The organism is Dyadobacter sp. (assembly GCF_017744695.1).
Lineage (GTDB): Bacteria > Bacteroidota > Bacteroidia > Cytophagales > Spirosomataceae > Dyadobacter.
The window spans coordinates 1-57,671 of the sequence record NZ_JAGIAS010000013.1 but is presented as its reverse complement, the minus strand read 5'-3'; the positions used below and the strand labels follow the sequence as shown (position 1 = coordinate 57,671).

The window sequence follows — 57,671 nt, the reverse complement described above, 5'->3', positions numbered from 1 at the left end:
TCGCGAGTAAATGTCGAAGTTAACGTAGCCTGTACCTGCATTGGAAGTTCCAAAAAGCGAAAATTCCAGTTGTGCCGCAGGTGCTGTAAAGGTTAATTCCTGCTGAATCCATTGATGGATGTTGCCATTGAAATTCGTGACCTTGGTGGCAATAATTGCAGGAAACTGATCCGTTGTAGCAATTCGTAAGGTAGCGGTACTGCCATAGGAGGATAATTGCTCTTTGGACGAAAGTACATAGTAACGTAGCGTGTACTGAAATCCGGGAACGAAACCACCTGAAACGACTGAAATTTTGGCGCTTTGATTACCCGTGCTTTTTAATGACACAAATACACCATTCGTATTGGGAAAAAGTGCTTCGTTCTTGGAAGGAGGGGCCGGAATCCCGGAAGCCCACCAAACACCCGGATAGCCAACTATATTCGCAATTGCGGGCTCGCCGGAAACAATATTGTATCCAAGCGGGGCACAGTTGCTGCACACGGAACTTGTAAAAGTTTCCGGAAAGACCTGGCCATATGCCAAATGAACACTTGTTATGCAAATGGCGGCTAGTAAGTGGAGGAATTTTTTCATGAAGAAGTCCGTGCTGGTTTTATTAAGAACGTATTGCGCTTTTCACAATCAGCGCGACTAATTACGGTACTTCGCGGAAGTTTGATGTCAATGAATGAATATCCGGCCACGTCGAGTTAACTTCTGGTTCCAACGGCATGGTTTCGGAAAGTTCAAAGTCACGATGTATTTGGGTTTCGGATAACTTTTTTCGTGTGACGTCCCTTAGTTTTGTAATCTTACCTACCCCCATTCATATGCTGCGAGTATTCTGTTTACTGATATCCTTGTTAGGATGCACACTTGTTTTTGCCCAAAACGGTTTCCAGGTAGTCCCGCTGGGTGTGAAAGGCGGGACCGTCGATGGCAACCTTTCCGCGTACATGCTTGCGCCTGCGGGTTCGGATGCGTATGTGTGCCTGGATGCAGGCACGGTAAGCAGCGGGATCATCGCGGCGGTTGGGAATGGGGCGTTTAATGTGAATGCAGAAACGGTTCTGAAAAAATATATCAAGGGATATCTCATCTCACACCCGCATCTCGACCACATTTCAGGGATGATTATCAATTCAGTGGACGATACGGTGAAGCAGGTGTACGCCATGGAACATTGTATTAATGTGATGAAAGCGCATTATTTCAATTGGCAAAGCTGGCCTAATCTTGCGAATGACGGTAATGCGCCTGCCTTGAACAAATACCGTTACCAGCAACTAAAGGAAGGTATCGAAATGGCCGTTAAAGAATCGGAAATTTCGGTACGGGCATTCCCGTTGAGCCATTCAAAACCCTATTCGAGCACGGCGTTCCTGGTGAAGCATGGCGACGAATATGTGCTCTATTTTGGGGATACCGGCCCGGATGAGGTGGAGCGGACGGACCATATGAAGCGGGTTTGGGCGGCAGTCGCGCCGCTTGTGAAATCGGGAAAATTGAAAGGCGTTTTTCTGGAAGTCTCGTATCCCAATGCACAGCCCGATCGGCATCTGTATGGCCACCTGACGCCGAGATGGTTTATGAAAGAGTTTGAAGTATTGGCAGGACTTGCGGGAAAGGAGCATTTACGAAACCTGAATGTGGTCGTTACGCACGTTAAACCTGTGGGGAATAATGAAGAAACGATACGAAAGGAGTTGGGCGCGGCCAATAACCTCGGTTTGCGGTTGATCTTCCCGGAGCAAGGCGTAAAATTCGAGCTGAAATAGAAGTCAAAAGGCGGGAGTCGGTCCCGCCTTTTGCTATTTGAACAGATTAACCTGCCCGCTTGCGACCCTTGGGTCATAAGGGACTTGCAGTTCCATTCCCAGTTCTTTGTTTAGTTTCTGGATTAAATAGGAAGATAGCAGCGGCGACGCCTCCTCATGATTCTGATGCACAAAGAAGTAGATATTTTGAATGCCTTCCTCGGTCCAGAGTTTTAACCTTTCAAACCAGTCGTCCAGACGGGTATAATCCGAATCAACGTTGGCGCCGTTGTAGCGGATGAATGCGGTCGGCGTAGTGAGCCGCATGTGCAGCAAATCGCGGCGTCCGGCCGAATCTGTGACGATGTGCGTGATGTTTTTCTTTTCGAGGAGGCTGTACAGATCTTCGCTGTTAAAAGTACCGTCATACCAGCCGGTGTGGCGCAATTCCAGCGCAAGCGGAAAGCCGGAAGGCCATTCTTCCAGGTATGCTTTCAGTATTTCCCAGTTTTTAGGGCCAAAATTGTCGGGCATTTGCAGGAAAAGCATCCCGAGTTTATCCTGCAAATGGGCTATGCCGTCGAGGTAAACGTCGGTGGGCTCCTTGGCGTCTTTCAGCCTTTTCCAATGACTGATACCCTGGTGCAATTTGGGGAAAAACTTGAAACCGGCCGGCGTTTTGGCATACCAGGATTCAATCGTTTCGACAGGAAAATTATTGTAAAAGGTTGCATTCAGCTCGATGCTGTTGAACTGCGTCGCGTAATAGGCCAGTTCATCTTTGGTACCCTTGGGATAAAAACCTTTGAGGTCGGTTTTGTTCCATTTGGCGCATCCGATGTAGATCCCGGGCTTTCCGCCTTTGGCGGCATTCAAGAGGGCTTTGTTGGTGGTAGCGTCGGGCGGTAGCGCAAAATCTATATGATCGGGATTCTCAACTTTTCCAAATTTCATGACTTTCAGGTTAGGATGAACAAGAACCGATCTGGCAGGATTTTCAGCCTGCCAGATGTTGATAATGGTGATATTATCTCCCGAAATCGTCCTGCACGCGAACGATATCGTCTTCGTCGGAAGGATTGGAAGGGTCGGTATGTTGCCAGATTTCAGCTACAAAGCCCCATTCATTGACACCTACAAGGCGGTGACGCTCTCCTTTTTTGAGGTTGATGACCGTGCCGATCGGCAGTTGTTGCAATTCGGTTTCTTCGTCAGTATCGCTGATCACGATGCCGGCGCTTCCGCCGATTACTTTCCAGATTTCGGCGCGGCGATGGTGGTATTGCCATGAAAGGCGTTTATTGGGTGCCACCACGAGAATTTTGGGGCTCAGTTTTTCATAACCGGCAAAGTCGGCAAGCGACAAATGCGGGAAAAATGTAGAGATGAATTTGGGAGCCTGGCTTTCGTCAAGTACGAAAAAACCACCCCACGGACGCGAGTGGTCTTTGGCTACAACGGTGAATCCTTGCTCGTCTATAAATTGCTGTACTTTTTCAAAAACCTCATTTTTATCGGCTTCTGCCGCAAAGGATTGTATCATAACCGGGAGTAATTAATGATTCTGGTGAATTTCAAAATTAGGATAAAAAACAAAAAGATGCCCCAAAATATTCAGGGCACCTTTTGAATTATATCTACTAATTTTTCCTATTTGTCCCACCAAACTTTGGTAGTAAAGTCATCGGGCAAAGTGGCTCCCGTCTGGTAGTTCGGGTTACCCGCCACTTCGCTGGTCGGATATTTAAGCCTTACGGGAATCGTTCCGTTGGTAACATTGCCCGGGTAGTTGGTAGGTGTCAGCTTGGGAAAGCCGGTTCTGCGCCAGTCGTTCCATGCTTCCCACCAGTTGAAGAACTTGTTTACCCACATCTGTTCACCGATCATTTCCAGCGCTGGTTTGGTCGTGCCGTAAGGATAGGTAGTGAGGTAAGTGGTTACTGCCGCATCGGGGACGGTCAGCGAGGCATCATAAGGGGTATACATCTGCATGGATGCCTTCACACCCGCCTCGTAATGCGATTTCGCCGTTCCGGTAATGCCGCTTCCGATTTTACGTTCGATCGCCTCGGCCAGCAGGAGCTCCACTTCGCCGTAATTCATGATCATGTAAGGATCGGAATCCTGTAACATCTTGACATTAATACGGGAATAGGTCTTCGAAGCGATCACCGGTTTACCTTCCAGCTGATCCAGCATGGCCTGGTCATATCCGTTGGGTAATCCCTTTTGTTTCAACGGATCGACAGTCACCGGCGTGAATACACCGCCGGACCAGTCGCCGATACCGCTGCTGAGGATCATAAGGCGGGGATCATCATCGGCTGCGCTGTTTGCATTGGCCCCTTTCAGGAAGTTCACCATTGTAGCACTCAGGAACGCGGGCTGTCCGCCATCGCCGGGGTCAAATGCACGCGAAATACCGTTCTGGTTTACCCATTCACTGGGGCCGTCGGCCAAAGGTACCCACATATTGTCGGCATTACTGGTGAATACCCCACCGGCTACGGCCTTGCTGACGTACGTGGCGGCTTTGGCAGCATCCACATTCGAAATGCGCATAGCCAGACGAAGCATCAGGGAATAGCTGAAACGTTTCCATTTGTTGATATCGCCCTTATAGATGAAGTCCGCGGCGGCGAACCCTTCGTCTCCGTTGGAGGTATTCATGGCCGCGGCGGCTTCGTCGAGCTCTTTGAGCAAATCGGCGTAAATCACGTCCTGCGTATCATATTTAGGAAAGAAAATACCATCGGTGCCCTTGTTGGCCTCAGTGTATGGTACGCTGCCGTAGAAATCGGTGAGGCGGGCAAAGCTGAACGCACGCAGAATGCGGGCTGCATTGCGCATATTGACATACTTACCCTCCGCAAATCCACCCGGGCCCGACTGCTTCATGATTTCTGCGATGTTTTTCAGCTGGTCATTATAGGTAAATTCAAACGGGGCTGCATTGGTCTCGAGATTTACCGTGTATTTATCGCCGGGAGCGATGCCGCCGTTTGCATTGCCCAGCTGTTGGATCGCGTAGGCGCACCAGCCGATATTTGTCCGCCAGTCGATGTAACGGTTGTCGCCACTGGATCCGTTAGAAGCTATCCCCAGCTCCGCGGACGTGAAGATGAAATTGAGGTCCACCTGGTTCAGGGCCTGGGGGTTGATGTTGAGGTCGTGCAGTTCCTGTGTATCGCAACCCGTCATCAACACCGCTGCCAAACCATATTTGATATATTTTGTGAAGTCTTTCATGTTCTTGGAATTAGAATGTTGCTCTCAGGTTGAAACCGTAACTGCGTGTGGAAGGGAAACCGAAGTAATCGAAGCCTTGTGAATTTCCGTTCGAATAGGTCGACTCGGGATCTACGTTGTCGATGTTTTTGAAAAGGATCGCGAGGTTCCGGCCTACAAACGACAAGGTGAGGTTTTGGAGCGGTGTCTTTTCCAACAGTTTTCTCGGGAAAGTGTAGCCCAATGAGAGCTGTCTGAGCTTGATGAACGAAGCGTCATAGAGGAACTTAGTCGTTACAGGGTTAGCCTCTCCACCCACAGACTGCCAGTAGTCATAGGCTTCACGCGGAGTGAGTGTTTTGGTGAAGGGTTTGTATTCCGAACCTTCCTGGGTTACACCGGTAACCGTCAGCGGGGCCTCGCCGTCGCGTCCCTGCAACGATTGCTTGCTAACTCCCCATTGTGTGAGACGCATGTTGGTTCCGGAGAGAATATCCCCACCCCATTTGAAGTCGACGAGGAAAGAAAGATCGAAACCTTTATAATTGAATGCGTTGGTCAAACCACCGGTCAGCTTGGCAATACCGTTTCCGATAATCTGGTAATTGCTTTCCGAAACCGGACGGCCATCTGAAAAGAATACCGGCTGGCCATCAGGCGAATATTTCTGAACCTTACCGGTGATCATGCCGAACGGATGGCCAACGATATTTTTGATAAATGCATTTCTCGTTCTTGGCTCCTCCATCACAAGCTCGGTAGAACCCTCGATCAACGCTTTGACCTTGTTGTTGTTCTTGGCCAGATTCAGCGTGACGTCCCAGGTCAGATTATTCGTTTTGAGTGGCGTGGCTGTTAACAACAACTCGATACCCCGGTTCTGCATTTTTCCAAGGTTCACCGACGTGCTGCCGAAACCGCTCGCACGGGAAATGGTAGCATTCAGGATATCGTCCGTTGTCTGTTGGTCGTAATAGGTAAAATCAACCCCCAGTTTATTATTGAACACCCGGAAATCGATACCGAATTCCGTTTCTGTAACGGTCAGCGGTTTCAGATTTGGGTTGGGAATGTTACCATTGTTGCCCATGGCGGAAGAGAAAGAAGCCATTGGATGATCCAGGTGAGGATTTCCGTTCAATGAGTAGGTCATGTTAGTCGAATACTCATCAATAGTGGCGTTACCCACCTGCGCCCAGGAAGCGCGAACTTTACCATATGACAGCCAGGCAGGCAGGCCCTTGAATGCATCGGAGAACACAAAGCTTGCTCCTACGGAAGGGTAGAGGATGCTGTTGGTGGCCGGGTTCAATACGGAGAACCAGTCGTTACGTGCGGTGGCGTTCAGGAACAGATAGCCATCCCATGAAATTTCGGCGGAACCCAGCAGCGAGTTGATGCCTTTTTCCCTGTAATCGTAGTCCCATAACTTGGTTTTCAGGTTCTTGATCGCCGGGAAGAACGCCACATTGAAGCCGGAACCGTAAATGTTTTCGTATTCGTATTTTCTTCTCATCCTGTTACCGCCTGCGAATGCATTAATGCCGACTTTCCCGAACTCTTTATTGAATCCTATGGTGTATTCCAGGTTCAATTCCTGCACATTCCAGGAACCTGCATTACGCGCACCTCCCAGTTGATAGCCCGTTCCTTCCGGTGTAAGCCCTTCCGAGCGGCGTTGATATTTGTCGAGCCCGACGCGTCCCTGAATATACAGCCAGTCGGTGACCTGGTATTTCAAAGCACCCGAGGTAATGAAGCGGTCTTTATTATCGGTTTTGATAAACTGGTAGGTTACCCAATAAGGATTCTGCCCCCAGTTGTTGGCTGCCTGCTGGAATTCCTCACCCACTTTTTTACCGAAAATGCTCAGACTGTTGGCGTCGGTTCCGGCCGGTATTGCACCTGGTTTGGCAGGATCACCGTAGTAATCCAGCACGTTGTAGTTACCAGGAATGCGCCATACCGACTGGATGGCATTACCGGGAGAGTCGGAAACGTTCGGGCGGTTTTTAGCCTTTTCTTCTGAATACAGGATCTTGGCATCGAGCGTAAGCCGCTTGCCAAATTTGGAATTGGTGGAAAGTGATAGGTTGATCCTGTCGTATCCCGAGTTCGGGATGATAGTGGTGCTGTTCAGGTTAGTGACGGATGCCCGGAAGTTCTGATTTTCATTTCCACCCGACAATGCAATGTTGTTGGTGAAAGCGTGACCTGTTTTATAGAACCGCGAAAAATTGTCACCCTGATTAGCATATGGGCGCATTTTGCCGTCGAAACCAATTACCTGGCTATTGTCGTATTTGGGGCCCCAGGAATCGTCGCCCCAATCATATGCCTGAGCCTGGGTCGTAGGCTTGGACGCTACGCCATTGACGTATGAACCGCTGCCGTAAGTGTGTTGCAGATCGGAAAGATCATTGAATTTTTCAAAAACATAGTTCGAGCCGATTTCGACACCGATACCTTTTCTTTTGGTACCGCGCTTGGTGGTAATGTTGATAACCCCGTTCGCTGCGCGTGAGCCGTAAAGAGCGGCTGCGTTCGCACCTTTGAGCACGACCACCGACTCAATGTCATCCGGGTTGATACTCGAAAGACCATCCCCCTCATCGGAGCCGCCCCAGAGGCCGGCCTGGCCGAAGTTGTTGTTGTCCATCGGGATGCCATCGATTACATACAATGGCTGGTTATTGCCTTGAAGGGACTTGTTACCGCGAATGATCACGCGTGAGGAGCCTGCGGGGCCGGAGGCGATCTTGCTCACATTGACACCCGCTACGCGTCCGGCAAGCGCGTTACCCAGGTTGGCTTCGCGGGCGGCCGTCATATTGGAACCTGCTACTTCGGTAATGGAGTAGGCAAGTGATCTTTTTTCCCGGCTGATACCCAACGCGGTGACGACCACTTCGTTTAGTGCCGTAGCTTCGGAGGCCAGTGAAATATTCAGGATGGTAGCGTTAGCGACCACTTCTTTGGTAACGTAACCGATATAGCTGAAAGCCAGGGTTTTCCCTTTGTCGACAGTAATACTATATTCACCCTTGTCATTAGTGGTAGTACCCCTGGTGGTACCTTTTACGACAACGTTCACACCGGCAATTTCCCCGCCGGCGGCGTCGCTTACTTTCCCGGATACCGTCATTTCCTGTGCATATCCCCTCAGGGAGAGCACGGTGAACAGTATCAGCATCTTAACTAGTAGATTTTTTTTCATACAATCCGTACATCGATAGGTTAAATGGATACTTATTGAGGAATAGTGCTGAAAATTGAGTCAAATATACCGAGGTTGACTCCATATGTACATAGTGCTTTTTTATCTAAAAATAACACATTTTTAACACTTTTTTAATAGTGTTATTAAAATTATTCTGATATGGAACAGGACTATTTTATGCTAAAAACGGCCATTGGAAAGGCACCGATCATAATGCGAATTTATTCTAACACAATTGGAGGAAATTTGTCGAAGTGCAGTTCGGTCATGCGTATACGTCCCTTAGAGAATTATTGTAAAGCGGGATGGACAGAGCTGCCTTTGGCGTGATCCGGGTTAAGAAAAGCAAGATTGCGATCGATGATGCCGGTAAGGGTATTCCGGGAGGAGAGAGAGGTGAAATCCTCAGGAGCTGTGTGGGTAACGTAATCGAGTAGTCGCTCTACGGACGTGGTAGCTACATGGAGCCGTGTATCCGAAGAGCCATAGTAAATGAATACCGAACCGTCGTCGTCCAGAATCCAGCCATTTGAAAATACGACATTGGAGACATCGCCAGTGCGTTCGATACCTTCCGGCGCGAGGAAGTACCCTGCCGGTTTATAGATGACCTTTGCCAGATCGGCGATGTCGGTCATGAAAAGGTAAAGGACGTAACGCAGGCCTGCCGCAGTGTGCCTTACCCCATGTGCCAGGTGCAGCCAGCCCATGCGGGTTTTGATCGGGGCAGGGCCCTGACCGTTTTTCGATTCGTAAACGGTGTGATATTTCCGCGCATCAATGACGGTTTCATGGGGTATCTGCGCATTTTCGATACAGTGCGCCAATCCTAATGCGATACCGCCTCCGCGCCCGGCCTCGATGAACGAATCCTGGGGGCGGGTGTAGAATGCGTACTGGCCGTCGATGAATTCGGGGTGCAAAACCACGTTCCTTTGTTGCGCAGAGGGTGTTTTCAGATCAGCAAGTCTTTCCCACGTGCGCATGTCACGCGTACGCGCAACCCCGCATTGCGCAACTGCCTGCGACTCGTCACCGGGTGCAGCGGCGGGGTCTTTGCGTTCGGTACAAAAGAGACCGTAAATCCAGCCGTCCTCGTGTGCCGTGAGCCGCATGTCATAGATATTGACGTCCGGTTCGTGCGTTTCGGGCATTTCGAGCGGGTAGGGCCAGAATTTGAAGCCGTCGGTACCGGTGGCGCTTTCGGCTACCGCGAAAAACGACTTTCTGTCGTAACCTTCAACCCGGACGACCAATAAGTACTTGCCGTCGAGCTTGATCGCCCCCGCATTGAAAACGGCATTGATCCCGAACCGCTTCATAAAATAAGGGTTGCTGCTCGGATCGAGGTCGTATTCCCAGAAAAGTGGTACGTGTGCGGCGGTGAGTACGGGGAACTTGTAACGCTCGTAGAACCCGTCGGGGGAGTCCAGCCTTTCATTGGGTGTTTCGTCTAACAGCTCCTTTTCACTTTTAATACGTTGAAAACGCTCTTCGAAGATAGTCATGGTGATTTTATCAGGGATTGTCCATACTCACTGATGCGGGAGGTTTTTGTACCATGTTTTCCAGAGAATGATTGAGGAGGTTAAAAAGATAGCCGTTGTTATGAAAGTTTCCTGCGGCATTTTAAGAATACCAAAAACGGGTATCGCGGTAATGGCGGTCTGCGCGACGATGCCAAGAACGACATTGAAAAGGTCCCTGGCAAAGCCCCTGTTAGGTAAAAAGGAAGGGTTGCTTCTGCGTACTTCCTCCCGGACCGGTCCCCAGAAACCCCACGGATTCACTGTCCGGTAGAATGTTTTAAGCACCTCCATGTCTGTCGGCTTCGTCGCAAGTGATCCCCCCAACGCTCCGACCAGCGATATGCCCAGAATGAGAGGGAAATAATAGAGCGGTAATGTGTCTTTGAAAATATGGGGGCAAACCAGCGCACACACGATACCCGCCAGCATTCCCCAGAAAAAACCTGAGCTGTTGAACCGCCACCAATACCATTTCAGCACATTGGAAGCGATATATCCGCCTAATAGCGCGGATACGATCCATTGGAGAATGCTGTTCACGTCTTTCGCCAGCAAGCCCAGCAATATGCTGATGCACACGATCACGATGCCGGAAAGGTAGTTTATTCTGCTGATTTGCCGGTTGCCGGCGTGAGGATTGATAGAGCGGAGGTAAATGTCATTGACGAAATAGGCCTGTGCAGCGTTGAACGTGCCCGCAAATGTGCCCATGAATGCGCCCATGAGGCCGATCAACACCAAACCCAGCAAGCCCGACGGAATGTAGGTATTGAGCACGGCCGGAAGCACTTTCTCGAAATCGGTGCCGATGGCGGCCGAAATACCGGGCTGGCGGAAGTAAAGCAGCGCGAGAACGGCGATGCCGGTGATGAAGAGATACCGCGTAGGGAGTAACACCACATTCACAATCATGCTCATCAGGGCCGCTTCTCTTGGCGAGCGGGTCGAAAGGATTTTCTGCATGTCGTAGTTGGGCGCCGGGCCGGCGAGGCTTGCGAGGATGCCTTTGGTAACCATTAATGCAAAGAAATAGCCAAAGGGCGTAAAGCTGTCATTTCGCAACTTTCGGGCGGCGGCCGGCAGGCGGTCAGACCAGTCGAGGCCAAGGTCTTTCCCGAAGAAAAGGTCGGTCCAGCCGGCAGGAATGGGCAGGCTATTCACCCCAGGCAGCGCCATGTAAGCCATGACAGCCACCGACACGCAAACGATGACCATGATCAGATAATGCAGCATATCGGCCCACACAATACTTTTCATGCCGCCAAGCAGCGCATAGCAAGCGGTGAAAACGGTAAAAAGAATGCCGTAAAAGTGAGCAGTGTAAGCCGGAGGCAGCTTGAATGGGAGGAATGCGCTGACGATCTTCCAGGGGATGAAGATTTCAATGAATTTACCTAACCCGATAAAGCCGTACGCCATAAAGCTCAGGCAGCTTAGTAATGCAAAAGCGATGATGATCTTATGTGAGGGTCCGGCACCATGGCGGTCGCCAAAACGGAACAGCATCCATTCCGCACCGGTAGCCGCATTGGAGCGCCTCAGCCACATCGAGAGGTAGACCATCATGAATATCTGGTTAAATACCGGCCACAACCAGGGCAGCCAAATGCTTTTCACTCCATAAACTACCATGATGGCGACCATCCAGGCTGTACCGGAAAGATCGAACATGCCGGAGGCATTGGAAATACCCAACATCCAGAACGGCATAGATTTCCCTCCGAGCAGGTAGTCGTTTTTGCTTTTCGCTGCCTGCCGTTTGAGGTAAATGCCGATCGCCAGGACCGTTACCAGGTAGAGTAATATGACGAGGAGGTCGATCGCCTTGATGTTCATCGGTGAGCGTGGTGATCGATCCGCGTATGGTACAAACTTATTGACAAAACTGCCGTTGGGTATAGTACTTTTTTATCCATGATTAGACCAATACTAACAGTTTATAGGATTTTAGGAAGGGTTGCTGATGGCATTATTAGTAATTAATCTTTAAATTGTTACCTCAATATAACATGGTGGATGGAGACCGGTCGCCTTGTTTTTCAATTTAACCTAAAAATACAATTTAGCCTATGAGTGAAATCTACCGAGAAATTACCCCATTGACCCAGTACGATTGTTTCACCGTTTTCGACCGTAAAAAGACGATTTTCGATTTCCCGCTGCATAGCCACGAGGAGTTCGAATTGAACCTGATCCTTTCGGGAAAAGGCGTGAAACGGGTGGTCGGCGATCATACCGAAGTGATCGACGACGCGGAGCTGGTGCTGGTGGGCAACAATCTGCCACATGGGTGGCTCACCCATTCCTATCGCTGGCAGGAAGGAATGCCGGAAATCAAGGAAGTAACCGTGCAATTCCATCGGGATTTGTTTGACGACAAGTTTTTGAAGCGGAACCAGCTGTTTTTTGTGCGCTCGCTGCTGGAAAAATCGTCCAAGGGAATTGCGTTTTCGCGGGAAACGATCGAGCGCATCAAGCCACGGCTTACGAGCCTGGCGCAAAAGAGTGGCTTCGATTCCATGCTCGAACTGATGTCCATTTTGCATGACCTCTCCGTTTCGCGTGATATGCGAACGCTTTCCAACAGCACATTTACGGATGAAAATGTCAATTTCAACAGTCGCCGCATTGAAAAAGTGTTCGCCTACATGCGCGACAACTATGATAAGGATGTGAACTTGGCAGGCGTAGCGAAGCTGGCGGGCATGTCGGAAGTGTCATTTAGCCGGTTTATCAAAAAGCGTACGGGCAAGACCTTTATTGAAAGCCTGAACGAGATTCGGCTGGGTCACGCGTCACGGTCGCTGATCAATACTTCGAATACGATTTCGGAGATCGCTTACAAATGCGGATTCAATAATCTTTCGTATTTCAACCGGATTTTCAAGAGCAGGAATGGCTGTACGCCGAAGGAATTCCGGGATAACTATTCGGGGACGCGGACGTTTGTTTAATGAGTGAGTCTGTGAATGAGTGAATGTGTGAATGAGTGAATGTGTGAATTTTGAATGATTGAATAGTCATAATGCAAAAGAGTTCAAAGTCAGGGCAGGCCCGAGCTTTGAACTCTTATATTTTTAACGACTCCTGACCTATTCACTCATTCGGTCATTCGGTCATTCGGTCATTCAATCATTCAATCACTAAACTTTCAGCATCCATCCAAAGATATCCTGCTCTTTGCCGGTGCGGAGGTCGGTCAGGTAAGTTTTTACTTTACTTACGAATGAGTCTTCCTTGATTTCAGGCAATGCATAATCCACGCCTTCGTACGCGATGGTTGCGAAAGGGGAAATGACCACCGCTGTTCCGGCCCCGAATGCGGCTTCGAGCTTGCCGGCTTTCAGTGCGTCGATGATCTCTTTTACGCTGATACGGCGCTCTTCGACAGGAATGCCCCAATGCTCTGCGATCGCCACAATGCTTTTACGCGTGATACCATCCAGTGTGGTTTCGGAAACGTGCGGGGTAAGCAGCTTACCATCCAGCATGAACATGATATTCATCGTTCCCGATTCTTCGATGTACGCGTGATCACGGGCATCGGTCCAGATCAGCTGGTCGTAACCTTCCTGCTGGGCGAGCTTCGCCGGGTAAAGCGATCCTGCGTAGTTACCGGCACATTTGGTAGCACCTACACCACCTTCGGCAGCGCGGATGAAATGCGTTTCGACTTTCACACGCGGAGGTTTGGCATAATAAGTACCTACCGGGCTGGTGAAAATGATGAAATAATATGAATCGGATGCTTTGACGCCAATGTAAGGGTCGGTAGCAAACATGTACGGGCGAATGTAAAGCGAGCAGCCGGGTTGTGAAGGCACCCAACCTGCATCCAGACGGAGCAGTTCGGTAAGGCCGTTCATGAAAATTTCTTCCGGAATCTGCGGCATACAAAGGCGCTCAGCCGATTTGTTGAGGCGTTTCCAGTTGTCGATGGCACGGAAAAGCAGCACTTCACCGGCATCGTTTTTGTAGGCTTTCATTCCCTCGAAAATAGCCTGACCGTAATGTAGCGCGGCGGTAGCAGGGCTTAGCGAGAGGTCGCCGTAAGGGACGATGCGCAGGTCCTGCCATTGTCCGTTTTTATATTCGGCGATAAACATGTGGTCGGAGATATTCCGTCCAAAAACGAGGTTGTTGAAGTCAACCTCCTGCAAACGGGATTTGGTGGTTTGCTGAACTTCTATTTGTACTGTGTCGGCTGTCATGATGCCAAAAATTTAATTTTTCAAACGCTTTCCGAAGCTTACGATCAGAAAAAAGGCAGGATTTGGAGATCCCGGCGCATTCTTTCTTAAGTCTCGCAATTTAAAGAATTTAATCTGTAAATAATTGATATTTAGTATAACAATTATTTTTGCCGCGGAACCCTCGGCTGCCATGTAATTTCCTCGATTCCGAGCTCGTGCGTCATGGCCCTGCAGAGCATAAAAAGGTAGTCGGAAAGACGGTTGAGATAGCGGATTACAATCGGCTCCACTTCTTCTCCCTGCTGCAATTGAATCACCGCGCGTTCGGCCCGGCGGCAAACGGTTCGTGCGATGTGCCCGAAAGATACCGACTGATGCCCGCCCGGCAATATGAATGCCCGCAAAGGAGCAACTTTCGCATCGATTGCGTCCATTTCCTTTTCGAGCAACGTGATGTCTTCGTCGTGCAGATCGGGAAGTATTTTCTTCTTCTGATCGGGCTCCGAAGCCAGATGTGAGCCGATCGTGAACAGGCGGTCCTGGATTTCTTTAAGCAGGTCTTTCCGGCCTTCATTTACCAGCTGATCGCGAAGCATTCCGATGTGGCTGTTCAGTTCGTCGACCGTTCCGTAGGCGTCAATGCGCACATGCGCCTTACTCAGGCGCGTGCCTCCGATGAGGGCAGTGGTGCCTTTGTCACCGGTTTTGGTGTAGATTTTCATTGTGAGAAATGTAAAGAGCAAAAATAGGCTTAGGCGTTTCAGCCGGGCAATAGTTTCGGAAAATCTTCCGGTTTGATAATTTGAAGTTTAGGGAAATCCAGATTTTTAAAAACATTGAAGTCTGTCAAAAGTAACAAGGCAATCTGCGTTGACAGAAATGCCCAGGTCCGAAAATTTGTTGTCGTCGGGATCTTCTTCAATGATACTCCATCGAAAATGGGGTTCGGCGAAGATTACATTTGGAGCCGTACAGAGCACCTCAACGACTAATTGTGCCGTTTTTTCAGAATAGAATTCGGTCAGTTTTTCTTCATATTCGTTTAGAATACCTGTGCTGACGACCCAGTCAAACTGTTCTGCTATGAACGCTTTGTAAATCGCAAATTCCGGATTCGATCTTTTTATTGTTTTGACAAGGACGTTAGTATCAATGACCGCCCTCAATTTACTCATCAGCGTTATCGGGTTTCGTTCTGACGTCGGCGAATTCAAGTTGCTTGTAGTCAGCCTCCGTTATACCTTTTTTGACAACCATAGCATCAACTTCGTTAAACAGCCTTTGACTCAGGTGATTGACAAGCACACGCCTGATTTCCAGTAATTCTTCATCGGGAATGTTCCTGTTAAACATCCTGAGAAGTGCTATCTGAACTTCATTTAAGCCTGAAATGTGTGTTTTCGGTTTCATGTTCGGGATGATGTCAAATTTCAAATTTTGGGCAGGTAGCTGATTAGATCGACTTCAATTAGGTTTTGGAAGCTTCCCGACCTAATTTTGCACCCTGATTTACTATGGCGAAAAGACCTCTATTTAGGTTACCTAATTCATGAAAGTTACAACATTTGCAATAAAGATCTGGCGTTGGGCGTCTTTATTATTCGTTATCGGGGCGCTGGTTTGGACGTATTCACTCTTCCCGGAGATGGTCGCCGTTGACTTTGCCGATAGCGGCCTTGCGGAGCGCTATGTCGAGAAAGGACACATCTTTTATATCGTAATGGGCCTTTTTCTGCTCAATAACGTGGTCATCACGGGTATAGCGCGTCACATTCCGAATGTAGACCCCATGAACCTGCCGATCCTGAAACGTAAGGAATGGGCGCAGCATCGCGCCGCGCTGAATGAGCACCTCATCAACTGGCTTTTCTGCCTGGTGGCGGTGATCAACACCATTACAGGTTTCAGCTTGCTGGCGTTGGCGACGATCAACAGTACGAATTACAAAATGGACGTGTTTGACTTTTCATGGCTCTATTATGCCAGTCTCGCATTGGTCCTGGGCGTTTTTCTGTTGCCGTTACGCTTGCTGTGGCCACCGGTGCAGGAGGATAAATTGTAATATTGCCCTATATGGAAGGTAAAATGGCAGCGGAGGATAGCCAGGATGCATTGTGGCGGAAGGAAGCGGAGGCGATCGATCTGGAAAGCTATACCTACGATCTGCCCGATTATCGTATTGCGAAGTACCCGATGGAAATTCGGGACCAATCGAAGCTCATGGTGTATAAGGGTGGTAAAATCAACCACCTGAGGTTTACCGACATCACTTCCCAACTGCCTGCTGACACGCTTCTTGTTTTCAATGATACCAAGGTCATTCCAGCGCGGGCGCATTTTCGGAAAGAGACGGGTGCGGTGATAGAACTGCTGCTGCTGCATCCCGAACTACCCACGCGGGTGATCAACGATGCGATGCTCGTGAAACATTCGTGCGTGTGGGAATGTATGATCGGCAATAAAAAGCGGTGGAAAGCAGGTGATACATTATTGAATGTTATACAGGTCGGCGGAGCAGAAGTGCATTTGCAGGTCTCATACCATGACTACGAGCGTAACCTGATAAGGTTGACCTGGGATACGGAGGTTACATTCCTCGACCTCGTGAAAGCTCTGGGCGAAATCCCGCTACCTCCCTATCTCAACAGAGATACCGAAGAGCCGGATAAGGAAACTTATCAGACAGTCTACGCGCACCATGACGGCGCGGTTGCCGCACCTACGGCCGGATTGCATTTCACACCCCGGGTTTTTGATGCATTGGCACAAAAGGGTATCCGCAAGTCATTTCTCACACTGCACGTTGGCGCCGGTACTTTTCAGCCCATTAAAGTGGAGAAGGTTACGGAGCATCGCATGCATTCGGAGCAGGTTGTGTTTACGAGGGGATTAATCGACAGTTTATTGAAATCGGTCGATCACATTGTGCCGGTAGGGACTACTTCGCTGCGTTCGCTGGAAAGTTTGTATTGGTATGGCGTGAAGCTCTTTAAAAAGGAAACGACAGATTTCAATATCGAAAAGCTGTATCCCTATCCGTGGAAAGATACGGAGCTTCCGTCGGCAGGGGAGTCATTGCAAGCCATCGCCGATCATATGGATGCCGCTGGACTGCAAGAAATCGTTGGAGAAACCGAGATATTCATTTTCCCGGGTTATCGTTTCAGATTGTGCCGCGGGATAATTACTAATTACCATCAACCGGGTTCTACGCTCATTCTCCTGGTAGCCGCTTTTGTCGGAAATGATTGGAAAACGATTTATTCTGAGGCATTGGCCAATGACTATCGCTTCCTGAGCTACGGCGATTCTTCACTCCTTTGGCTCAATGGTGTTGAGTAACGGTATCATCTAATACATTTTTCCCGTAAATTGTTGTTTAATCGATGACAATATGGGACACGCACAGCTGGTTGAACAGAAAATGACGGTCGAAGAGTACTTCGAGTTGGAAAAGCGAAGCGAAATTCGTCATGAGTACTACAATGGCGAAGTTTACGCGATGGCAGGGACAACTTTGAACCACAACAGAATAGTGGGAAAAGTGAGGAACCTGCTAGGCAGTCACTTTTTATCCAAGCGATGCGACGTATTTTCGGAGAATGTAAAAGTTGAGGTTTCGAGCGTCTACTACCCCTATCCCGATGTAGTAGTCACATGTGCTCCAAGTGACATTTCCGGAACCTATATTATTAGACATCCTACTGTTCTGGTTGAAGTAATGTCCAAAACATCGGAGCACTGCGATAGCATTTTTAAACTGAAACAATACAAAATAATCCCTTCTCTGCAATACTATCTGCTGGTTTCTCAATACGATTACAACGTCAGCTTGTATTCCAGATTGGAAAGAACAGATCTCTGGACTTATCACACTTTTAGTAACTCCGAAGACGTAGTGCGCCTCGAAGCATTCGATTTCGAAATGAGCCTTCAATCAATCTACGAAAATATCGAGTTCGTGCCGGAAGAGTAGTTTCGACTGCGTTATTGAACAGCCACCACCTTACTCGCCACCGATACCCCATTCTCATTAAAAGCCTCAATGGCGAAATAATAAGGAACTCCTACGTTCAGCGCGCGAAGTTCGAAGGTATTCGGCTCGTCGTTCCAGAACTGGTAGGTTTGGTATAGCTTGTCGGGTGCTATACCCCATAACACATTGTAACCAACGGCTCCGGGTACTTTTTCCCATTTCAAATCTGCATTGCGCGCGTCTTTCTGGCGGACGGCCGTGAAGGTTGCGGGCGTTTGCGGGGCTTTCCCGAACCCGTTTCCAAAAATCCTGAATTCGCTGATGGCCAATATCGGTGAAGCTACGTACACGTGCTCGTAACGCACGTATCGCGCGCGCACGGGTGCTGCAAGCTCGATATAGGCGCATGGGCGATCACGTTTGGGCTCTTTTGTGAGGTCGCTCGCGAGTTCCCATTTCTTACCATCTTTCGAAGTCCAGATTTTAAATTGTGTGTAGACTTCCTCAGGCTTGTTATCGAAAATGTCGGACTTGTAATCGGTGTAGTTGACTTGCACTGCTTTAATTTCCTGTTCGGTCTGTAAATCGATCGTCAGCGTTTCGCCCGGTTTGTTTTGTTTTGCGGCCCAGAATGTCCTTGGGTTCTCGTCGGTGATCTTTTGTGCCACCATTGTATCGAGCGTGGACGACGCAGTTGCTGGTTTTTTATAGGAGAGCAGCATCCAGCCGGTGAAGAGCTCGTCGCCTTTGCCGGTCCAGGTTTTAGTAGGCATTCTGTGTGGAAAATCGCCGAAACGGGTGTTGGCGAACATTTGCCCGTCTTTGTCAAATCCGGCGGCATAGCGCACAATACGGCGTTCCATGGCCCAGTTCAGGCCGATCCACGAAGTGCCGGTGTTCCAGTAGTTGCCAAAGTTGTCCTGGAATGTATTGCCATGTCCTGCGCCAGTCGCAAAACCACCTGGTTTGTAAGAAACAGGGTTGTAAGGTGCGTAGGTAAATGGCCCCAGCGGCTGATCGCCGACGTAGGTGCCATTGGCATACACATTATATTCCGTGCCCGGCGCGCCGTATTGCAGGTAATACTTGCCCTTATGCTTGGTCATCCACGCGCCCTCTGTGAATGGCTTGAAAGGATCCGAGTGGTTTGGCCCGAAGCGTTCCCAGCCGTGTTCATATTGGTTTAGCCAAAACATGGACTGGTACTGCCCCTTGAATGCAAGCCGTTTGGAATAATCCAGCTCGGAACCGAAAATCGGGTATACATTCGAGGAGCCCCAGTACATGTACCATTTGTCGGTGTCCGGGTCGTGGAACAAGGCCGGGTCCCAGGGGCCGATGTCCTTCGGCAAGCGGGGCGTCCAGCGATTATAGAATTCCCAGATACCTTTTTCAGGCGCAACGGAGTACAGTATCGGTCGAGATTCGAAGGTGGATTGGAATAAAAACAATGTGTCGCGTACCGAAACCGCCGCGGGCGCGCACATGTCCTCGAACGGCCAGCGGTTGGCCGTCAGGTATTTCCAGTTGATCATGTCTTTGGAATGCCAGTAACCACCCGAGATCGTGACGAAAAGAAAATACTCGCCTTTGTGATTAATGATTACCGGATCGGCACCGGAACGGTAGCTGATATTGTCGTTGAGATGCTCGAAGTTGTATTTGTAATCGATATCCATCGGATTACAATAGGTCGTCTGGGCGATGGCCTTCATTGAATGGAAGCCGGCCAGTATTCCAAATAATATTCCGAATGTGCGTAACGACATGATTTTGCTGATGATAGGATGCAGATTATTCTTTTAATCTTACAAAACTACCTGTTTTTGGATTAATAATCCTTTCGGCAAGCAAAAGCATCGCGTCTTTAAGAAGTTTTGAAACCGATAACCTTTACCTTTGCGGTCGATTTTGAAATAAGCAACAGTTTTTTAGAATGGCGATTGATTTTATAGAGGAACTACGCTGGCGGGGCATGCTGCACGACATGATGCCGGGAACACATGAGCAACTTCAAAAGGAGATGACATGCGGTTATATCGGCTTCGACCCGACGGCTCCTTCGCTGCACATCGGTAACCTCGCAACCATTATGCTTCTGGTGCATTTCCAGCGCGCGGGGCACAAGCCTATTGCATTGATTGGAGGGGCAACCGGAATGATCGGCGATCCTTCTTTCAAAGCGGCAGAGCGATCGTTTCTCGACGAAGATACCTTGCGTATCAACCAGGAAGGTATCCGCAAGCAGCTCGAATCATTCCTGGATTTCAATTCCGGTGAAAATTCGGCTGAAATGGTGAACAACTACGACTGGTTCAAAGACATTGGCTTTTTGCAGTTTCTGCGAGATGCGGGTAAATATCTGAGCGTCAACTATATGATGTCGAAGGATTCTGTGAAAAAGCGGCTGGAAACCGGTATCTCATTCACCGAGTTCTCCTACCAGCTTTTGCAGGGCTACGATTTTTATCATTTATATAAAACCAAAAATGTCCGGCTGCAAATGGGCGGCTCGGATCAATGGGGGAATATTACGACGGGTACGGAGATTATCCGCCGTAAGGAAGGCGACGACGAAGGCTATTTCAAAGCCTACGCATTGACGACCCCGCTCGTTACCAAAGCCGATGGTTCCAAGTTCGGGAAAAGTGAAGGCGGTAACATCTGGCTCGATCCCGAGCGGACTTCACCTTACCAGTTCTACCAGTTCTGGCTCAACCAGAGTGATGACGACATGCCGCGTTACCTGCGTGTGTTCTCGCTGAAAGGGCGGGAGGAAATTGAAGCGCTGGAAATAAGTCACGCTGCCGAACCGCATTTACGCATTATGCAAAAGGTGTTGGCGTCCGAACTGACCATCCGCATTCACTCGCAAAAAGCATACGATCTGGTGTTGAAGGCTTCGGAGGTGTTGTATGGTAAAGCGACATTGGAAACACTCCAGAGCATTGAAGTGGATGAATTCGATACGATTTTCGACGGTGTACCTCAGACAGAAATCACACGCACCGAATGGGACGAATGTGCGAACATTACCGATCTCGTTTCGACTGTAACCCGCGGCGAAGTGTATGCTTCCAAAGGCGAGGCGCGCCGTGCGATCCAACAGAATGCAGTGAGTGTGAACAAATCGAAAGTGACTTCGGCGGAACAACCGCTGAGCGATTTCGCATTGCTTCAAAACAAATTCTTGCTGATTTCAAAGGGTAAGAAAAATCACCTGATTAAGGTAATATAATGTTTCGAACGGCTTGGCAGCAGATTAAGTCTTGCCAAGCCGTTCAAAGCTGAAAATAGCGGCATCTTTATTTTTCTTTCCTGCGATAAGGTCTGTGATAATCCCGGCGGCGATGATGCTGAAAAGAATGCCGTTCCCTCCAAATCCCAACGCGAACCAGGTATTAGGGTGCTCGTTCACCCCGCCAATGAACGGAAGGCCGTCTTTCGTTTCGGCAAACGTTCCGCACCACGCGTGATCGGTCACAAACGGCAGATCCGGAAACATACTTCTCGCATTCTTTTCCAGTTCTTTGGACTTTTGGTAAAGCAGTTTGTCCCGCTTGATCGCGCTTTGGAACATCTCGTCCTTACCGCCGATCAGCACACGATTATCTGCAGTTGTACGCATATACAGATACGGCCGCGCACTTTCCCAGAGTAATGCATTTTCATACCAAAGCTCCTTTTGGTCGGGCATCGGTTTGCTGACGATCGCGTAGGACGAATGCAGCCGCACGAAGTTACGCGATATCAGCTTTTGTGATTCGTAACCTGCGGCAACGATCAGTTTCCTCGTTTTGACAATATTTCCATTATCCAACACCAATGTAACGCCGCCCGGCTCATGTTGGATATCGGTGATTTCGACGGTGTCATATACACGTGCGCCTTTGTGGATGCATTCCTGCAAGAGTGCGTGTGCGAGCGCGTATGCATCTACCTGCGCGGCATCGTGCGAGAGGATAGCGCCACTTTTGCGGATACCGGGGAAATGGAAGCGTAATGCAGCCTGATCCCACCAGTCCACATCGATGCCAATTTTTCTTCTTGCCTCGTATTCTTTTTCCAACAGAGGGAGGTCATCTTTTTTCGATGCGTAATAGACGCTTTTAACCAACGAGAAATCCGTTTTGACCTGCAATGAATCAACAATTTCGCGGGCTTTGCGAATGGCCTCCACACATAATAAATAGCTGCGCACGGCATGTTTCTCTCCGACCATCCCGATCAGATCGGTCAGCATGGTATCGATCTCGTATTGCAGCAATGCCGTGGAGCCGGATGTGCTGCCCATTCCAATATGCCGTTTTTCCAGCACTACGACCGGAAACCCGGCCTGCGTGAGATACCAGGCCAACAGTGCGCCGGTAATGCCGCCGCCCATGATCACAATTTCCGCTGTAAGGTTTTCTGATAAAGCAGGGTAAGAATGCATCGCCCCGTTTTTGTAAAACCAATGAGGCTGCCCACTGAGTAGATCCATCGAGTGTTTTTGTTGACTGAATAACTCTTAGGGCTAAAATTCTGTACCAGGGCGTTTTGGGAGAAGAGGTATTTCAGGTTTAATTATCTTTTTTACTTTTGAAAATAAACAACGAACAAGTTGTAAGATTTTCCTACATTTTATTTACTATAACACACTATCGAAATGATCATAAAATCCAAACTAAATTACGGTACGGTGTACCCATTGGCATATCGTTTGTGCGCGGGAGTGCAAGAAGGGGCAGAGCCCCGAAATACTTGTGGAAATGGTTGCGTTTCCCAGGTTTAAAGGTGCAGCGCACCGTAATAAATGTCAACAGCCGATGTGTACCGATAAAAAAGCGAATGTGACCCACATCGACTTCACTCCTTCCCGGAAAACGTATTCAAAACCGGCGCAGCGGTAGGGTTATATTGGTACGATTGCCAGGTATGGTCATTGTAGATCTCGACAATGCGGTAGCCTTTGTAAGCGGTTCCCCAGCTGCCCCCGAAATGGCCGTCGAAGAAATAGGGCTTTTTGCCGTACATTTTCGTGCTGTCCTGGTCGTGGTCGTGGCCATTGAAGATCGCCTTAACGTTCGGTGTATTTTCGAAAAGATCAATTACCTCCTTACATTCAATGCCGTGCGTCGTCCATTTGGCCGGGGTAATGTGGAGGAAAATAAAAATGCCTTTTTTGTCCTTGTACCTGGCGATTTCGTTGCGGAGCCAGGACGCATCGGGACATATGTACTCGCCTTTCTCATTAGAAGTGTCGCCTACCACGAACGCGTATTCTCCTTTCGCGAAGCTGTGATTGGTGGGATACCCCCAGGTGCTCTGCCACACATCCAGCCCAACTTTGTCGTGGTTGCCGCGGCTGACATAATAAGGCACGCTCAGGTTCGATATCGCATTCTTGAAATCGTAAAGCAAGGTAGGGTCGTCGTGGATGAGGTCGCCGTTCAGGAAAAGGAAGTCAACGCCTTTTTGTAGCTTTTCGCGGTTTACCCAGCTTACCAGATCGGCATGAAAGGCCTTGAACTCCGTATCCGGCTGCCCATAGTGCCCGTCGGAAGCGACGATGAACCGAAGTGCGATGTTGGCCGCCGGTTGTGCTTTGGCGGGTTCCGATAAATAAGTGATTCCGGATAATGCAGGTAGAAGTTTAAGAAAAGACCGTCTCTGGAAAGTCATGGTTTAAAGGGTTGGGATGAACTGGAATAGGGGTTTCTTGTGCTTCCAAAAATAGTTATTCGTCCGTGATATTTCCTTAATCTTGTACATTGTTAAGCATATTTAATAAAAACCTGAATACATGGACCGGCTTATTCTGCAAAAAGCAGCTTCCTATTGTGCCTACCAGGAGCGTACGCAGGACGAGGTGAAGCAGCGGCTGAAAAAATGGAACGTGTGGGGTGACGAGGCAGATGAAATCATCGCCGAGCTGATTGCCATGAATTACCTGAGTGAGGAACGCTTTGCGAAAACCTATGCAGGAGGCAAATTCAGGGTCAAGAACTGGGGCCGTATGAAAATCAGACAGGAGCTGAACCGTCGCGGACTGAGCACTTACAGCATTGAAAAAGGAATGAACGAGATCGGCGACGAGGATTATGTGTCCGGTCTGCGGGAGTTGCTTTCGAAGAAGCGGAATCTGTTATCAAAAACGGAGACCGATCCTTTCAAATTGAAACAAAAGCTGGCCAGGTTTGCGCTGGGAAAGGGTTATGAAAGCGAGCTGGTATGGAAGGAAATAGGAGAGTTATAAATGTAATTACCAGTATTGTCACCCTGAGCGGGGTCGAAGGTAGCGGCGTCGGCGCATATGCTTCGACTCCGCTCAGCATGACAAATCGGTTTAGAAATCTGAGTCGAACGAAATCTTGTGTGCGGATTCTTTATCCTTCACACCGCTCATCACGCCCGCTTTCTGATATTCGCCTACGCGTTTTTCGAAGAAGTTAGTCTTGCCTGGAAGCGAGATCAGTTCCATGAAGTCGAATGGGTTGGCTGAACCGAATTGTTTCGGGCAACCGAGTCTTTCGAGCCAGAAATCGGCGATATATTCGATGTATTGCTTCATCAAATCGGCGTTCATACCGATCAATGATACCGGAAGTGCTTCGCTCACAAATTCTTTTTCGATCGCTACCGCATCCAGCATGATCTCGATTACGCGCTCCTGCGGTAACTGGTTCAGGATGTGCTTGGTGTACAGCAAACATGCGAACTCGCAGTGGAGACCCTCATCGCGGGAGATCAGCTCGTTGGAGAATGAAAGTCCGGGCATCAGGCCGCGCTTTTTCAACCAGAAGATCGAACAGAACGATCCGGAGAAGAAAATTCCTTCTACGGCCGCAAATGCGATGATGCGCTCTGCGAATACAGGGCTATTGATCCATTTCAATGCCCATTCGGCTTTTTTCTGTACGCAAGGAATCGTTTCGATCGCACGCAGCAGCCTGTCTTTTTCGACCGGATCTTTAATGTAGGTGTCGATCAGCAGCGAGTAGGTTTCGGAGTGGATATTCTCCATCGCTACCTGGAAACCGTAGAAGCATTTTGCTTCTGCATATTGCACTTCGCTAAGAAAGTTGACAGCCAGATTTTCGTTGACGATCCCGTCTGATGCCGCAAAGAATGCCAGTACGTGGGAAATGAAATGCCTTTCTCCTTCATTCAGGTTCTCCCAGTCCTTCATATCCTGGGACAGGTCGATCTCCTCGGCCGTCCAGAACGAAGCCTCGTGACGTTTGTACATTTCCCATATATCGGAATGTTTGATGGGGAACAAAACAAACCGCAAAGGATCTTCGGTCAACAGGGGTTCCTGTCTGGTAAGTTCTTGTGACATAGTTAATTAGAGTATTTTACGGGGATCAGAATTATATAACGTTAGTACTTGCCGTTGGCTCTGACAGCCGGGCCGGAAGAAAACAAAGCTACACGCTTTGGGCTAAAAATCAAACAATGTGAGAGACATGAAGCCGCAGGAAAAGCGAACCGATGCACCTGCACATTATTAACCTGATGCGAATGAGGTAGTGGGTATAATGCAATGGGGCAGTGCTTTGGATGTCTACCCCGAAATTACTCCATACAGGTAAATTTTATAAGCTATGCCCGTTGCAGGCCCGAGGAGATATGTCAATTTGTTCCGGAACATCGGTAACCCGTTCGAATACATCTTCGACAAATTCCGCGATCGTGGCAGGACGCTACATTTTGTCACGAAACCCAACAAGCTTCGCTTTGAGGTCCCTGCCAGCCTTCATCAGGTATTCAAGGAGATATTTATGGCCGACGTATACAACATCGGGGCGCTGATGCGCGTATTGCCTGATGATCCGTTGGTGATCGATATCGGTGCAAACGCCGGTTTTTTTGATATATTGCTTTTATCTAAAACAAAGAATGCCCAAATTTATGCATATGAGCCTCTGAGCAGTAATATCGAACGAATGCGTTCTGTTGCATCCTCCAATCGCAGGTTTGATAAAAGCGTGATCATCAATCCTTTTGCCGTGACAGGGTTACCCTGTGAAATGTTGCGGTTATACGCACAGGACACGGAAGATAATCAGGTCGTCGCTTCTTCGTTAAAAGGTTTTAATACTGAAAATACAAAGGAGTTGTGGATCCCGGCCATTTCGTTTTCGGAGATAATGGCCAATATTCCGGAAGCGAAAATTGATTTGCTGAAAATGGATTGTGAAGGAAGTGAATATGATATTGTTTTGAATACGCCCCGTGAGGAAATGCGCCGGGTGGAAAGAATGCTGATTGAAGTGCACGATATTGATAGTCAGTTTAATGTAAATACATTTAGCCGGTATCTCGGCGAGCTGGGTTATAATGTGAGTTATGCGCCCATCAACGGTTTTTGTTATGCACTGGAAGCGTGCAAAAAATGAATAATCATTTTATGTTGAAAAGAATTCTGATTGATTGTGAGAGGATGAGGCACCCTCATACCGGGCTTTATCACTATTGCCTTCAATTAGGGAATTCTATTTTGAAAAAGGTAGGAGACGACAAGGAAAAGATTGCCTTTTATTTGCCCACTTCGGCTGAACATGCTTTCGGAGAAAATGCCAATTATGTTTCTCAGCATTTTATTCACAAACTGTTTTTTCCCGATACCAAAGCGGTTGATATCTGGCATTGTACCTACCAGGGTTCCAGGTATTATCCTTTCGGGAAAAAGGTTTCTGTTGTTTTAACGGTACATGATTTGAATTTCCTCTATGACGGAAATAGATCCGAAAAGCGAATCAGTAAATACCTGAACAGGTTACAATTGAAAATTGACCGGGCCGATCATATCGTTGCAATATCCCACTATGTACTGGATGATTTAAAAAAATACATTGAATTGGGTGACAAGCCGACATCGGTGATTTATAATGGCTGCAATATCGATGATACCGGAGTTATTAATGCTCCTGAAAAACCTGTCGAGCAGCCGTTCCTGTTCACGATCGGGACGATTGTCGGGAAGAAGAATTTTCATGTACTGCCGGCATTGCTGGTGGGGAATGACTTCAAACTGGTCATTGCAGGGATCGAAAGCAGCCAGGAATATAAGAAGACCATTATCCGTGAAGCGCAGAAGCTGAACGTGCTCGAAAGGCTGGTTTTTACAGGCCCTGTTTCGGAGAATGACAAGAAATGGTACCTGAATAACTGTACTGCTTTCGTCTTTCCATCGATTGCGGAGGGTTTTGGATTGCCGGTTATCGAGGCGATGTACTATGGTAAGCCTGTGATCCTGTCGCGGTGCACGTCATTGCCGGAGATCGGAGGGGATTGTGCCTATTATTTCGATAACTTCGAGCCTGAGCATATGCGCAATGTGTTGAATGCCAGTCTGGAAGATTATAATAAAACAAAACCCAGGGAAAGAATCCGCGAACGGGCCAGATTCTTTTCCTGGGACAGGGCAGCTTCGGAATACCTCGACTTGTATCGAAGCCTTGCTAATTCAGTTTAATTACCTGCTGGTATTTCAGCATCATCCGGAAATTATTGATCACATCGATAATGCCGATATCCGACTGATGTTTTTTCATTTCCCGGTTAAAAGCTACCTTCTTCGCTTGCAGGTTACCTCGGTTTTTGAAGAAATCCCAATAGGCTTCCACCTTAAAGAATTGCAGTGTCAGAAGCCCCAGCAATACATCGCAAAGCAGGATTTGCAAATGCCATAGTTTTAGATCCATTCCTTGCAGGTGCAGATAATGCACGTAATAGCGGTTTCTGAAATGGATTCTTTTGATGGCTTTCTTGTGGTTATGATTTTTGGTGCTGGCAGACACCTCGTGCCGGCAAACGGCATCGTGCTCATAATAACATTTCCATCCCAATCGCCAGGCCCTGATCGAAAGCTCCTGGTCCTCGCCATAATAGGGGTTGAACATTTCATTAAACCCATTAATTGCTTTGAGCTTTTGGGTATCCATTAATGCAATTGCACCTGATAAATAAAACGTTGGTGTAAATGCATTGATATTTTGCAAATGAAAGAAGTCCGAAGACTTTATTTTTCTTCCCGAAATTTTAGGCTCTCTCGCGGCTTCACGAATCAAATCATCATTCATTCCGATGACCCTTCCCATTACACCAAAAGTATCCTCCAATTCAAAATACTTATAGAGTTTTTCCATGTAACCGGGTTCAAGGGTTACGTCGGTATTAAGAAGAAAGATCAGGTCATTGGTGGCATTCTGAATGCCGATATTGCAAGTCTCCGAAAATCCGGAATTGGTTTCTTTACAGATCAGTGTGATTTTGCCGGCGTAATGTTCTTGTAAATATGCAACAGATTCGTCCGTAGATGCATCATCAATTACGATAATCTGAACACTGGTTTCGAGTTGTTGAAGAACTTTATAATTATGCTCAAAATATTTTTCGAACAGGTGTTTCCCGTTATAATTGGGAATTACTACTGATATACTTTTCATATACAATCGGTTATCAAGTTAGTTGAGCGTTTTTTCAATACCCGATTCTTTACTACTTCCTTGTAACAGGATGGCGTTCATGATCTTCTCCTTTGGTGAAATTATATAGCTCATTTCCATACCCTTGCGGATACTTTTTATACAAATATCAAGCCAGCGTTTGCGGAAACTACGCCGCCTGGACTTATGACTCTGCTGTTAGGGAAATGGTTGGAAGAGGGTTGGTTACACCGGGCATAAAACCTGGACGCCGAAATATAACTTCTATACTAACACTATGGCGAAAAAATTATTGTATTCTCCCACCACAATAAAGATTACATTAAAATTATACCCAAAACGTATAATCATCAGAAAAAATGGCTGATGGAACCAAATTCTTTTCTAAATCCATTTTTTTCTTCTGAAAAACCAAAGCACAACGAGGGATGAGAATACCATCAGCAGCAGCGAAAGCCAGAATCCCCAGGGCTCACCGGTAGAGGGTATGTGTTGGTAATTCATGCCGAAAATACCGGCAATGAGCGTCGGCGGCATGAAGATGATCGTCACCACGGTGAATATCTTGATCACCTGGCTCTGTTCGAGGTTGATCAGACCCATGAAGGTGTTCTGAAGATATTCGAGTCGCTCGAAATTGAAGGTGGTATATTCGAGAAGCGAGTTGATGTCTTTCAGGATAATGCGCAGGTGTTCCTTGCGGTCCTCCGGGAAATACTGGCTTCTGAGGATTCCCGACAGTACGCGTTGTTTGTCGATACTTGTCTCGCGGAGCATCATGGTGATCTCCTGCAATCCGCTGATGCGGATCAGGACCTCCTGCCGCGTTTTTTGCTCGTGGGTAAGGTCCTTACTGATCGCCGAAATATCTTTTGAAATGCCTTCCAGCGCGTCCGCGTCCGCTTCTATGCGCGTTTCGAGGAGCAAAAGCATAAAATCGACCCCGCCTTGTATACTTTCGGGGCTCACTTTCATTTTTTTAACGGTGTCGGCGAACGTTTTCGAATCGCCCCGGCGGTAGGTAAAAAGCACATTCTGATGCAGAATGAAGGAGACCGGATACGTTTCGTAACCTTCCCGCTCTATTTTTAGAAAGTTAGAGTTGGCGTTGATCGTTTCGTTCTGTTCAAAAAAACGTGAACTGCTTTCAATCTCCACGATCTCCTGGGGCGTCTGAAAACTGATATTGCACTTGTTTTCTACCCATTCCTCCTCTTCCGCACTGGGAGACTGTAAATCCACCCATACGAGGTTTGGGACTTTTCCCAACTCCCGGATATCGTTTTCGCGCTTAATGACTTTACCTTCCTTATAGAATATGCGTACCATGGGTTAAAGTTGGGGAAAAAATCCGTACGCTTTACCGTTCGTTCATCGGTGCTGCATTGGCTTGGAGCGGTCGACGGTTAAAGCTAACTTGTATTCTTTTAATACACACGCTGTGAAAGAGAAATTTTATCAGTTCGAGGCTTCGGCCGATTACCTGTACTTTTGGTTTGAAAGTTGTTCATCGGGATGCACAATTCCCAAGATTGTGGAGTTTGACGAAATAGAGATAGGTACATTCAATCTGGCCTTCGGTGATATCGATAGCCATGGACGGCTTAACGATTCTGTTGTCAGCAATAATGGGGATATGGAGAAGGTTCTGGCGACGGTTGTGCAGGTGGTTTTGACTTTTTTAGAAAAATATCCCACTAGACGTGTTTACTTCTCAGGGAATTCACCGGCGAGGAACCGTCTTTACCGAGCCATTCTAAGCCGAGACATCGAAAACTGGTCGAACGTATTCGAGGTGGATGGAATTACAGAAGGTGAAAGAATTGCGTTTCGACAAGGAGTTAATTTTGAGGGTTTTATTGTGAAAAGAAAATTATAGAAGATGAAAAACGACCCAAAACCATTGGTAGATTTATCTAAGATTAAGATAAATCCCAATCTAAAAAGTCATCGCGACGACCCGTTCATGATCCGCAAAATGGAGGAGGCCAGGCGAGTGCTGGGAACGTTGAAGAAGCCATTGGACGAATACTATAAGTAAATTCCGCTCTTTCTGGAAAGTGTCGTATTTTTGCGTGATGCAAAATACAGCTTCTCCCGGAATATTGACGACGCAGTTCTGGTTGCTGGGCCTCAGCTCGTTTCTCTTCTCATCCAGCTTCAATATGCTGATCCCCGAGCTTCCTGCCTATCTTTCAAGCATGGGCGGGGCCGAATACAAAGGGGCAATCATCGGTTTGTTTACTTTAACGGCAGGTCTTTCCAGGCCGTTCAGCGGGCGACTTACCGACCGCGTCGGGCGTGTGCCTGTGATGGCTTTCGGTTCGTTGGTATGTTTCGTATGCGGTTTTTTGTATCCGATCTTCACGACGGTCATGCCGTTTCTGTTGCTCAGGCTGGTACATGGTTTTTCGACGGGTTTCAAACCAACAGGCACAGCGGCTTATGTCGCGGATATCGTACCCATCAATCGACGCGGAGAGGCGATGGGCATCCATGGCATGTGCATGAGCGTCGGTTCCGCGTTTGGGCCGGCGATCGGGAGCATGATCAGCCAGGAGTTTTCCTTGAATGCCCTTTTCTATACATCTTCATTGCTGGCATTCCTTTCCATTGCGATTCTTTTGAATATGAAGGAGACATTGCAGGAAAAGCAAAAACTCAGTTTGAAATCTTTTCAGATCACCAGGAGGGATATTTTCGAGCCCGATGTGTTTAGTCCGGCACTGATTACATTCCTTTGCTATTTCGGCTTCGGCGCGGTAGCTACGGTTACGCCCGATTTCAGCGGTTATCTGGGCTTGCAGAACCGGGGCCTGTATTTCATGATGTTTACGATTTCGTCCATCATGGTACGTCTGTTTGCCGGTAAAATATCCGATCGCCATGGCCGTATGCCGGTCACGATCGTGGGATGCATTATTCTGATACTGGCGATGATCCTGACCGGTTTTGCCGAATCCGTGGTGATGTTTCTCACGGGCGCAGCATTCTTTGGGATAGCGATGGGCATTCTCTCACCGGTGCTTTCGGCCTGGACAGTCGACCTGAGTGGTGATCATAATCGCGGGCGTGCCATTGCAACGATGTTCATCTCCCTGGAAGCAGGTATTGGCCTGGGTGCGTTCCTGTCTGCGGAATTGTTTGAAAATCAGCGGGAAAATCTTCCGCTCGTGTTTTTCTGTATGGCTGCGTTTGCATTCGCGGCGCTTTCATACACCGTAATTATTTATCAATTCAAAAAGCGAAGAGCCCGTGTTATTTGACGATACTTACCAAAGCATTGCCGCTCCGGTGGAAGGCTTTTTTAAGGACAAGGGAAGTAAATTTCTGGCTTATGCCTATCCTATAACGCATGACGAGCAAGCCAAATCGTTTCTGAATGAGTTGTATGAATTGCATCCCAAAGCAGTTCATCATTGCTACGCGTACCGCCTGGGCGCAGACAGGATGAGCTACCGAATGAGTGACGATGGTGAGCCATCGGGAACCGCGGGGCGCCCGATCCTCAATACATTATATTCGAGAAATATTACGAATGTATTGGTGGTGGTGGTGCGGTATTTCGGAGGAACGTTGCTCGGGGTACCGGGGCTTATCAACGCCTACAAAACCGCTACCGAAGCGGCTTTGGACGCAGCTGAAATTGTCACCCGGCACTATTTCAGTGTTTACAGGTTGTCGTTCCAATATCCGCAAATGAACGACGTCATGCGGATCGTGAAAGAAATGGAGCTGCCCGTGCGTGTGCAAGCATTTGAGATGCAATGTATCATGGAGGTAGAAGTGCGCTCCACGCTCGTCGAGCGGTTTATGACGCGTTCGGAAAAAGTGGAAGGGCTTTCTGTCGAACTGGAAGACTAGTTATTTTCACGAAGCATTCGCACAAAATCGTCTTCGTATTCTTTAATTGCTTTCAGGAGTTCTTGCAGTTCTTTTTCCTCAGGAGTGCCTTTTTTTGCATCGAATATCTCGTCGGCCCGCTCAGAGGCTTTTTCATATTCTGTTTCGTTCGTGATTTTCATGATCGCAGGTATTTAAATGTTTTCTCAAAAGTATTTCATTGTTCTGCAATGCACAAAAAAACCGGCACGAAGGCCGGCTCTTTTGGGGTGCGTTAGTGGGTTATGCCGGCATTAGTAGCCGTTGTTTTGTGTTAATGTAGCCTTTCCTCCAACCTGGCTGTTCAATATCTCCTGAAGAGGGATGGGGAAGTACTCGTGTTTTCCCTTTACAAATTGGGAACCTTTCAGATAGATGCGCTTGGTACCTTCGACGGCGTAATAGGCATTCATTGTTTCAGCGGCTATTCCCCAGCGTACGAGGTCAAAACGACGGTTTCCTTCCATTCCCAATTCGAGACGTTCTTCAAAGCGTACTGCTTTGCGGGCAAACGCCTGGTCGGTCCAGGCAGTGGTGTACTCTTTGATTACGTAGTTGGCGGCAGGTGTACCATCGGCATTTTTAACAAAGCCTTCCGGTCTTGCAGCTCTTGCCCGGATCTGATTAACATATCCACGTGCCTTTTCCAGTGTTCCTATTTCTACCTCGATTTCGGCAAGCCACAACAGAACCTGGGCATACCGGATCATGCGGAAATTGTTTGCATTCAGGCGGTTGTTTGATGCAAAGAACGGATCCGACTTGTGTGAGACGTGCTTTTTGGGTGAATACGGCCCTCCATAAGCTTGATCGCGGATGTATGCTTTACCCGGGTGAATGCCCCAGTCGAGGTAAGGTATTCCGCGGCGGCCGACAGTCCAGTCAAGGCGAGGGTCCAGATTGCCTTTGTAGGGGGTAAAGTCAGCAGTAGACTCGATTCCCTGGTCGTTTGGAATGTCTGTATCACCATAAGTATCTAAAAGCGGTAAACCGTTGGCATCGGTCTTGAACGTGTTTACCAGATCAGAAGATGGCTGAAAAAATCCGCAGCATGTCGTAAATGCGCCGCCACCATAAGGGTAATTCAATGTAGAACCAATGTTCCCATTTTCGCCCCCGGCAGCCCCATCATTTACAGAATACTGAACTTCAAAAATAGATTCCGCATTGTTGTTGGTAGAAGCCTGGAAATTATCATGGTACTTATCTACCAGGCGATATTTTCCGCTCGCTACGATTGCTTCTAAGATTGTTTTGGCCTCCGCGAATTTTTTCTGAAACAGATAAACCTTCGCTAGCAATGCGCCGGCGGCCCATTTTGTGGGTCGGCCTGGTTGCGATTGAGAAGTAGGCAATACTTCATAAGCAGCGCTCAGATCTTCTTCTATTTTGGGATAAATGTCCGTGGTATTCGGAATTTTTGTGCTTTCGAGATCATTGGGATCATATGTCTTTTCATCGATGTACGGAACCATATTGAACATCTTTTTCAGCTCAAAATGATAGTTCCCACGAAGAAAGCGGGCTTCTGCAATAACCTGTTTCCGCTCGTCGTCCGTAAAATCGGTTGCTTTTGCCAGATTCTGTAGAACGTCGTTTGTACGGGCTATCCCATCATACATTCCCCTCCATTTTCCTCGGAAGTAGATATTGTCGGCAGCAATATTGCCTTGTTCGATCAATGAAATAGGTGGTTGGTCGCCCGCATTGGTCCCCTTGTGGGCATCATCGGAAGCGACGCTGCCATACACCCAGTTGTCGGCTCCAACATTGTATGATCTATAAGCGCCTTCCGCTGTGGCCCAGCCATCCAGCAGTGCATATGCGCCTGTCAGCAATGCATTGACACCCGTTTTATTTTGCAAAATGGTCGAACTGAGCGCTGCTTTGGGCTGAACATCCAGGAACGAGTCGGAGCATGAGCTGAGTATTCCGAGCACGATGGATGAGATTATAAGTGTAATTTTTTTCATCTTCTTTAAAGTTGAATTGGATTAAAGACTGTTACCATTTCTCCGCATTAGCAGGAAATCAGAAGCTGATATTCAAGCCCATGATGTACTGCTTGGATGCAGGGTAGGAGCCGCCGTCGACACCAATTTGACGGTCATTACCAGCGCCGTAGTTACGCAGGTTGACCTCGGGATCCATTCCGGAGTATTTGGTCCAGGTGATCAGGTTTTGTCCCTGTACGTAAATCCTGCAAGGGCCCAATCCGATTTTGGATAACAGCGTTTTGGGCAACGAGTAGGTGAGTTGGATGTTCTTGAATCGGAAATACGAGCCCTTTTCCAGGTAGTAATCGGAAGGAAGGATACTGACCTGGTCGCTTGAATTCAACTGAGGAAGGATAGCATCGGTTTTGCCCGGTCTCCACGATTCGTTCAGCATACGTGTGCTCTTGTTTCCGAAGAAAGTCGGGAAGTCGGTCCAGTACTTGGTGTAGTTGAAAATCTCGTTCCCCTGTACGCCGGCGCCGAAAATAGTCAGTCCAAAACCTTTGTAATTAACATTCAAATTGACACCATAAGTGAAATCGGGGTGAGGATTACCGATAATACTAAGATCCTTGGTGTCGATTACCCCGTCGTTATTCACGTCTACGAATCTGAAACGACCTGCCCGGTTTTCATTGGAGCCCAGATTGTTTTTAGGTGCTTCTTTCGCTTCTGCATCTGTTTGGAAAATCCCCGCGTGTTTGTAGCCGAAGAAGGAAGAGATGGGATAGTTCTGTTGGGTAACGACGAAATTTTGGATCCTTTCGTCGTTGATACCAAAGTACTGGGTGTTTGGATCGCCGTTGGTTTTTGTCACCTCGTTTCGGTAAGTACTGAAATTAATTCCGGCAGAATAAGTCAGCTCGCCATCCAAAGTGCTGCCATTATAGTTCAAGCCCAGGTCTACACCGCGGTTTCTCATGGAACCGATGTTTCGGAACGGCGATGCGGCCACGCCGGCAGTCAAAGGAGGTGCAACAGGGAACAACATATCTGTTGTAGAACGGGTATACCAGTCGATGGCCAGGTCAAGTTTGCCTTTCAGGAAAGCCGCATCCAGACCGATGTTGGTGGAAGTAGTCGTTTCCCATTTCGCTTTCTGGTTACCAAATTGAATCAGCTCGTAGCCAGCGATAGAAGAGGTCTTGGCGCCATTCAGGTCATAAAACGATAGCGCGGGGTTTGTAGCGAATTGCGTAAACGAATTATAGTTACCGATTTCCTGATTACCTGTTTGTCCCCAGCCTACTCTCAATTTGGCATAGGAAAGCCATGTGCCGGTAGGTTTAAGAAAGCTCTCGTCCGAAAGTACCCACCCGGCGCTAACCGCAGGGAAATAGGCTACCCGGTTGGCAGAGGCGAATCGGGACGACCGGTCACGGCGGACAGTCGCATCCAATAAATAACGGCTGTGGAGGCTGTAACTGGCCCGGGCGAATTCGGATGCCAGGCGCCAGTTGGCTGCGCCGCCATTGTTGGTTTGCACACCGGTACCCGCACTCAGGTATTGATTATCCAATGCATCCACGAGGAAGTTGGTACGGGTTGCATCGAAGTTCTCATAGTAGTTTTTAATGGATTCAGTACCAGCAATGATGTTTAGTTTATGAATGTTCGACAAGGTAAGGTTATAAGTCAGCGTGTTATACCAGGTCCATGTCCATTCGTAATTGTTGGTGGTTGTCAGGCTCTGGGTACTTCTGGCTTCGGCCGACTCGATGTCGCGGGGAACATAATTGCGGTAATTGTAGAGGTTGTAGTCAATCCCGAAGCTGGTTTTAGCCGTCAGGTTTTTGAGAATGTCAACTTCTGCATAAGCATTTCCGAACAGTCTGACTTCTTTTTGCTTGTTGTCTTTGTTCCGGTACAACAACGACACGGGGTTTACAGAGTTGTCGATGTCCGTTCCCCTGGTTCCCGCGAAATTTCCCGCCACGTCATATACGGGAACGATCGGTGGAACGCGGTAGGCGAATGACGTCGGGTTACTCTCTGCGTTGTTTCCGTTAGGCTGGCCAATCCGCTCTGCGTACGCTGCCTGGAAATTCTGACCTACTCTCACGCGTTTGTTGATATTGAACTCGGTGTTTGAGCGAAGAGAGTAACGCTTGAAGCTCGTATGGATCATTAACCCCTGCTGGTTGAAGTAGTTAAGCGACATGGCGTAGCGGCCGCTCTCGGATCCGCCGGAAACACCTATTTGATGATTCTGGATAGGCGCGGGCTTATAGATTTCCTTAAGCCAGTTGGTTCCCTCCTTATTGGCCTTGGTAATGAGCCACTTGGTTTTGTTGAAATTGGCGTTGTTGACATCTGTGCTATAATTGATGTAATTCCCGTTAGCGTCCTGGGCTACTTTCGGATCTTTGTCGTATACACCGGAAGGGAAAATGTAATCCGGGATATTTGGAGTGGCGCCATTGCCGAACTGGGCGTGGACAGGGTAAGTCAACGTAGTCCCTGCTGGAAATGCACCGTCAACCAGCTTGCTGAGGTTCAACGTATTGATTCTTGACTCCCAGGTCAGCGCCGCATATTGGTCGGTGTTAAGCATATCTAGCAGTTTGCCTGGACGTTGCGTGCCGTAGTAGGTATCGTAGGTGAAGACAGGTTTACCTACTTTTCCTCTTTTGGTCGTAATGATGACAACCCCGTTCCCTGCGCGTGAACCGTAAATGGAAGCGGCGGAAGCATCTTTCAAAATCTGCATGGACTCAATGTCGTTGAGGTTCAGTGTGTTGAGTGTATTGGATACGCCGTTGGCTCCAACGCCTTTCGTTGGCACCCCATCCACTACATACAGCGGCGAGTTGTCATTGATCGTTCCAAAACCCCTGATACGCACGGAAACACCTCCACCCGGGCTGTTCTCATTTCCGATTACCACCCCGGCAACCTTTCCCTGCAAAGCCTGTCCAAGGTTTGTAGACGGGGTGCTTAGTAGCTGCTTGGCGTCCAGTGTGGCTACCGCACCTGTAATGTCCTTCTTGGATTGCGTTCCATAACCGGTTACCACCACTTCGCTGAGACTTTTAATGTCGTCTTCCAGCTTTACATCAAGGGTAGTTTGTGCACCCACTTGAATTTCTTTCTTAGAAAAGCCGATAGAGGAGAAAACAAGTACCGCATCACTGCTTTTGACATCGATAGAGAAGTTACCATCCGCGTCGGTGACGGTTCCGGTGGTTGTTCCCTTGACTTGTATGTTTACGCCAGGCAGGCCAGCTCCATCTGTGGAGGAACTAACTTTGCCTTTCACCTGGCGATCCTGGGCATAGGATAGTTGGACTGAAAAGACGAGCAACATCATCGTAAATACCCGGAAAAGCGGGACTAGTAAATTTTTGTTCATAGATGCGTTTGGGCTAATGTTAATAATGTACTATTAAATGTCAATATACTGTTAAATACTGAATGATGCGCTGTATCGGAGTGTCTATATTTGAAGTATTCTTATAATTTTTATAAATAAACTATTGGTTACAAAGTGCCTTTTCTTTGAAAAATCTTATTCTGCAATCGTTTGCATGATGCACCGGCATCTTGGAAAAAACCAATCTCTAAATAGTATACGCAAGTAGCTGCGCGTGAGAAAATTTGCAACTCAAAGCGTACTTTTGTGGTTATCACAATTACAACTTCATTTACAGACTAACTCACAAACTACCATCAGGACTTTGGAATATTTAAATGGCCTCGAAGTGGCAGAACAGGACCTCATCGAGGTACAGGGCGCCCGGGAACACAATCTCAAAAACATCGATGTAGCTATCCCGCGTAACAAGCTCGTGGTAGTGACGGGTATCAGCGGCAGCGGCAAGTCGTCGCTTGCATTCGATACGATTTATGCCGAAGGGCAGCGCAGGTATATGGAGAGTTTTTCTTCTTATGCGCGCGGTTTTATCGGCGAAATGGAGCGGCCGGATGTCGATAAGATCAGCGGCCTTTCGCCGGTGATCAGCATCGAGCAGAAAACGACTTCCCGGAACCCGCGTTCAACCGTAGGCACGGTGACGGAGATTTACGACTTCCTGCGTCTGCTCTACGCACGTGCGGGCGAGGCGTACTCGTACGTGACAGGCAGGCGGATGATCAAGCAGTCGCAGGATCAGATTGTGAACCAGCTCATGACCCAGTTCCTCGGCCAGAAAATTGTGTTGCTGGCGCCAGCTGTGAAAGGCCGTAAAGGGCATTACCGCGAGCTTTTCGTGCAGATTGCCCGGTTGGGATATACGAAAGTACGCGTCGACGGGGAGGTACAGGACATCACGCCCAAAATGCAGCTCGACCGTTACAAGGTCCACGATATCGAAATTGTGATCGACCGCGTGATCCCGAAAAAAGAGGAGGAAGACCCGCAATCGAGGTACCGGATGAGCCAGTCGGTAGCGACGGCCATTAAACAAGGTAAGGGCGCATTGATGGTGCTCGATGCCAAAGGGAACACCCATTATTTTTCCCAAAACCTCATGGACCCGGAGTCGGGGATCAGTTACGACGATCCGGCGCCGAATGCATTCTCGTTCAACTCGCCTTATGGCTGGTGCCCTACTTGTCAGGGGCTGGGCATTATTGAGGAAATCACTGAGGATTCCATTATTCCGGACAAGTCTTTAAGTATTAGTCGCGGTGGCATTGCGCCGATGGGCGAATACCGTGAAGCGTGGATATTCAAGCAATTGGAGGTTTTGTTAAAGAAATACAAAATCACGCTCACTACGCCGCTCGAAAAATTTCCCGAAGAGGCATTGAAACTGGTGCTGTATGGCAGTGAAGAAGCAGTCCCGGTTCCTTCGAAGAAATACCCGGGAACCGAATGGGAGACCAAATTTGATGGGATTATCAACTTTTTAAAGAGACAGCAGGAATCGGGTAATGAAAAAATCCAGGATTGGCTGAAAGATTTCATGGTGACCCAAACCTGCCCCGAATGCAAGGGCAAGCGCCTGCGGAAGGAATCCCTGCATTTTAAAATAGATAAAAAAGACATTGCCGAACTCGCGGATAGCGATATCCGAGAACTGGCCGAATGGCTGATAGGGTTGGAAGACCGCCTGGAAGAAAAGCAGCGGGTAATCGGTCATGAGGTGTTGAAGGAAATCCGGAAACGCGTCGGGTTTATGCTCGATGTGGGATTGGATTACCTGACATTGAACCGCGCGCTGAGAACACTATCGGGCGGTGAAGCGCAGCGCATTCGACTGGCGACGCAGATTGGTACGCAGCTGACGGGCGTACTCTATATTATGGATGAACCGAGCATTGGCTTGCACCAGCGGGATAATGTGCGGCTCATTAATTCGCTCAAAAGCCTGCGCGATCTGGGCAATACGGTACTTGTTGTGGAGCATGATAAGGATATGATGCTCGCTTCGGATTATATCCTCGACATCGGCCCCGGCGCGGGACGCCACGGCGGAAGTGTGGTAGGGGCGGGCACGCCGGAGAAATTTCTTAAAAACGGTTCACTCACGGCCGATTATCTGGCCGGTCGGGAAACCATAGAGGTGCCCAAAAAACGTAGGAAAGGCAAAGGCGAGTCCATTGTGCTGAAAGGCTGTACGGGACATAACCTGAAAAACGTTTCCGTATCCATTCCACTCGGAACGATGATCTGTGTGACAGGTGTGAGCGGTAGCGGTAAATCGTCGCTGATCCACGAAACGCTGTTCCCGCTTTTGAACCAGCATTTTTATCGATCGAGGAGGGAGCCGCTTCCTTACAAATCCATCGAAGGGCTCGAACATATAGACAAGGTCATAGAGGTAGACCAGTCACCGATCGGCCGCACACCGCGCTCGAACCCCGCGACTTATACGAACCTGTTCACCGATATCCGGACGCTTTTCGCAGAGTTGCCCGAGTCGAAAATCCGCGGCTATAAACCCGGTCGTTTCTCATTCAATGTGAAAGGGGGCCGTTGCGAGGATTGCGAAGGCGCGGGAATGAAGAAGACCGAAATGGATTTCCTGCCCGACGTGCACGTCAATTGCGAAACCTGCAAAGGCAAGCGCTTCAACCGGGAGACGCTGGAAGTGCGTTTCAAAGGCAAATCTATTGCGGATGTGCTGGATATGACGGTTGAATCGGCATTGGAGTTCTTTGAAAACCAGCCGAGATTGCTGCGCAAAGTGCAGATGCTGAATGACGTTGGCCTGGGATACATCACACTCGGCCAGCATGCCACTACACTCTCCGGCGGCGAGGCGCAGCGCGTGAAGCTGTCGGAAGAACTATCGAAACGCGATACCGGAAAGACATTGTATATTCTGGACGAGCCTACCACCGGTTTACATTTCCAGGATATCCGCCATCTGCTCAATGTATTGAATAAGCTGGTGGAAAAAGGGAATACGGTACTCATTATCGAGCATAACCTCGATGTGATCAAAGTAGCCGACTATATTATAGATGTAGGCCCCGAAGGTGGCGCGCAAGGCGGCCGCATTATCGCGGAAGGAACGCCAGAGAAAGTGGCGAAGGTGAAAGGCAGCTTTACCGGCTATTTTTTACAGGAAGAACTGAAATAACAGGCCCGCAACCGAGACAGTTAAAAGTGGAAAATCCCGCGGACGAATGCGTGCGCGGGATTTTTTACATCCATTTACTCAAAAATTGGTTGAATGCCTCCTTGTACTGGTCGCTTACCGGAATGGAAGTCGGGCCGATCTGAATGGTGTTTCGGGTTACCGCACTGATTTTATCCAGATTGACGATGAACGACCGGTGAACACGCATAAACTTGGAAGCAGGCAGCTTCTCTTCCAATGCTTTCAGGCTCGTGAGCGAGAGAACAGGCTTCGGGTCCGATTTGAGATGGACTTTCACATAATCTTTGAGTCCCTCCGTGTACAGAATGTCGTCATAGGCGATCCGTACCAGCTGGTATTCCACTTTCAGGAATAAGTACTCGTCCTTAGGCTCCGAAGAACCGGCCGACGAGGCCTTTTGTACCAGCTCCACATACGCCTGCGCTTTCGATGCGGCACGGAGGAACTCTTCGTAGTTAAAGGGTTTTAGGAGATAGTCAATGGCGTCTACGCGAAAACCATCGAGCGCGTATTGGTTGAATGCGGTTGTAAAAATGATCCTCGGGGCTTTGTTACCGGCTTTTTCAAGCACTCTTGCGAGCTCGATACCCGTCAGGTCCGGCATTTGAATATCCAGAAAAATGACGTCGATAGGCTTGCTGTTGATCACCTGCAATGCCTCCACGGCGCTGGAATACCTGCCAGCCAGATTCAGGAACGGCGTTTTTTCGATAAATGCGCATACCAGTCCAAGCGCCAGCGGTTCATCGTCGACGGCGATGCATTCCAATGTGATGCTCATGCCGTTTCCAGTTCCAGGTGTACTTCAAACTCTTTTTCCTCCTTGTTTTCGTTTACCTCCAGCTGGTATTTGCCGGGATAAAGCAAGTCGAGGCGGCGCTGGGTGTTGGCCAGGCCGATGCCATTACTTTCATCCAGAATAGCCCTTTTGTCGGTAAACAGTGTGTTTTTCACTTCCACAAAAATCTTATGTCCTTCCTGGCGGATCTGAATGTCGATCCGGCTGGGCTGAACCGCACTTACGCCATGTTTGAATGCATTTTCAATAAAGGGCAGGAATAGCATGGGTGCGATAGAAACGTCGTGGAGTGGATTCGGCGGATCGAGATGCACGGTAACCTTGTCGGTCAGGCGGAGCTGCATCAGCTGAATATAATCCTGTGCAAACGCGATTTCCTGGCTAAGCATAACAGTACCATGCTGCGTTTCGTACAACACGTAGCGCATCATACGCGAGAGCTTGTGCAATGCCTCGCGCGCGGCCTCTACGTCGATCACAGTGAGTGCATAAATGTTATTCAGGGTATTGAAAAAGAAATGCGGGTTGATCTGCGCCTTCAGGAACGAGAGTTCGGAATTGATTTTTTCCTTTTCCAGGTTCTGGCGGTATTGCTTGTCGAGTTGTGCTGTGCGCACAGCCGCTACGCTGGTACTTAGCCCGATGATCATCAGGGCTGTGAGCAATGCGAAGTAGTCGAGGCGGTCGTGCCGTTTCTTGTCGCCATTGGCTTCCCGCGCCAGCTTAAAAGCGCGGTCCATCTGCTCCCCATGATTGATCGCGATCTTCACCTGCTCGGTAATCACCGCCAGCATCACCACCGACACGATATTGAACAGGATAAACCGGGAGTATTTGTTTTTGGCAAGGAATTTCGGAAACCAGAAATAGTAGTTCAGATAGAATATCGCAATGAGCAGCGAGAACAGCACGGCTTGTTTGATCCAGAAACTCATTGGAAACTCGATCTGCCAGCTCAGGGGTTGCCACATCAAGAACAGGGCCAGAAAACTCCATCCCAGTAAATGGAGGAATAACGGGGGGTATTTCCGGGCAGTACGCGTATCCATTTAGCAATTAGTTAGTTTCAATGTGATTTGAACGCAACACATCGCTGCAATCTTACGGGGAATTTACGAAATCCCCTATTTCAATCGATCAAAGTACCCCTGAATACCGACCAGACGCCCGTCGTAATCTATCAATACCCTCTGCCGGCAATGCATGCGGGATTATCTGTCATTTCCAGGGATATATCGTCCGAAAACAGCCGTTGATCGGTACTTCTTCCCTATCCATCTATTCCTTTTTTTTAGCCGGATTTTACCTGGTTATTTTGAAATTCGAAAAGTACACTTTTAAAACCCCAACCATGAAACTTGTTTTACAACTCACATTCCTGGCTGTGTTCTCAGGGCTTACATCGACGGCATTCGCCCAGTTTCCGGGCGGCGGCGGAGGTGGGGGCGGATTTCGCGGCGGCGGTGGCGGAGATTTCCGCGGAGGCGACAGGCAGCGGCAGACGGTCATTCCGGGAACGGCAGAAGACACTCCTAAGGGCAGCGGAAAGATCACGGGCGTGCTCGTGGATTCGACTTCCAAAAAACCGGTAGAATTTGCAGCACTATCCCTGGTGGATACCAAAACCAACAATCCCATCGACGGGACTACCACCGACGAAAAAGGTGAGTTTACGCTCTCGAAGGTCGCGTCAGGGAATTTCAAGATCCTGATTTCCTTCATTGGATATAAAACCAAGACTATCAATAATGTCAAGATCGATCGCAAGACGGAATTGAACCTGGGTACCGTCACTTTGGTGCCGGATGTGGTTCAGTTGAATGAGGTCGAGGTAGTAGGCATGGCGCAGATGGTCGAGGAAAAAGTGGACAGGTTGGTTTACAATGCGGAAAAAGACATTACGAGCAAGGGCGGCGACGCTTCGGACGTGATGAAAAAGGTGCCAATGCTCACCGTCGACCTCGACGGGAATGTGTCGCTCCGCGGTAGCTCCAACGTACGCGTGTTGATCAACAACAAACCTTCGACCATCATTGCAACCAGCGTGGCCGACGCATTGAAGCAGATTCCGGCGGATATGATCAAGTCGGTAGAGGTGATCACTTCTCCTTCGGCGCGCTACGATGCGGAAGGTTCTGCGGGTATTATCAATATCATCACCAAAAAAAGCACGATCCAGGGCGGTACGCTCAACCTGGACACCGGTATCGGTAACCGTGGCTCGAACCTGGGCTTGCGCGGTAACTATCGGGTAGGTAAAATGGGTTTCAGCCTGGGAGGTTTCGGGCGGTTTAATTACAATATGCCTGGCAAATCGGAGAATTTGCAAGTTGGCAAGGTGAGCAATTTCAGCACCAGCCAGATGAGCGACTCTAAGAATAAAATGGCGTTCGGGTCCTATAACTTCGGCTGGGACTGGGAGATTGATTCCAAAACTTCCTTATCGGCAGGCGTGCGCTACGGAATGCGTAACAGTAAGGTAGATCAGGAGCTTTACACCTATAATACTGTAAACGATACCACGAGAACCAGTTTCCGCGATGTGAATAGCAAGGACCTTTCCGGTACCTGGGACTTGAATGTGGATTATATGAAAACGTTAGCCAAGCCGGGGCAGGAGCTGAGCATTTCGACGCAGTACAGCCGTAACAACCGTACCAACGATTACGACGCAGATATTTACTCGCTCAGCAACTCGGAATTGAAGAAATTGCTGGGCGCGCAAGGCAATAACAACAGCAGCCATAACCAGGAAAGCACCGTCCAGGTAGACTACCAGACACCGGTCAAAGATAACCAGATGCTGGAAGTGGGTGGAAAAGGCATTTTCCGTCAGGTTGTGAGTAACTACGACTATTACAATACGGTGGGGACACCGCAACCAGCCAGCAACCTGAATTATGACCAGAATGTGGCTGCCGGATATTTGTCCTATACATACACTACTAAAAGCCGGTTTACGGTGAAGGCCGGTACGCGTTACGAATACACTAGCATCGACGCGCACCAGGGCGAAGCAGGAGACCTTAAATTGCCGGCATATGGCAACCTCGTACCGAGTATTAACCTTTCGCAGGTATTTGGAAAAGGGCAGACTATCAAACTTGCCTATAACCGCCGCCTGCAACGCCCGGGTATCCAGTTCCTGAACCCCAACCTGAATGCGGCCAACCCACAAAACGTCACAGTGGGTAACCCGAACCTGAAACCCGAGCTCACCGACCAGGTGGAATTGGGAACGAGCTTCTTCAAAAACTCGCTGTATATCAACGTTTCGACATTTGCCCGTTTCACCAACAGCTCGATTGAAAGCATTCGTACCACCAGCGCCGACGGCGTGATCACGACGACTTACGGCAACATCGGTTCGAAAAAGAACTACGGTGCCAATATCTTCGGAAACGTGACATTCTTTAAAAGATGGCAGCTGGGCGGTGGTTTCGACTTCTATTATGCTGATCTGTCGAACAACAGCCCCGATCCTGCATTGCAGAACTCGAACAGCGGTTTTGTGTTGAGTGGCCGTATGCGTACAAGCCTTACCATCAAAAATGGCTGGGGATTGCAGGCTGGTGGGTTCATGCGTGGGCGCGACGTGCAGTTGCAGGGAACGCAAGCCGGTTTCAGAATGTATGATTTCGGTGTCCGCAAAGATTTCAAGAACAAGCGCGGAAGCATTGGTTTTGCCATGGAAAACTTCCTGGCCCCGTCTTTCAAAATGAAGACCAGCCTGGAATCGACGACATTTACCCAAAACAACACCAATTACCTGTATAACCGAGGTTTCCGTGTGAACTTCTCTTACCGCTTCGGTAAAATGACTTTCGTGGAACAAAAGACCCGCAGAAGAAAGTCTGTAAACAACGACGACCAGAAATCAGACGGAGGTGGTAATATGGATACCGGCGGAGGTGGTGGTGGACAAGGCGGTGCTCAAACGCCGGCGGCTACACCAGCAGCAGGTGGCCGTGGCAATGGCGGACAAGGTGCCGGAATGGGCCGCCCGCAAGGAGCGCGTCCAGCCGCAGCTGACAGCACAGCGCGCCCGGCGCGCCAGGGAGGATTTCCGGGACAGCCGGGAACACGCCCGGATTCGACCATGAAACGCGACTCGACGCAATTCAAACCGGATTCAACCCGCGTGCGTCCCGATAGCACGGCTCGCCCGGTAGCGCCGGCAGATTCCACGGCACTGCCAGCGAAACCAGTCACGCCGGCTGATTCGACTAAGAAAGATTGATTATTTGGTTTGATATTGCGTTAATGGAAAATGCCGGGCTGTAAGCCCGGCATTTTCCATTAGTCCCTAAATTTTTTTCATTGCAATACCATACTCACAATGTGGTACCAGGCTTTTTGTTTTGACGTTTTGAATGATGACGTGAGCAAATAGATGATTCGGTTCTGCTGAATCAAGAGCTGCGTATCCGAGAATAACTTCGTGATCTTTGGTGTCTATCTTACAATGCTCAAATTCAAGACTATACACATCTCCTTCTTTTTTAATAGAAACATCTTGATAGATTCTTTTATAAGATTCACCGCCCTGATTCAGGTCTTCAACGGTTTCCTCAATTCTTACTTTATTGACGCTTGTTCGTTCGACTACCCAATGCCTTCTGATATTAAACACCGAGTCGTCAATGGATTGATAACTGGAAAGTAAATCAGACGTAAGAGAGAAATCCGATTCTGCGGTATTATCGTTGTGTTTACAACAGAGGAAAAATAAGCAAAAGACTACGTAGACGACATGTTTTGTTTTCATCACTGATATTGTTTAGTGTTATATCAGCAATTATAACTTACTGTTCTGCTATCAAAATCGTCTTATTATCTCGAGGCAATCGTTGATGACCGAACGGTTTTAAGTATGATTTTTGATTTCCCTTAAAATTTTGTCGGCTCCGGCCGCCAGCAATTCTTCTGCCAGCGATGTGCCCAGTTCCTGCGGAAATGCATGTCCGCCGCTTTCCGCTTTGCGAATGAGTTCCGAGCCGTCGAGGCTGATAATGCCGCCGGTCATTCGGATTTCTTCATCGTGCAACGTCGCCATGCCGAAAACCGGAATGCTGCAACCGCCTTGCAGGCGTTTCAGGAATGCCCTTTCTGCCAGCAGGCAGGTTTCGGTAGGTTCGTGGTTGAGAAACTGCCTTAGTTTGCTCTTTTTCTCAGCATCCAGTGAAACCGCGCATTCAATGGCTACGCTACCCTGGCCCACTGCCGGTGTGAATTCGTCGAGAAGCAAATGTTCCGCGATTTTATCGTCGTACTCCATGCGGTGCACGCCTGCGTATGCGAGGAGGAGCGCGTCGCACTGCCCTTCCTCCAATTTGCGGAGGCGTGTTTGCAGGTTTCCGCGCATGTCCACGGTCTTGATATGCGGATAATAGTGCTTCAAAACCGCTACGCGGCGTGTGGATGAGGTTCCTACTGTGAAAGATTCGCCGCTTTTGAGTGATAAAGTGGTATCGTGGCTTACGAGCACATCATTGGCGTGCTCACGCTCCGTGAATGCAATGATTTCAAAAGCGTCGTCGAGCTGCGATTGCAGGTCCTTGGCGCTATGTACTGCAATATCAATATCGCCGCTGCGCAACTGTTCTTCCAGCTCTTCTGTAAAGACACCCTTACTGCCGATTTTCGAAAGCGACCGGTCGAGGATCTTATCGCCCTTGGTTTCAATAATAACGATCTCCGTTTCAATGCCGCCCTGTTGCAAAAGTGCCTCGACGTAATACGCCTGCCAAAGTGCCAGCTTGCTCCCGCGGGTTCCTATTTTAATATGCATGGTTGTTTATACAATGTAAGGCCAGTTTTTGTGTTAATAGGCCTGTATTAAAATTTCCGCCGGAATATGAAGTTTCTCATTCAGCCTGCGGATCATACTCAAATTTAATTTTCGTTTGCCGGACAAAATTTCTGATTTGCGCGAGCGATAGCCCAGTATCTCAGACAACTCTTTCTCCGAAATGCCCATTTGATCCAGTCGAAATCGGATTGCTTCCAAGGGACTGGGTTTGGGGATCGGGAAATGTACGTTCTCGTAATCCTTTACCAGAATCGAAAGTAATTCCAGTTCGTCCGATTCATTCGAATCAGGTGCGATATCGGTTTGCATCAATGCATAAATGCGCGCCAGATAGCTTTCGTACTGTTCGTTATTTTTGATGGGTCCGATCATAGCTAATTCTTCTTGCGTCTATTTGATCATACTCTTCGTGCGATCCGAACCAGACAATAAATACAATTTTCAACCTGTATTCAATATCAACAATCAGCCGGTAATGGTTCCCGCGTATATTGAATACCACCCGTTTCTGACTTAGAATGGATGCATTTCGATATTGTACTTTCAATCCATTGGGCGATTCCCAGCGAGCGGCTTCTGCTTCCTGATTCCAGGCTAGCAACGACTGCTCCGCCTTTGGATACGCCTTCATGTAATTCCTTATTGTCTGTATAGCGATGATGCGCATCGTTCCAACAAAGATAAATGATGGTTACCATTTTGGTTACGTTATTTTTCTTTGAGGAACGTGGCTGACGCAGTCTCGTAGAACTGCAGTCTGACGCGAAGTTATGGAGATACTGTCAAATCAACCAGTGAAAGATTGCGTAATTCCCCGTAAATTAACCCAATCAAACTCACCACCATGGAAAACAAAGGCCTAATCTTCATTCCCGATATCAGCGGTTTCACGCAGTTTATGCATGAGATCGAGATTCAGCATGGGCGCCAGATTATTCAGGAATTGCTGGAAACGATCGTGAATGCGAACCAGATGGGACTGGAAATTTCCGAGATAGAGGGGGACGCCGTCCTGTTCTTTAAATTCGGCGAAGCGCCGGAGCTCGAAACGCTTTACCGGCAGGTAGAAAAGATGTTCTGTGATTTTCACAAATACCTGATCGCCTATGACAACCGCCGGTTTTGTCAATGCAAATCCTGCATTTCGGCTATTAACCTGACGTTGAAAGTGGTAGCACATTACGGCGAGTTCACTACTTATCAAGTCAAGAATTTCAGAAAACTCATTGGGAAAGATATTATCGTCGCGCACCAGTTGCTTAAAAACGACATTGACCAGCATGAATACTGGCTGGTAACTCAAAATCTGCTGAATGGACAAAACCCCGGCGATTTTACCGACCGGATGAAGTGGCAGCCCGGCTCAAAAATGACCGAAAATGAGCAGATACCTTTTCAATACACGCAGATTGGATATTTGAAAGACAGCATTCCACCTTACAAGCCGCCATTGCTGGAACCACAGGAGAAGGTTAAAGTGGTGTCGGTTTCAAGAGAGTATGATGAGAATATTAAAAAAGTGTTCTTTACTTCGGGTCACCTCGAGCTACGCCCGCACTGGGAGGACGGGGTAAAATCGATCGAAGAATTGGATCACTTTCTTCCCGGGATAGGGTCGCGCCATCGGTGTGTACGCGAAGACGGCGAAAAGGTCATGTACGCCAGCGGATTCTCATATGACCCCGAGTCCGTGGTTATTTTCAGTGAATCCGACGAAAAGTTTGTCAGCGCGCGCTATTTCGTGCTCGAAAAGCTGGCCGAAAACCGCACGCGTCTTAGTTTGGAATACTATCTTAAAAAAGACCCGCTGAAACAGCTTGCGTTCAGGTTGTTTAAAAAGGATAAAATAGAAGCAGAATACCAAAAATCGCTCACTAACCTGGAAAAGCTACTTCCCGGGATCACTGTACCTGTCGATTTTTAGCCCATTAATCCCCCCAACCATTTCTCAAACCTCATTCACTCATTCAATCATTCACTCATTCAAAATTAAACTAAACCCCAACCGTATCTCCCTCGTCGGTCACAATCTTGTCTTCAATGTAGGACACGACCAGCGACGCAATGTCGATGCCGCTTACTTCCTCGATGCCACGCAAGCCCGGAGATGAATTGACTTCCATCACCAATGGTCCGCGCTCGGATTGCAGCATATCCACTCCGGCGATCTTTACACCCAGTGCTTTTGCCGCCGCAATCGCCGTGTGCTCTTCTTCGGGCGAAAGTTCGATCATGCAGCCTGAACCGCCACGGTGGAGGTTGGAACGAAAATCGCCTTCGGCGCCCTGGCGCTTCATGGCGGCGATGACTTTGTTGCCGATCACAAAGGCGCGGATGTCGGCGCCTTTGGACTCTGCCACATATTCCTGGATCAGGAAATTGGCGCGCAGGCCATAGAATGCCTCAATGGTTGATTTGGCTGCTTTAATCGTCTCGGCAAGAACCACGCCCACGCCTTGTGTGCCTTCGAGTAATTTGATGATTACCGGCGGGCCGCCCACCATATGGATGAGTTCGTTGACTTGTGCGGGGTTTTTGGCAAAAACCGTTTTCGGGATATCAATACCGGCTTTTGCAAGCACCTGCATGCTGCGCAGCTTGTCGCGCGAGCGCAGGATAGCCTGCGATTTCACGGTGGTGAAAACCTTCATTAGTTCAAGCTGACGTACGACCGCACAGCCGAATGCATTCACCGACGTACCGATGCGGGGAATGACGGCGTCGATACCGGTAACGGGCTTGCCTTTGTACACGACCGTCGGCTTGCCGCCTTCGATCATAACAAAGCATTTGACGTGGTCGATTACAACCGCTTCGTGTCCCTTCTGTTTGATTGCCTCCACCAGACGCCTGGTTGAATACAGGTCCGGATTGGTGGATAATACGGCGATTTTCATAAAAATGTTTTTAGAAAAAATGGAGGTCGGGTTTTGCGTGCGAAGCCCGGGTTTAGTTCTGAGGTAGTTTTTGGGAACGAGTTGGTGTCAGCGAATGTCTTGCCTGCGACAGATTCTTTTGGGACACATCCACAATGAACCTGTTTTTAAGCAATTTTCGCCCGAGTAGTATGGGGTAGCTCATTTTCCGCCGGTTGGCCAGCGTAAATTCGGTACGTATTTTCCGGCCGAAAAGCCTGATTGGTGTCTTAATCACAAACCGTTTCTCCTCCTTCCCGAAGGAATTTCGGATCACGGTTTCTTTAAAATCGGTTACTGTAAAAAAATGCTGAGGTGCTCCGCGCTTGGTGTCGAGGTATACGTGGAGCTCTTGCCGTCCTTCTGACTCTACCAGTTTCACGCGGGAACAATGGATAGCCGACGTTGCCGCGCCTGAATCCACGCGCACAGGCACATGATGCCAGCCCAGCTCCGGTAAATCCACAATCTCGGTCGCACCGATAATTTCCAACGGACGTTTCATCTGCGCTGAAAAAACTGGGCGACCGTCAGCGACAGGTCCAGAAACACCATTTTGGCCCGTACATTCCGTTCGATATGGTAATAGGCCGTATTTACTTCCCCGATCATCCTTTCCAGTGACTCAAAATTGACGGTTTTGGAAAAATTCTGCACGAAAGTAAGCTCTTCCTGCGGAACACGCAAAAGCTCGCCCGCGCCGTGGCTCCACACGAGCATATCCCTGAACAACCGCAATGCGTATTCGAGCAGGCCTTTTTGTTTTTCCTTGGCCATTACGTCATAGTTATCGGCGAGTTTGACCAAATGTGCGACATCAAATTTATAGGATGATCGCATCCAGTCGGCAAACCACGTCGAGCGGTCATCCTGCTCTTCCTGAACGAGTTTCAGTGCCTCGGCCATGTTCCCGTCGGACAGGAACGCTATCTGGCTGGCTACGGCGTCGGTTACATCGTCTTGTTTCAGGTGCAACTTGATTTCGGAATCGGTGAATGCCGGAATCGTAATGCGCTGTGTCCTGGAAATGATGGTCGTCAGCAATTTGTCCGACTGATCACTTACTAAAAGGAACAATGTTTTTTCAGGTGGTTCTTCGAGGATTTTCAAAATCGCATTCGACGAAGCCGCATTCATGATATCGGCTTTCCAGATCAGCAGGATTTTGTATTCGCCTTCGTAGGCTTTTACGGATAATTTTCGCAAAATACCGCGTGCTTCTTCCACCGAAATGTTACCCTGCTTATTGTCGGCGCCGATATGGTCGAGCCAGTCGGGGAGGACACGGTAGGGGTTTTCCAGCAAAAAAGAGCGCCAAAGCGGCAGGAATGCCTCACTGGTTTTGCCATCTACCTTTTTGGAAGCAGCAATGGGAAATATGAAATGAAAATCGGGATGAACCAGCTTGCTCATTTTCACGCACGATGCGCAGGTGCCGCAAGCGTCTTCCTCACTTCTGTTTTCACAGTTAATATAGGTAGAGAATGCCAGCGCCATCGCGAGGCCCGCTCCGCCCGTGGGATAATCGAAAAGCTGGGCGTGGGCCAGATGGCTGTTCCGGACCGAGCGCCGCAATGTCGCTTTGATATTGTCAAGTCCCGGAATATCTCTGAAAAGCACGATTTAAATCAATTAATGGATGGGTAAAATGCCTATTGACCACGTGTATTTTTAAAAATAGCACGCATGATATCTTCCTCTGTCTGCCCGAATGCGACGCCGCGGCGGCTCACCGTATCTTTCGCGACCGCCACAGCCTTATCGAAGCGGTACTCCATGCATCCCTCAGCCGCGCCACCCCAGGTGAAGGATGGGACATGCTTGTTCTGGAATCCGGCTCCGAATACATTCACACTTACGCCGACAACCGTCCCGGTGTTGAACATGGTCGAAATTCCGGCTTTGGAATAATCGCCCATCATCAGTCCGCAGAACAGTAAGCCGGTGTCGGCCAGCATATTGGTAGCATAGCTGTACAGCTTGACATTCGTGTGGTCGTTTTTCAAATTCGAATTGTTGGTATTCGCGCCAAGGTTACACCATTCTCCCAGAACTGAATTGCCCAGGTAACCGTCATGTCCTTTGTTGCTATACCCGAAAACCACGCAATTACTTACTTCGCCGCCGACTTTGGAAAACGGCCCGACGGTAGTGTTAGGCCGGATTTTCGTTCCTTGTGCCAGTACCCCGTTTTCACCGATCGCAAATGGTCCCTGGATCATCGAGCCTTCCTGGACCAATGCATTTTTCCCAATGTAAATGGGGCCGTTCTCCGCATTCAGGATAGAAGCTTTGATCACCGCGCCTTCTTCTACAAATATATTCTCCGGTTTGTAGCAATGCGTGAACGGGTCAGTAACCCCCGCTGATTTTCTAAGGGAGGCAATGCGTTCATAATCGATTTTGATTTGCGCCCCATTCTGCCCGAAAATGTCCCAAACATTCCGGATCATCGTAAAGGGCTCCGCATATTCCACTACCGAAAGACTATTGGTACCATCCGACGCTTTCCATGCAGAATGCGTTCGCACCGCGAGGAGTTCCCCATTTTGGGAAACAAGTGCAGTGCCGTGTGGTAAGCCTTTGACGATGCCGGTCAGGTGATCGTCGGGGCATAATGCGCCGTTGATATACAGATTGTCCCCCGAAACATGTTCCGGGTATTTGGTGGCGAGATAGGCTTCCGTTTGGAATGAGACCGTGGAGTGGCATCTGTCGGCCCATTTTTCGGCCAGTGTGTGAATGCCGCACCGGATGCCGGCGACTGGTCTTGTATATGTAAAAGGTAAAAGCTGGATTCTAATCTTGGGATCGTCGAACAGAATGGTCTGGGGCATATATTAAAACGTATGTGCACGCCAAAGTTCGGGCATTTTATTGGTTACGGCAAAAAAAGAAGCAGTCTCCCGGACATATTTGTCGGGAGACTGCCGTCGTATTTTTTCATTCTCCTGATGTGTTCGACCACACCGGAAAAAGCCAATGCGTTGCTTATTTTCCGTAACGCTTTCTGAACTTGTCAACGCGACCAGCTGTGTCAACCAGTACGTTTTTACCAGTGTAGAAAGGGTGTGACTGAGAAGACACCTCGACTTTGTACACAGGGTAGGTTTTGCCGTCTTCCCAGGTGATAGTCTCGTTAGTGTCTATGGTTGAGCGAGTAATGAATTTAAAGTCGCTTGATAGATCCCAGAAAACTACCTCTCTATAGTTGGGATGAATATCTTTTTTCATTGGTATATGGTATTATTTGTTTCTATACGATTTCCAAAAGGATTGCAAAAGTAAAAAATCCTGATTTGTAAATCAAGTATCGGAGCGCTATCTTTTTTAATATTAATACAATACACCTAAAATTAACCTGCTAGACTTCACTGAGTTGCTGTTTGAGCACCTCTACACCGCGTTTCGCCTCCTTCTCGAAATCGGTGTACACGAAGCATTCGATCGAAAGTCCGCCTTTATACCCGATTTTTTTCAATGCGCCCAGGTAGGCCCTGAAATCGTCGCCCTTCACACCCGGCGGCGTCCGTTTTTCCTTTTCCGCAATGTGGCAATGCACGATGTGCTTACCATATTTAATGATCTCGGTAGCCGGCTCATCTTCTTTTAGCATATGATATATATCGCAAAGCAGTTTCACGCGCGGGCTTTTCACGGCATCCACGATCTCGACTCCTTCGGCCAGACTGTTAATGAAGTTGGTTTCCCCGCGGTTCAGGGGCTCTACGGCGATGGTAACCCCATATTTCTCGGCCAGCGGGGCCATTTTTTGGGTTAATTCAATGTGCTGTGCCTTTGCTTTGGCTTTATCAAAGCCGTCGGGTATGATTCTTGAAGCACCGCTTCCGAATACGACAAATTGGGAGCCGCATTCTTTGGCGCGCTTCAAAACGGTCTCGGTTCTTTGAAGGATCGCTTCGTGGTTCGCGTCCGGGCCAAGTGTCTTCAGGCTTGCGGGCAACAGGATCACGTAGGATTTAATCGGGAAATGCTCGCTTTTGAGTTGCTGAAGGTTCTTTTCGTAACCCGCATCGCCGCCTTCTGGAATCAGGAAGCCTGCTACGGATTCTTCAATATATGCACACCCCGATTTGCGTAAAAAATCGGCTTTGTCGTACGCGGCGTACACGCCCAGTGGAATGCTGTAAGCCTTGCTTTCAGCCGCTTTGGCCATGGCTTCGGTGAGTGATCCGCCCAGGGCGAGGCCTGCTACCATTCCGGAAGTCGTTTTGAGGAATGTCCGGCGATCGGCTTGTTCGATAATTGTGCTCATATGTTTGAGTTTTTATGGCTATTGATTGATATTTTGTGTTGAAACGAAATAGGTTATGTTGTGTAAAGTTCACAAGTTTAGAATTATTATAAATAATATAATCAATGCTAAATCATTGATTAACAGCAATTATTGTCAAATCAACCTTTCTTTGCCTGAAATTTTTCCTGGAAAAAGTTTGCAAAAATTGAAATGCATTTTTCTGAAAATTTTTTCTTTGAAACAATTTAGTGTAAGCTTTCCGTAAATAACTAGTTATTAGTTTCTTAACAATTTAGTAATTTGGACTATGCTGATAAGGCACGATTTTGTAGAGAAATCCTGATTGCTAATCTGATTTCTTTAGTGTTATTTCAAGAGATTTTTCAAGTCATCCTCCGACTGATCTTCCAAGAATATACATCACTAACGTTCTATCAAACACCACATTACTTATGTCTATGTATGTCATAAAGCGTGATGGTCGCCGCGAATCCGTGAAGTTCGACAAGGTGACTGCCCGCATAGAGAAACTGAGCTACGGCCTGGACGCAGCTTATGTTCAGCCCGTGGAAGTAGCCAAGAAGGTTGTTTCCGGCATTTACGATGGCGTTACCACCGCCGAGCTGGATAACCTCGCTGCCGAAACCGCAGCTTCCATGACCACCAAGCACCCCGATTATGCAATCCTGGCTGCCCGCGTTGCTATCTCAAATCTCCATAAGAACACATTGAAGTCGTTTTCGGCTACAATGAAGCGTCTTTATACATATATAGATTCCAAAACAGGCGAAAATGCGTCGCTGATCTCCAAGGAGGTTTACGAGGTGATTCGCCAGCATGCATCGCTGCTCGACTCTACTATTATATATGACCGCGATTACTCCTACGATTATTTCGGCTATAAAACCCTCGAAAAGTCGTATTTACTGAAAGTTGAAGGGAAAATTGTCGAGCGCCCGCAACACATGCTCATGCGTGTAGCCATCGGAATCCACCAGGAGGACGTGCAGGCGGCGATTGAAACCTACCATTTGCTGTCGGAGAAATGGTTTACCCATGCTACACCTACCTTGTTCAATGCAGGTACGCCGAAGCCGCAAATGTCGTCGTGCTTCCTGTTGACGATGAAGGAGGACAGCATCAATGGTATTTATGATACCCTCAAAAACTGCGCATTGATTTCGCAGTCGGCCGGTGGTATCGGTTTGAGCATTCACGACGTCCGCGCGACGGGTACTTATATTAAAGGAACCAATGGACAATCGAACGGTATCGTGCCGATGCTCCGCGTGTTCAACGATACGGCGCGTTACGTGGATCAGGGAGGCGGTAAGCGCAAAGGTTCTTTTGCCATATATATAGAACCATGGCATTCGGATATCTTCGATTTCCTCGATCTGAAAAAGAACCACGGGAAAGAAGAGCAGCGCGCACGCGACCTTTTCTATGCATTGTGGATTCCGGATTTATTCATGAAGCGCGTTGAGGCAAACGATACCTGGTCGCTCTTCTGCCCGCACGAATGCCCGGGACTGGCGGATACGCACAGCGAGGAGTTCGAAAAACTGTATGAACAATACGAGCGCGAAGGCCGCGCACGCAAAACCATCAAGGCGCAAGATCTCTGGTTTGCGATCATGGAATCGCAGATCGAGACAGGTACTCCATATATGTTGTATAAGGACCATGCGAACAGCAAGTCCAACCAGCAGAACCTGGGTACCATTAAATCATCGAACCTTTGTACCGAAATCATCGAGTACACGGCGCCGGATGAAGTGGCCGTTTGCAACCTTGCATCTATTGCATTGCCCAAGTTCGTGGAGCAGGGGACCGATGGCTTCATGCGTTTCGATCACCAGAAGTTGTACGAAATCACCAAAGTGGTAACGCGCAACCTGAACAAGATTATCGACCTGAACTTCTATCCGGTTCCCGAAGCCGAAAAGAGCAACAAGCGTCACCGTCCGATCGGTATTGGCGTACAAGGCTTGGCCGATGCATTTTGTATGATGCGCATGCCATTCGACTCCGACGAGGCGCGCCAGCTGAACAAAGACATTTTCGAAACGATCTATTTCGGATCGATGGAGGCTTCGATGGAGCTCGCCATGCAGCACGGCCCATACGAATCCTGGGCAGGCAGCCCGATCTCGAAAGGAACATTCCAATTCGACATGTGGGGTGTTACGCCGGAAAGCAAGCGCTGGAACTGGGAGAAGCTCCGGAAAGAAGTGGTACAAAATGGCGTCCGCAACTCATTGCTGCTTGCACCGATGCCGACCGCATCTACCAGCCAGATCCTCGGTAACAATGAATGCTTCGAGCCATTCACTTCCAATATATATGTAAGAAGGGTATTGTCGGGTGAATTCGTGGTGGTGAACAAATATCTGCTCAAAGATCTTGTAAGACTTGGCTTGTGGAGTGAGGAGATGAAAAATAACCTCGTTCGCGCCAGCGGATCGGTTCAGGCGATTCCGAATATCCCGCAAAATATCAAGGATCTGTATAAAACGGCATGGGAGATCAAGCAGCGCAGCCTGCTCGACATGTCGGCCGATCGCGGGGCATACATTTGCCAGTCGCAATCGCTGAACATCTTCATGGAAGAGGCGAACTTCGGAAAGCTGACCTCGATGCACTTCTATGCATGGAAAAAGGGCCTCAAAACCGGTATGTACTACCTGCGTACCCGTGCGGCTTCCGATCCGGTACAGTTCACCGTCAGCAAACAGGCCGAGCCGCAACTCGAACCTGCAACTGCCGTGGTGGCCGAAAAGGAGCTCAACTACGTGCAATACGCAGAAGAGCACGCTAAGCCAGTCGTACCGCGCGATAATCGCTCCGATATGCAGTGCTCCCTCGATGATCCGGAAGGATGCGAGGCTTGTGGATCGTAATCAAGGTTAAAATCACAATAATGAAGAGGTGTCTGACCGTAGGTCGGGCACCTCTTTCGTTTTCCGGCGGTGGGGCTGGTAATGCATGGTAGGTTAGTATTGTATTAATAAATGGAAAAGTTGGATGCGCTGGAATCGGTTTTGCGCCACTTGAAACAAGGGAAAAGTTAAAGGTGAAAAACCTTTCAATTTTTTTCTTAGGATATTAATTTCTTTATCAGCTGGTTATG

General features: G+C 48.5%; 49 protein-coding genes (1 of these 49 running past the window's edge). 17 read left to right on the top strand and 32 right to left on the bottom strand.

Annotated features, from left to right (window positions below; all coding sequences use genetic code 11):
- Positions 1-579 carry the 5' end (the start) of a hypothetical protein gene (locus J7619_RS31715; protein ID WP_291208790.1) on the bottom strand. Its footprint begins 1,290 nt before the window's first position, so the window shows 579 of its 1,869 coding nt (coding positions 1-579); the start codon lies at positions 577-579; its stop codon lies off the left edge, out of view.
- A 266-nt stretch (positions 580-845) separates the two neighbouring features.
- Here J7619_RS31715 and J7619_RS31710 point away from each other — a divergent pair, with 266 nt between their 5' ends.
- Positions 846-1,763, top strand: coding sequence for an MBL fold metallo-hydrolase (locus tag J7619_RS31710; protein ID WP_291208787.1), 918 nt, complete (start codon positions 846-848; stop codon positions 1,761-1,763).
- Between the two features lie 33 nt (positions 1,764-1,796).
- Here J7619_RS31710 and J7619_RS31705 read toward each other — a convergent pair whose 3' ends face one another.
- The 6 genes from J7619_RS31705 to J7619_RS31680 all read right to left on the bottom strand — a co-directional run bounded on the left by J7619_RS31705 (position 1,797) and on the right by J7619_RS31680 (position 11,555).
- Positions 1,797-2,696 carry a DUF72 domain-containing protein gene (locus J7619_RS31705; protein ID WP_291208785.1) on the bottom strand — a complete coding sequence of 300 codons (900 nt, stop codon included), beginning with the start codon at positions 2,694-2,696 and terminating at the stop codon, positions 1,797-1,799.
- Between the two features lie 73 nt (positions 2,697-2,769).
- The gene (locus tag J7619_RS31700; RefSeq protein ID WP_291208782.1) at positions 2,770-3,285 is read right to left on the bottom strand and encodes a phosphoheptose isomerase; all 516 of its coding nucleotides are present in this window, start codon (positions 3,283-3,285) and stop codon (positions 2,770-2,772) included.
- A gap of 107 nt (positions 3,286-3,392) precedes the next feature.
- Entirely contained in the window at positions 3,393-4,991 is a 1,599-nt protein-coding gene (locus tag J7619_RS31695) for a SusD/RagB family nutrient-binding outer membrane lipoprotein (RefSeq protein ID WP_291208779.1), read from the bottom strand.
- 10 nt (positions 4,992-5,001) lie between these two features.
- A complete protein-coding gene (locus J7619_RS31690; RefSeq protein WP_291208776.1) occupies positions 5,002-8,163 on the bottom strand; it encodes a SusC/RagA family TonB-linked outer membrane protein in 3,162 nt (1,053 codons plus the stop codon).
- Positions 8,164-8,480: 317 nt separating this feature from the next.
- Positions 8,481-9,698 carry a glycosidase gene (locus J7619_RS31685; RefSeq protein ID WP_291208773.1) on the bottom strand — a complete coding sequence of 406 codons (1,218 nt, stop codon included), beginning with the start codon at positions 9,696-9,698 and terminating at the stop codon, positions 8,481-8,483.
- A 27-nt stretch (positions 9,699-9,725) separates the two neighbouring features.
- Positions 9,726-11,555, bottom strand: a complete 1,830-nt coding sequence (locus tag J7619_RS31680; protein WP_291208771.1) for a sodium:solute symporter family protein — start codon at positions 11,553-11,555, stop codon at positions 9,726-9,728.
- A gap of 233 nt (positions 11,556-11,788) precedes the next feature.
- Between J7619_RS31680 and J7619_RS31675 the strand changes: the two genes are divergently transcribed.
- Positions 11,789-12,673 (top strand): AraC family transcriptional regulator, encoded by an 885-nt coding sequence (locus J7619_RS31675; RefSeq protein WP_291208769.1) that lies wholly within the window; start codon positions 11,789-11,791, stop codon positions 12,671-12,673.
- A gap of 189 nt (positions 12,674-12,862) precedes the next feature.
- On the opposite strand, the gene J7619_RS31670 is transcribed toward J7619_RS31675, so the two are convergent.
- From J7619_RS31670 to J7619_RS31655, 4 genes are all read right to left on the bottom strand, one after another.
- Positions 12,863-13,930 carry a branched-chain amino acid aminotransferase gene (locus J7619_RS31670; RefSeq protein ID WP_291208766.1) on the bottom strand — a complete coding sequence of 356 codons (1,068 nt, stop codon included), beginning with the start codon at positions 13,928-13,930 and terminating at the stop codon, positions 12,863-12,865.
- 143 nt (positions 13,931-14,073) lie between these two features.
- Positions 14,074-14,634 (bottom strand): cob(I)yrinic acid a,c-diamide adenosyltransferase, encoded by a 561-nt coding sequence (locus J7619_RS31665; protein ID WP_291208763.1) that lies wholly within the window; start codon positions 14,632-14,634, stop codon positions 14,074-14,076.
- 105 nt (positions 14,635-14,739) lie between these two features.
- Positions 14,740-15,087 (bottom strand): putative toxin-antitoxin system toxin component, PIN family, encoded by a 348-nt coding sequence (locus J7619_RS31660; protein ID WP_291208761.1) that lies wholly within the window; start codon positions 15,085-15,087, stop codon positions 14,740-14,742.
- Positions 15,080-15,322 (bottom strand): hypothetical protein, encoded by a 243-nt coding sequence (locus J7619_RS31655; protein WP_291208759.1) that lies wholly within the window; start codon positions 15,320-15,322, stop codon positions 15,080-15,082. Before J7619_RS31655 ends, J7619_RS31660 begins: the two co-directional genes overlap by 8 nt.
- 139 nt (positions 15,323-15,461) lie before the next feature.
- Here J7619_RS31655 and J7619_RS31650 point away from each other — a divergent pair, with 139 nt between their 5' ends.
- From J7619_RS31650 to J7619_RS31640, 3 genes are read left to right on the top strand one after another with little or no spacing between them, the layout of a single operon-like run.
- Positions 15,462-15,974 (top strand): hypothetical protein, encoded by a 513-nt coding sequence (locus J7619_RS31650; RefSeq protein WP_291208756.1) that lies wholly within the window; start codon positions 15,462-15,464, stop codon positions 15,972-15,974.
- Between the two features lie 11 nt (positions 15,975-15,985).
- A complete protein-coding gene (locus J7619_RS31645) occupies positions 15,986-17,254 on the top strand; it encodes an S-adenosylmethionine:tRNA ribosyltransferase-isomerase (RefSeq protein WP_291208753.1) in 1,269 nt (422 codons plus the stop codon).
- 52 nt (positions 17,255-17,306) lie between these two features.
- Positions 17,307-17,888 (top strand): Uma2 family endonuclease, encoded by a 582-nt coding sequence (locus J7619_RS31640; protein WP_291208751.1) that lies wholly within the window; start codon positions 17,307-17,309, stop codon positions 17,886-17,888.
- Positions 17,889-17,899: 11 nt separating this feature from the next.
- Here J7619_RS31640 and J7619_RS31635 read toward each other — a convergent pair whose 3' ends face one another.
- Positions 17,900-19,657 (bottom strand): discoidin domain-containing protein, encoded by a 1,758-nt coding sequence (locus tag J7619_RS31635; RefSeq protein ID WP_291208748.1) that lies wholly within the window; start codon positions 19,655-19,657, stop codon positions 17,900-17,902.
- Positions 19,658-19,830: 173 nt separating this feature from the next.
- On the opposite strand from J7619_RS31635, the gene tyrS reads away from it, so the two are divergent.
- Complete coding sequence (gene tyrS / locus J7619_RS31630) at positions 19,831-21,126, top strand: tyrosine--tRNA ligase (protein WP_291208911.1); 1,296 nt, start codon at positions 19,831-19,833, stop codon at positions 21,124-21,126.
- 24 nt (positions 21,127-21,150) lie between these two features.
- Here the strand turns inward: tyrS and J7619_RS31625 are convergent, their stop codons facing one another.
- Together J7619_RS31625 and J7619_RS31620 are read right to left on the bottom strand one after the other, a co-directional pair.
- A complete protein-coding gene (locus J7619_RS31625) occupies positions 21,151-22,371 on the bottom strand; it encodes an FAD-binding oxidoreductase (protein WP_291208744.1) in 1,221 nt (406 codons plus the stop codon).
- A 365-nt stretch (positions 22,372-22,736) separates the two neighbouring features.
- On the bottom strand, positions 22,737-23,552 hold the full coding sequence (locus tag J7619_RS31620) for a metallophosphoesterase (protein ID WP_291208742.1): 816 nt from the start codon (positions 23,550-23,552) through the stop codon (positions 22,737-22,739).
- A gap of 121 nt (positions 23,553-23,673) precedes the next feature.
- On the opposite strand from J7619_RS31620, the gene J7619_RS31615 reads away from it, so the two are divergent.
- Positions 23,674-24,126, top strand: coding sequence for a regulatory protein RecX (locus J7619_RS31615; RefSeq protein WP_291208740.1), 453 nt, complete (start codon positions 23,674-23,676; stop codon positions 24,124-24,126).
- Between the two features lie 90 nt (positions 24,127-24,216).
- Here the strand turns inward: J7619_RS31615 and J7619_RS31610 are convergent, their stop codons facing one another.
- The gene (locus J7619_RS31610; protein WP_291208737.1) at positions 24,217-25,212 is read right to left on the bottom strand and encodes a ribonucleoside-diphosphate reductase small subunit; all 996 of its coding nucleotides are present in this window, start codon (positions 25,210-25,212) and stop codon (positions 24,217-24,219) included.
- A 265-nt stretch (positions 25,213-25,477) separates the two neighbouring features.
- Here J7619_RS31610 and J7619_RS31605 point away from each other — a divergent pair, with 265 nt between their 5' ends.
- Positions 25,478-26,272, top strand: coding sequence for an FkbM family methyltransferase (locus J7619_RS31605; protein ID WP_291208734.1), 795 nt, complete (start codon positions 25,478-25,480; stop codon positions 26,270-26,272).
- A 101-nt stretch (positions 26,273-26,373) separates the two neighbouring features.
- Positions 26,374-27,351: a glycosyltransferase family 1 protein gene (locus J7619_RS31600; RefSeq protein WP_291208731.1), complete on the top strand. Its 978-nt coding sequence runs from the start codon at positions 26,374-26,376 to the stop codon at positions 27,349-27,351.
- On the opposite strand, the gene J7619_RS31595 is transcribed toward J7619_RS31600, so the two are convergent.
- Complete coding sequence (locus J7619_RS31595; protein WP_291208729.1) at positions 27,338-28,324, bottom strand: glycosyltransferase family 2 protein; 987 nt, start codon at positions 28,322-28,324, stop codon at positions 27,338-27,340. The two genes, J7619_RS31600 and J7619_RS31595, sit on opposite strands and share 14 nt — an antisense overlap.
- A 384-nt stretch (positions 28,325-28,708) precedes the next feature.
- Positions 28,709-29,653: a magnesium/cobalt transporter CorA gene (gene corA / locus J7619_RS31590; RefSeq protein ID WP_291208726.1), complete on the bottom strand. Its 945-nt coding sequence runs from the start codon at positions 29,651-29,653 to the stop codon at positions 28,709-28,711.
- 112 nt (positions 29,654-29,765) lie between these two features.
- Here corA and J7619_RS31585 point away from each other — a divergent pair, with 112 nt between their 5' ends.
- The 4 genes from J7619_RS31585 to J7619_RS31570 are packed head-to-tail and all read left to right on the top strand — an operon-like array spanning position 29,766 to position 32,188.
- Positions 29,766-30,203: a DUF6934 family protein gene (locus J7619_RS31585; RefSeq protein ID WP_291208723.1), complete on the top strand. Its 438-nt coding sequence runs from the start codon at positions 29,766-29,768 to the stop codon at positions 30,201-30,203.
- A gap of 3 nt (positions 30,204-30,206) precedes the next feature.
- Positions 30,207-30,365 (top strand): hypothetical protein, encoded by a 159-nt coding sequence (locus tag J7619_RS31580; RefSeq protein ID WP_291208721.1) that lies wholly within the window; start codon positions 30,207-30,209, stop codon positions 30,363-30,365.
- A 37-nt stretch (positions 30,366-30,402) separates the two neighbouring features.
- Positions 30,403-31,590 (top strand): MFS transporter, encoded by a 1,188-nt coding sequence (locus tag J7619_RS31575; protein ID WP_291208718.1) that lies wholly within the window; start codon positions 30,403-30,405, stop codon positions 31,588-31,590.
- Positions 31,580-32,188, top strand: a complete 609-nt coding sequence (locus J7619_RS31570) for a YigZ family protein (RefSeq protein ID WP_291208716.1) — start codon at positions 31,580-31,582, stop codon at positions 32,186-32,188. The genes J7619_RS31575 and J7619_RS31570 overlap by 11 nt, the downstream gene beginning before the upstream one ends.
- Here J7619_RS31570 and J7619_RS31565 read toward each other — a convergent pair.
- From J7619_RS31565 to J7619_RS31555, 3 genes are all read right to left on the bottom strand, one after another.
- On the bottom strand, positions 32,185-32,349 hold the full coding sequence (locus J7619_RS31565) for a hypothetical protein (protein WP_170118904.1): 165 nt from the start codon (positions 32,347-32,349) through the stop codon (positions 32,185-32,187). The genes J7619_RS31570 and J7619_RS31565 overlap by 4 nt on opposite strands.
- A 111-nt stretch (positions 32,350-32,460) precedes the next feature.
- The gene (locus tag J7619_RS31560) at positions 32,461-34,179 is read right to left on the bottom strand and encodes a RagB/SusD family nutrient uptake outer membrane protein (RefSeq protein ID WP_291208713.1); all 1,719 of its coding nucleotides are present in this window, start codon (positions 34,177-34,179) and stop codon (positions 32,461-32,463) included.
- 58 nt (positions 34,180-34,237) lie between these two features.
- Positions 34,238-37,555, bottom strand: coding sequence for a TonB-dependent receptor (locus J7619_RS31555; protein WP_291208711.1), 3,318 nt, complete (start codon positions 37,553-37,555; stop codon positions 34,238-34,240).
- A gap of 325 nt (positions 37,556-37,880) precedes the next feature.
- Here J7619_RS31555 and uvrA point away from each other — a divergent pair, with 325 nt between their 5' ends.
- Positions 37,881-40,733, top strand: a complete 2,853-nt coding sequence (gene uvrA / locus J7619_RS31550; protein WP_291208708.1) for an excinuclease ABC subunit UvrA — start codon at positions 37,881-37,883, stop codon at positions 40,731-40,733.
- Positions 40,734-40,797: 64 nt separating this feature from the next.
- On the opposite strand, the gene J7619_RS31545 is transcribed toward uvrA, so the two are convergent.
- Together J7619_RS31545 and J7619_RS31540 are read right to left on the bottom strand one after the other, a co-directional pair.
- A complete protein-coding gene (locus tag J7619_RS31545) occupies positions 40,798-41,529 on the bottom strand; it encodes a LytTR family DNA-binding domain-containing protein (RefSeq protein ID WP_291208908.1) in 732 nt (243 codons plus the stop codon).
- Positions 41,530-41,531: 2 nt separating this feature from the next.
- Positions 41,532-42,602: a sensor histidine kinase gene (locus tag J7619_RS31540; protein WP_291208705.1), complete on the bottom strand. Its 1,071-nt coding sequence runs from the start codon at positions 42,600-42,602 to the stop codon at positions 41,532-41,534.
- A gap of 302 nt (positions 42,603-42,904) precedes the next feature.
- On the opposite strand from J7619_RS31540, the gene J7619_RS31535 reads away from it, so the two are divergent.
- Entirely contained in the window at positions 42,905-45,793 is a 2,889-nt protein-coding gene (locus J7619_RS31535; protein WP_291208701.1) for an outer membrane beta-barrel family protein, read from the top strand.
- 66 nt (positions 45,794-45,859) lie between these two features.
- Here the strand turns inward: J7619_RS31535 and J7619_RS31530 are convergent, their stop codons facing one another.
- The 4 genes from J7619_RS31530 to J7619_RS31515 form a co-directional block, all read right to left on the bottom strand.
- On the bottom strand, positions 45,860-46,321 hold the full coding sequence (locus J7619_RS31530; protein WP_291208698.1) for a hypothetical protein: 462 nt from the start codon (positions 46,319-46,321) through the stop codon (positions 45,860-45,862).
- A 99-nt stretch (positions 46,322-46,420) separates the two neighbouring features.
- On the bottom strand, positions 46,421-47,344 hold the full coding sequence (hemC, locus tag J7619_RS31525; protein ID WP_291208695.1) for a hydroxymethylbilane synthase: 924 nt from the start codon (positions 47,342-47,344) through the stop codon (positions 46,421-46,423).
- 33 nt (positions 47,345-47,377) lie between these two features.
- Positions 47,378-47,737: a type II toxin-antitoxin system HigA family antitoxin gene (locus J7619_RS31520; RefSeq protein WP_291208693.1), complete on the bottom strand. Its 360-nt coding sequence runs from the start codon at positions 47,735-47,737 to the stop codon at positions 47,378-47,380.
- Positions 47,715-47,996 carry a type II toxin-antitoxin system HigB family toxin gene (locus J7619_RS31515; protein WP_291208689.1) on the bottom strand — a complete coding sequence of 94 codons (282 nt, stop codon included), beginning with the start codon at positions 47,994-47,996 and terminating at the stop codon, positions 47,715-47,717. Before J7619_RS31515 ends, J7619_RS31520 begins: the two co-directional genes overlap by 23 nt.
- A gap of 213 nt (positions 47,997-48,209) precedes the next feature.
- On the opposite strand from J7619_RS31515, the gene J7619_RS31510 reads away from it, so the two are divergent.
- Positions 48,210-49,289, top strand: a complete 1,080-nt coding sequence (locus J7619_RS31510) for a DUF2652 domain-containing protein (protein WP_291208687.1) — start codon at positions 48,210-48,212, stop codon at positions 49,287-49,289.
- A gap of 70 nt (positions 49,290-49,359) precedes the next feature.
- Here the strand turns inward: J7619_RS31510 and rimK are convergent, their stop codons facing one another.
- From rimK to J7619_RS31480, 6 genes are all read right to left on the bottom strand, one after another.
- Positions 49,360-50,262: a 30S ribosomal protein S6--L-glutamate ligase gene (gene rimK / locus J7619_RS31505; RefSeq protein WP_291208685.1), complete on the bottom strand. Its 903-nt coding sequence runs from the start codon at positions 50,260-50,262 to the stop codon at positions 49,360-49,362.
- Between the two features lie 52 nt (positions 50,263-50,314).
- Positions 50,315-50,785: a RimK/LysX family protein gene (locus tag J7619_RS31500; protein WP_291208682.1), complete on the bottom strand. Its 471-nt coding sequence runs from the start codon at positions 50,783-50,785 to the stop codon at positions 50,315-50,317.
- Positions 50,782-51,900, bottom strand: a complete 1,119-nt coding sequence (locus J7619_RS31495; protein WP_291208680.1) for a DNA polymerase III subunit delta — start codon at positions 51,898-51,900, stop codon at positions 50,782-50,784. Before J7619_RS31495 ends, J7619_RS31500 begins: the two co-directional genes overlap by 4 nt.
- A gap of 32 nt (positions 51,901-51,932) precedes the next feature.
- A complete protein-coding gene (locus J7619_RS31490; protein ID WP_291208677.1) occupies positions 51,933-53,117 on the bottom strand; it encodes a putative sugar nucleotidyl transferase in 1,185 nt (394 codons plus the stop codon).
- Positions 53,118-53,271: 154 nt separating this feature from the next.
- Entirely contained in the window at positions 53,272-53,514 is a 243-nt protein-coding gene (locus J7619_RS31485; protein WP_019945104.1) for a type B 50S ribosomal protein L31, read from the bottom strand.
- 130 nt (positions 53,515-53,644) lie between these two features.
- Positions 53,645-54,556: a TIM barrel protein gene (locus J7619_RS31480; protein WP_291208675.1), complete on the bottom strand. Its 912-nt coding sequence runs from the start codon at positions 54,554-54,556 to the stop codon at positions 53,645-53,647.
- Positions 54,557-54,996: 440 nt separating this feature from the next.
- Here J7619_RS31480 and J7619_RS31475 point away from each other — a divergent pair, with 440 nt between their 5' ends.
- On the top strand, positions 54,997-57,441 hold the full coding sequence (locus tag J7619_RS31475) for a ribonucleoside-diphosphate reductase subunit alpha (protein ID WP_291208672.1): 2,445 nt from the start codon (positions 54,997-54,999) through the stop codon (positions 57,439-57,441).
- Positions 57,442-57,671: the final 230 nt, after the last annotated feature.

Bases quoted from the DNA above. Each gene is read 5' to 3' on its own strand.
- corA (WP_291208726.1), bottom strand. From the start codon at position 29,653: ATGGTACGCATATTCTATAAGGAAGGTAAAGTCATTAAGCGCGAAAAC.
- J7619_RS31675 (WP_291208769.1), top strand. From the start codon at position 11,789: ATGAGTGAAATCTACCGAGAAATTACCCCATTGACCCAGTACGATTGT.
- J7619_RS31535 (WP_291208701.1), top strand. From the start codon at position 42,905: ATGAAACTTGTTTTACAACTCACATTCCTGGCTGTGTTCTCAGGGCTT.
- J7619_RS31480 (WP_291208675.1), bottom strand. From the start codon at position 54,556: ATGAGCACAATTATCGAACAAGCCGATCGCCGGACATTCCTCAAAACG.
- J7619_RS31530 (WP_291208698.1), bottom strand. From the start codon at position 46,321: ATGAAAACAAAACATGTCGTCTACGTAGTCTTTTGCTTATTTTTCCTC.
- J7619_RS31685 (WP_291208773.1), bottom strand. From the start codon at position 9,698: ATGACTATCTTCGAAGAGCGTTTTCAACGTATTAAAAGTGAAAAGGAG.
- J7619_RS31690 (WP_291208776.1), bottom strand. From the start codon at position 8,163: ATGCTGATACTGTTCACCGTGCTCTCCCTGAGGGGATATGCACAGGAA.
- J7619_RS31625 (WP_291208744.1), bottom strand. From the start codon at position 22,371: ATGGATCTACTCAGTGGGCAGCCTCATTGGTTTTACAAAAACGGGGCG.
- J7619_RS31640 (WP_291208751.1), top strand. From the start codon at position 17,307: ATGGGACACGCACAGCTGGTTGAACAGAAAATGACGGTCGAAGAGTAC.
- J7619_RS31605 (WP_291208734.1), top strand. From the start codon at position 25,478: ATGCCCGTTGCAGGCCCGAGGAGATATGTCAATTTGTTCCGGAACATC.
- J7619_RS31615 (WP_291208740.1), top strand. From the start codon at position 23,674: ATGGACCGGCTTATTCTGCAAAAAGCAGCTTCCTATTGTGCCTACCAG.
- J7619_RS31660 (WP_291208761.1), bottom strand. From the start codon at position 15,087: ATGAGTAAATTGAGGGCGGTCATTGATACTAACGTCCTTGTCAAAACA.
- J7619_RS31700 (WP_291208782.1), bottom strand. From the start codon at position 3,285: ATGATACAATCCTTTGCGGCAGAAGCCGATAAAAATGAGGTTTTTGAA.
- J7619_RS31485 (WP_019945104.1), bottom strand. From the start codon at position 53,514: ATGAAAAAAGATATTCATCCCAACTATAGAGAGGTAGTTTTCTGGGAT.
- J7619_RS31540 (WP_291208705.1), bottom strand. From the start codon at position 42,602: ATGGATACGCGTACTGCCCGGAAATACCCCCCGTTATTCCTCCATTTA.
- hemC (WP_291208695.1), bottom strand. From the start codon at position 47,344: ATGCATATTAAAATAGGAACCCGCGGGAGCAAGCTGGCACTTTGGCAG.
- J7619_RS31560 (WP_291208713.1), bottom strand. From the start codon at position 34,179: ATGAAAAAAATTACACTTATAATCTCATCCATCGTGCTCGGAATACTC.
- J7619_RS31635 (WP_291208748.1), bottom strand. From the start codon at position 19,657: ATGTCGTTACGCACATTCGGAATATTATTTGGAATACTGGCCGGCTTC.
- J7619_RS31565 (WP_170118904.1), bottom strand. From the start codon at position 32,349: ATGAAAATCACGAACGAAACAGAATATGAAAAAGCCTCTGAGCGGGCC.
- J7619_RS31515 (WP_291208689.1), bottom strand. From the start codon at position 47,996: ATGAAGGCGTATCCAAAGGCGGAGCAGTCGTTGCTAGCCTGGAATCAG.
- J7619_RS31510 (WP_291208687.1), top strand. From the start codon at position 48,210: ATGGAAAACAAAGGCCTAATCTTCATTCCCGATATCAGCGGTTTCACG.
- J7619_RS31695 (WP_291208779.1), bottom strand. From the start codon at position 4,991: ATGAAAGACTTCACAAAATATATCAAATATGGTTTGGCAGCGGTGTTG.
- J7619_RS31490 (WP_291208677.1), bottom strand. From the start codon at position 53,117: ATGCCCCAGACCATTCTGTTCGACGATCCCAAGATTAGAATCCAGCTT.
- J7619_RS31655 (WP_291208759.1), bottom strand. From the start codon at position 15,322: ATGAAACCGAAAACACACATTTCAGGCTTAAATGAAGTTCAGATAGCA.
- J7619_RS31705 (WP_291208785.1), bottom strand. From the start codon at position 2,696: ATGAAATTTGGAAAAGTTGAGAATCCCGATCATATAGATTTTGCGCTA.
- J7619_RS31575 (WP_291208718.1), top strand. From the start codon at position 30,403: ATGCAAAATACAGCTTCTCCCGGAATATTGACGACGCAGTTCTGGTTG.
- J7619_RS31475 (WP_291208672.1), top strand. From the start codon at position 54,997: ATGTATGTCATAAAGCGTGATGGTCGCCGCGAATCCGTGAAGTTCGAC.
- J7619_RS31555 (WP_291208711.1), bottom strand. From the start codon at position 37,555: ATGAACAAAAATTTACTAGTCCCGCTTTTCCGGGTATTTACGATGATG.
- J7619_RS31680 (WP_291208771.1), bottom strand. From the start codon at position 11,555: ATGAACATCAAGGCGATCGACCTCCTCGTCATATTACTCTACCTGGTA.
- rimK (WP_291208685.1), bottom strand. From the start codon at position 50,262: ATGAAAATCGCCGTATTATCCACCAATCCGGACCTGTATTCAACCAGG.
- J7619_RS31610 (WP_291208737.1), bottom strand. From the start codon at position 25,212: ATGTCACAAGAACTTACCAGACAGGAACCCCTGTTGACCGAAGATCCT.
- J7619_RS31645 (WP_291208753.1), top strand. From the start codon at position 15,986: ATGGAAGGTAAAATGGCAGCGGAGGATAGCCAGGATGCATTGTGGCGG.
- J7619_RS31650 (WP_291208756.1), top strand. From the start codon at position 15,462: ATGAAAGTTACAACATTTGCAATAAAGATCTGGCGTTGGGCGTCTTTA.
- J7619_RS31620 (WP_291208742.1), bottom strand. From the start codon at position 23,552: ATGACTTTCCAGAGACGGTCTTTTCTTAAACTTCTACCTGCATTATCC.
- J7619_RS31500 (WP_291208682.1), bottom strand. From the start codon at position 50,785: ATGAAACGTCCGTTGGAAATTATCGGTGCGACCGAGATTGTGGATTTA.
- J7619_RS31580 (WP_291208721.1), top strand. From the start codon at position 30,207: ATGAAAAACGACCCAAAACCATTGGTAGATTTATCTAAGATTAAGATA.
- J7619_RS31520 (WP_291208693.1), bottom strand. From the start codon at position 47,737: ATGATCGGACCCATCAAAAATAACGAACAGTACGAAAGCTATCTGGCG.
- J7619_RS31665 (WP_291208763.1), bottom strand. From the start codon at position 14,634: ATGAAAATCTACACCAAAACCGGTGACAAAGGCACCACTGCCCTCATC.
- J7619_RS31595 (WP_291208729.1), bottom strand. From the start codon at position 28,324: ATGAAAAGTATATCAGTAGTAATTCCCAATTATAACGGGAAACACCTG.
- J7619_RS31670 (WP_291208766.1), bottom strand. From the start codon at position 13,930: ATGACAGCCGACACAGTACAAATAGAAGTTCAGCAAACCACCAAATCC.